This window comes from Nocardiopsis sp. CC223A (genome assembly GCF_030766825.1).
In the GTDB taxonomy this organism is placed as follows: domain Bacteria; phylum Actinomycetota; class Actinomycetes; order Streptosporangiales; family Streptosporangiaceae; genus Nocardiopsis.
Genome location: NZ_JASFDV010000057.1, coordinates 1 through 47,104 on the forward strand (window position 1 = coordinate 1; position 47,104 = coordinate 47,104).

45 protein-coding genes and 3 tRNA genes are annotated in these 47,104 nt (G+C 71.5%); 24 read left to right on the forward strand and 24 right to left on the reverse strand.

What is annotated here, in order from left to right; translation table 11 throughout:
• Positions 1-2,712: 2,712 nt before the first annotated feature.
• Positions 2,713-3,021 carry a hypothetical protein gene (locus tag QJS33_RS20905; RefSeq protein WP_220564069.1) on the reverse strand — a complete coding sequence of 103 codons (309 nt, stop codon included), beginning with the start codon at positions 3,019-3,021 and terminating at the stop codon, positions 2,713-2,715.
• Positions 3,022-3,297: 276 nt separating this feature from the next.
• Between QJS33_RS20905 and QJS33_RS20910 the strand changes: the two genes are divergently transcribed.
• From QJS33_RS20910 to QJS33_RS20925, 4 genes are all read left to right on the forward strand, one after another.
• Positions 3,298-4,116, forward strand: a complete 819-nt coding sequence (locus QJS33_RS20910) for a helix-turn-helix transcriptional regulator (protein ID WP_306369731.1) — start codon at positions 3,298-3,300, stop codon at positions 4,114-4,116.
• A gap of 98 nt (positions 4,117-4,214) precedes the next feature.
• Positions 4,215-4,337: a DLW-39 family protein gene (locus QJS33_RS20915; RefSeq protein ID WP_218619584.1), complete on the forward strand. Its 123-nt coding sequence runs from the start codon at positions 4,215-4,217 to the stop codon at positions 4,335-4,337.
• Between the two features lie 194 nt (positions 4,338-4,531).
• Positions 4,532-4,604, forward strand: a tRNA-Ala gene (locus QJS33_RS20920).
• A 597-nt stretch (positions 4,605-5,201) separates the two neighbouring features.
• Positions 5,202-5,576: a YciI family protein gene (locus QJS33_RS20925; RefSeq protein WP_306369732.1), complete on the forward strand. Its 375-nt coding sequence runs from the start codon at positions 5,202-5,204 to the stop codon at positions 5,574-5,576.
• Positions 5,577-5,725: 149 nt separating this feature from the next.
• On the opposite strand, the gene QJS33_RS20930 is transcribed toward QJS33_RS20925, so the two are convergent.
• Positions 5,726-6,262, reverse strand: coding sequence for a dihydrofolate reductase family protein (locus QJS33_RS20930; protein WP_306369733.1), 537 nt, complete (start codon positions 6,260-6,262; stop codon positions 5,726-5,728).
• A 1,333-nt stretch (positions 6,263-7,595) separates the two neighbouring features.
• On the opposite strand from QJS33_RS20930, the gene QJS33_RS20935 reads away from it, so the two are divergent.
• Together QJS33_RS20935 and QJS33_RS20940 are read left to right on the forward strand one after the other, a co-directional pair.
• On the forward strand, positions 7,596-7,928 hold the full coding sequence (locus QJS33_RS20935) for a WhiB family transcriptional regulator (RefSeq protein ID WP_306369734.1): 333 nt from the start codon (positions 7,596-7,598) through the stop codon (positions 7,926-7,928).
• Between the two features lie 318 nt (positions 7,929-8,246).
• Positions 8,247-8,843 carry a DUF1707 and DUF4870 domain-containing protein gene (locus QJS33_RS20940; RefSeq protein ID WP_306369735.1) on the forward strand — a complete coding sequence of 199 codons (597 nt, stop codon included), beginning with the start codon at positions 8,247-8,249 and terminating at the stop codon, positions 8,841-8,843.
• 94 nt (positions 8,844-8,937) lie between these two features.
• Here the strand turns inward: QJS33_RS20940 and QJS33_RS20945 are convergent, their stop codons facing one another.
• A complete protein-coding gene (locus tag QJS33_RS20945) occupies positions 8,938-9,534 on the reverse strand; it encodes a hypothetical protein (protein WP_306369736.1) in 597 nt (198 codons plus the stop codon).
• 310 nt (positions 9,535-9,844) lie between these two features.
• Between QJS33_RS20945 and QJS33_RS20950 the strand changes: the two genes are divergently transcribed.
• Together QJS33_RS20950 and QJS33_RS20955 are read left to right on the forward strand one after the other, a co-directional pair.
• Positions 9,845-10,369 (forward strand): peptidylprolyl isomerase, encoded by a 525-nt coding sequence (locus tag QJS33_RS20950; RefSeq protein ID WP_306369737.1) that lies wholly within the window; start codon positions 9,845-9,847, stop codon positions 10,367-10,369.
• Between the two features lie 91 nt (positions 10,370-10,460).
• Positions 10,461-11,369 (forward strand): rhomboid family intramembrane serine protease, encoded by a 909-nt coding sequence (locus QJS33_RS20955; RefSeq protein ID WP_306369738.1) that lies wholly within the window; start codon positions 10,461-10,463, stop codon positions 11,367-11,369.
• 135 nt (positions 11,370-11,504) lie between these two features.
• Here the strand turns inward: QJS33_RS20955 and QJS33_RS20960 are convergent, their stop codons facing one another.
• The 8 genes from QJS33_RS20960 to QJS33_RS20995 form a co-directional block, all read right to left on the reverse strand.
• Positions 11,505-11,759, reverse strand: coding sequence for a cell division protein CrgA (locus QJS33_RS20960; RefSeq protein WP_220564078.1), 255 nt, complete (start codon positions 11,757-11,759; stop codon positions 11,505-11,507).
• 159 nt (positions 11,760-11,918) lie between these two features.
• A complete protein-coding gene (gene pknB, locus QJS33_RS20965) occupies positions 11,919-13,742 on the reverse strand; it encodes a Stk1 family PASTA domain-containing Ser/Thr kinase (RefSeq protein WP_306369739.1) in 1,824 nt (607 codons plus the stop codon).
• A gap of 73 nt (positions 13,743-13,815) precedes the next feature.
• Entirely contained in the window at positions 13,816-15,288 is a 1,473-nt protein-coding gene (locus QJS33_RS20970) for a serine/threonine-protein kinase (protein WP_306369740.1), read from the reverse strand.
• Positions 15,288-16,742 carry a penicillin-binding protein 2 gene (locus QJS33_RS20975; RefSeq protein ID WP_306369741.1) on the reverse strand — a complete coding sequence of 485 codons (1,455 nt, stop codon included), beginning with the start codon at positions 16,740-16,742 and terminating at the stop codon, positions 15,288-15,290. Before QJS33_RS20975 ends, QJS33_RS20970 begins: the two co-directional genes overlap by 1 nt.
• Complete coding sequence (locus QJS33_RS20980; protein WP_306369742.1) at positions 16,739-18,148, reverse strand: FtsW/RodA/SpoVE family cell cycle protein; 1,410 nt, start codon at positions 18,146-18,148, stop codon at positions 16,739-16,741. The genes QJS33_RS20975 and QJS33_RS20980 overlap by 4 nt, the downstream gene beginning before the upstream one ends.
• A gap of 6 nt (positions 18,149-18,154) precedes the next feature.
• Positions 18,155-19,549 carry a Stp1/IreP family PP2C-type Ser/Thr phosphatase gene (locus QJS33_RS20985; RefSeq protein ID WP_306369743.1) on the reverse strand — a complete coding sequence of 465 codons (1,395 nt, stop codon included), beginning with the start codon at positions 19,547-19,549 and terminating at the stop codon, positions 18,155-18,157.
• Complete coding sequence (locus QJS33_RS20990) at positions 19,546-20,103, reverse strand: FHA domain-containing protein (protein ID WP_306369744.1); 558 nt, start codon at positions 20,101-20,103, stop codon at positions 19,546-19,548. The genes QJS33_RS20985 and QJS33_RS20990 overlap by 4 nt, the downstream gene beginning before the upstream one ends.
• 252 nt (positions 20,104-20,355) lie before the next feature.
• Entirely contained in the window at positions 20,356-21,114 is a 759-nt protein-coding gene (locus tag QJS33_RS20995; protein ID WP_220565429.1) for a DUF3662 and FHA domain-containing protein, read from the reverse strand.
• A 237-nt stretch (positions 21,115-21,351) separates the two neighbouring features.
• Here QJS33_RS20995 and QJS33_RS21000 point away from each other — a divergent pair.
• Positions 21,352-21,434, forward strand: a tRNA-Leu gene (locus QJS33_RS21000).
• Between the two features lie 165 nt (positions 21,435-21,599).
• Here the strand turns inward: QJS33_RS21000 and QJS33_RS21005 are convergent.
• Positions 21,600-23,981 carry a glycoside hydrolase family 3 N-terminal domain-containing protein gene (locus QJS33_RS21005; RefSeq protein WP_306369745.1) on the reverse strand — a complete coding sequence of 794 codons (2,382 nt, stop codon included), beginning with the start codon at positions 23,979-23,981 and terminating at the stop codon, positions 21,600-21,602.
• 270 nt (positions 23,982-24,251) lie between these two features.
• On the opposite strand from QJS33_RS21005, the gene QJS33_RS21010 reads away from it, so the two are divergent.
• Positions 24,252-24,866: a TenA family protein gene (locus QJS33_RS21010; protein WP_306369746.1), complete on the forward strand. Its 615-nt coding sequence runs from the start codon at positions 24,252-24,254 to the stop codon at positions 24,864-24,866.
• Positions 24,867-24,930: 64 nt separating this feature from the next.
• On the opposite strand, the gene QJS33_RS21015 is transcribed toward QJS33_RS21010, so the two are convergent.
• A complete protein-coding gene (locus tag QJS33_RS21015; RefSeq protein WP_306369747.1) occupies positions 24,931-25,476 on the reverse strand; it encodes an SSI family serine proteinase inhibitor in 546 nt (181 codons plus the stop codon).
• Between the two features lie 94 nt (positions 25,477-25,570).
• On the opposite strand from QJS33_RS21015, the gene QJS33_RS21020 reads away from it, so the two are divergent.
• The 7 genes from QJS33_RS21020 to pheA all read left to right on the forward strand — a co-directional run bounded on the left by QJS33_RS21020 (position 25,571) and on the right by pheA (position 31,762).
• On the forward strand, positions 25,571-25,900 hold the full coding sequence (locus QJS33_RS21020) for a rhodanese-like domain-containing protein (protein ID WP_306369748.1): 330 nt from the start codon (positions 25,571-25,573) through the stop codon (positions 25,898-25,900).
• Between the two features lie 76 nt (positions 25,901-25,976).
• Positions 25,977-28,025 carry an ATP-binding protein gene (locus tag QJS33_RS21025; protein ID WP_306369749.1) on the forward strand — a complete coding sequence of 683 codons (2,049 nt, stop codon included), beginning with the start codon at positions 25,977-25,979 and terminating at the stop codon, positions 28,023-28,025.
• A gap of 123 nt (positions 28,026-28,148) precedes the next feature.
• A complete protein-coding gene (locus tag QJS33_RS21030; RefSeq protein WP_306369750.1) occupies positions 28,149-28,781 on the forward strand; it encodes an ATP-binding protein in 633 nt (210 codons plus the stop codon).
• 112 nt (positions 28,782-28,893) lie between these two features.
• Positions 28,894-29,250: an STAS domain-containing protein gene (locus QJS33_RS21035; protein WP_306369751.1), complete on the forward strand. Its 357-nt coding sequence runs from the start codon at positions 28,894-28,896 to the stop codon at positions 29,248-29,250.
• 11 nt (positions 29,251-29,261) lie between these two features.
• On the forward strand, positions 29,262-30,050 hold the full coding sequence (locus QJS33_RS21040; RefSeq protein WP_306369752.1) for a glycosyltransferase: 789 nt from the start codon (positions 29,262-29,264) through the stop codon (positions 30,048-30,050).
• Positions 30,051-30,120: 70 nt separating this feature from the next.
• On the forward strand, positions 30,121-30,777 hold the full coding sequence (locus QJS33_RS21045) for a DUF4446 family protein (protein WP_306369753.1): 657 nt from the start codon (positions 30,121-30,123) through the stop codon (positions 30,775-30,777).
• Between the two features lie 37 nt (positions 30,778-30,814).
• Complete coding sequence (pheA, locus tag QJS33_RS21050; protein WP_306369754.1) at positions 30,815-31,762, forward strand: prephenate dehydratase; 948 nt, start codon at positions 30,815-30,817, stop codon at positions 31,760-31,762.
• A gap of 26 nt (positions 31,763-31,788) precedes the next feature.
• Here the strand turns inward: pheA and QJS33_RS21055 are convergent, their stop codons facing one another.
• A complete protein-coding gene (locus tag QJS33_RS21055; RefSeq protein WP_306369772.1) occupies positions 31,789-31,944 on the reverse strand; it encodes a hypothetical protein in 156 nt (51 codons plus the stop codon).
• A 138-nt stretch (positions 31,945-32,082) separates the two neighbouring features.
• Between QJS33_RS21055 and serS the strand changes: the two genes are divergently transcribed.
• Positions 32,083-33,348, forward strand: a complete 1,266-nt coding sequence (gene serS / locus QJS33_RS21060) for a serine--tRNA ligase (RefSeq protein WP_306369755.1) — start codon at positions 32,083-32,085, stop codon at positions 33,346-33,348.
• Positions 33,349-33,592: 244 nt separating this feature from the next.
• On the opposite strand, the gene QJS33_RS21065 is transcribed toward serS, so the two are convergent.
• Positions 33,593-34,126: a bacterial proteasome activator family protein gene (locus tag QJS33_RS21065; RefSeq protein ID WP_306369756.1), complete on the reverse strand. Its 534-nt coding sequence runs from the start codon at positions 34,124-34,126 to the stop codon at positions 33,593-33,595.
• Positions 34,127-34,160: 34 nt separating this feature from the next.
• Entirely contained in the window at positions 34,161-35,135 is a 975-nt protein-coding gene (locus QJS33_RS21070; protein ID WP_306369757.1) for an NAD(P)H-quinone oxidoreductase, read from the reverse strand.
• A 190-nt stretch (positions 35,136-35,325) separates the two neighbouring features.
• On the opposite strand from QJS33_RS21070, the gene QJS33_RS21075 reads away from it, so the two are divergent.
• The 3 genes from QJS33_RS21075 (at position 35,326) to QJS33_RS21085 (ending at position 38,901) form a co-directional block, all read left to right on the forward strand.
• Positions 35,326-36,939 (forward strand): MinD/ParA family protein, encoded by a 1,614-nt coding sequence (locus tag QJS33_RS21075; protein WP_306369758.1) that lies wholly within the window; start codon positions 35,326-35,328, stop codon positions 36,937-36,939.
• A 62-nt stretch (positions 36,940-37,001) separates the two neighbouring features.
• Positions 37,002-37,886 (forward strand): universal stress protein, encoded by an 885-nt coding sequence (locus tag QJS33_RS21080; RefSeq protein WP_306369759.1) that lies wholly within the window; start codon positions 37,002-37,004, stop codon positions 37,884-37,886.
• 91 nt (positions 37,887-37,977) lie between these two features.
• Positions 37,978-38,901, forward strand: coding sequence for a universal stress protein (locus QJS33_RS21085; RefSeq protein WP_306369760.1), 924 nt, complete (start codon positions 37,978-37,980; stop codon positions 38,899-38,901).
• Between the two features lie 39 nt (positions 38,902-38,940).
• On the opposite strand, the gene QJS33_RS21090 is transcribed toward QJS33_RS21085, so the two are convergent.
• From QJS33_RS21090 to QJS33_RS21105, 4 genes are all read right to left on the reverse strand, one after another.
• A complete protein-coding gene (locus QJS33_RS21090; RefSeq protein WP_306369762.1) occupies positions 38,941-39,084 on the reverse strand; it encodes a hypothetical protein in 144 nt (47 codons plus the stop codon).
• A gap of 38 nt (positions 39,085-39,122) precedes the next feature.
• Positions 39,123-39,497, reverse strand: coding sequence for a VOC family protein (locus QJS33_RS21095; protein ID WP_306369763.1), 375 nt, complete (start codon positions 39,495-39,497; stop codon positions 39,123-39,125).
• Positions 39,498-39,653: 156 nt separating this feature from the next.
• Positions 39,654-40,082, reverse strand: coding sequence for a hypothetical protein (locus QJS33_RS21100; protein WP_306369764.1), 429 nt, complete (start codon positions 40,080-40,082; stop codon positions 39,654-39,656).
• Between the two features lie 380 nt (positions 40,083-40,462).
• Positions 40,463-40,551, reverse strand: a tRNA-Ser gene (locus QJS33_RS21105).
• A gap of 132 nt (positions 40,552-40,683) precedes the next feature.
• On the opposite strand from QJS33_RS21105, the gene QJS33_RS21110 reads away from it, so the two are divergent.
• Complete coding sequence (locus QJS33_RS21110; protein ID WP_306369769.1) at positions 40,684-41,142, forward strand: DUF4442 domain-containing protein; 459 nt, start codon at positions 40,684-40,686, stop codon at positions 41,140-41,142.
• Between the two features lie 136 nt (positions 41,143-41,278).
• Positions 41,279-42,424, forward strand: a complete 1,146-nt coding sequence (gene dnaN, locus QJS33_RS21115) for a DNA polymerase III subunit beta (protein ID WP_306369765.1) — start codon at positions 41,279-41,281, stop codon at positions 42,422-42,424.
• 278 nt (positions 42,425-42,702) lie between these two features.
• Here dnaN and QJS33_RS21120 read toward each other — a convergent pair whose 3' ends face one another.
• The 3 genes from QJS33_RS21120 to QJS33_RS21130 form a co-directional block, all read right to left on the reverse strand.
• Positions 42,703-43,512: a DUF2786 domain-containing protein gene (locus QJS33_RS21120; RefSeq protein WP_306369770.1), complete on the reverse strand. Its 810-nt coding sequence runs from the start codon at positions 43,510-43,512 to the stop codon at positions 42,703-42,705.
• Between the two features lie 88 nt (positions 43,513-43,600).
• On the reverse strand, positions 43,601-43,999 hold the full coding sequence (locus tag QJS33_RS21125) for a hypothetical protein (RefSeq protein WP_306369771.1): 399 nt from the start codon (positions 43,997-43,999) through the stop codon (positions 43,601-43,603).
• A gap of 269 nt (positions 44,000-44,268) precedes the next feature.
• Positions 44,269-44,754 carry an NUDIX hydrolase gene (locus QJS33_RS21130; RefSeq protein ID WP_306369766.1) on the reverse strand — a complete coding sequence of 162 codons (486 nt, stop codon included), beginning with the start codon at positions 44,752-44,754 and terminating at the stop codon, positions 44,269-44,271.
• Between the two features lie 181 nt (positions 44,755-44,935).
• Between QJS33_RS21130 and QJS33_RS21135 the strand changes: the two genes are divergently transcribed.
• Positions 44,936-46,195, forward strand: coding sequence for a hypothetical protein (locus tag QJS33_RS21135; RefSeq protein ID WP_306369767.1), 1,260 nt, complete (start codon positions 44,936-44,938; stop codon positions 46,193-46,195).
• Between the two features lie 9 nt (positions 46,196-46,204).
• On the opposite strand, the gene QJS33_RS21140 is transcribed toward QJS33_RS21135, so the two are convergent.
• The gene (locus tag QJS33_RS21140; protein WP_306369768.1) at positions 46,205-46,990 is read right to left on the reverse strand and encodes a hypothetical protein; all 786 of its coding nucleotides are present in this window, start codon (positions 46,988-46,990) and stop codon (positions 46,205-46,207) included.
• Positions 46,991-47,104 lie beyond the last annotated feature (114 nt).

The following is a 47,104-nucleotide window of genomic DNA, read 5'->3' on the forward strand; positions in this document are numbered from 1 at the left end:
CGGGTCGAGAGCCCCCTCTGTTGCAGAGGGGGCTTTCCCTGTTTTGTGGGTGTTGTGTGTTGGGGGGTTGTCCTGGGGGCGGCCCCCCTTTTTTTTTGTGTGTTGTGGGGTTTCTTGTTTGTCCGGGGTGCCCGGCCCCGGCCCGGGAGGTGAATCGGGGCCCTGGCCCCTGGGGGGTTGTCCGCCCGCCCGGGAAGCCCGGCCACAGCCGGGAGGAGAACCGGAGTCCTTCGCGCCAGGGGGTTGTCCGCCCGACCGGGAACCCTGGCCGTAGCCGTGTCAGGTCAGTGGGGTGCCCGGCCCCAGGGGGTCTTCGCGACAGAGGTGAAGGTTTCCAAAAGCTCAGCCGCTTGGAAACGGACGGGGCGCTACGCGTGGGCCCGGCCCCGGCCGCGGTCGGCGCCCGGCAGCTTTGCAGACCGGTGCGTTGGGCGTACGTCCCGGGTGGTGGGGGTGTGATCGCCGGAGCCGGGTGCACGTGGAGCGTGCACACCCGCGCCGCTCGGGGCGGGAGGCAATGGTCCGCCTGCAAACGGCGGGATGCTCCACGCTCGTTTGAAAGCCCGACCACAGATGCTGTAACCCAGCGGTGCCCGCCCTCCGCCACCACAGGGGGGGTGAAGGGAGGTGTTCCCGCGACCGGGCTCCCGAGGGGGGTGGACCGGAGTGTTCCCGCGACCCCGGCCCCGGACCGGAAGAAGAACCGCGACCCCCACGCAGGGGGGGTGTGGACCCGGGCGTGCTCGCGACCGGGCTCCACAAGGGTGAACCGGCGCGGTCCCGCTCACTGAGGTGCCGGTGGCGAAGGCCGTGATCCCCCTTTGTTCCGGACGCCCCCGGGCGGCCAGGGTCCGGGAACCGGGTGCGGGTCGCATCCCTTTCGGGGTGGTGGAGGCCGACGGTTCTTCCTCTCTTCCCCCGACCCCCTTCTGCGGCGGGGGGCGAGCACGCCCGGATCCACCCCTTCTGGGGTCGGGACCGCAGATGTGTCCTGCCTTCACCCCGGCCGGCCGGGGTGTGCGGTCCTTCCTCCGGCCCGGGGCGCAGGCCGCGGGAACACTCCGGTCCACCCCCCTGGGGTACAGGTCGCGGGAACGCCTCCCTCAACCCCCCTGTGGTGGCGGAGGGCGGGCACCATCGGGGTCACCCCACCTGTGGTCGGGCTTTCAAGCGAGCGTGGAGCATCCCGCCGTTTGCAGGCGGACCATTGCCTCCCGCCCCGAGCGGTGCGGGTGTGCACGCTCCACGTGCACCCGGCTCCGGCAGTCACACCCCCACCACCCGGGACGGGCGCCCAACGATGCTCTCCACACTCTGCCGGGCGCCGACTGCGGCCGGGGCCGGGCCCACCCGGAGCGCCCCGTCCGTTTCCAAGCGGCCGGGCTTTTGGAAACCTTCACCTCTGTCGCGAACCCCCCCTGGGGCCGGGCACCCCACTGGCGTGACACGGCTATGGCTGAGCATTCCGGTCGGGTGAACAACCCCCTGGGGTGCAGGCTCCGGTTCGCCTTCCGGCTGGGGCCGGGGTTCCCGGTCGGGTGGGAAACCCCCGGGGCGGGGGTGGCGCGACGCCCTCCGGCAGGGGCTGAGGTTTCCGGTCGGGTACAACCCCCTGGGGCCGGGGCCACGGTTCTCTTCCCGGCTGGGGCCGGGGTTCCCGGGCGGGTGGACAACCCCCCGGGGGAGGGGGCGGCGCGACGCCCTCCGGCCCGGGGCTGAGCTTTCCGGTCGGGTGAACAACCCCCGGGGGCGAAGGAGACGCGACGCATTCCGGCTGGGGCCGGGGACTCCGGTGGGGGTAACCCCCTGGCGCCGGGCCGGGAGGATCACCGCGGCCTGCACCCCTCTGTGTCCGGGACGGAGGCGATGCCCACCCCGGCCCCTCGGAGTCGAAGGAGATGATCCTCCCGCCGACCGTGGCCGGGCCCCCGAACAGACACACCCGCCACCCCCCACAGCGTTGAAAGGACACGGGCGGACACACAAGCAGCCCGACCCGGCTCGGCCCGGACCGCGCAACACGACCACCACGCCCCCACCCCCCGCGCCCAAGGCCACGGAACACCCTCCGGCCATGACCGCGGTCGAGAGGTATCCAGGGCCGGGTGGGAAGGGTGCGCGGGCCTTCACTCTCCCCGGATCGGAGCCGAGAGCACGCCCGGTTCAACCTCCCGGGGCCGGATGAAGCGGTTCGCCCGCCAGGAGGACCGGGACCCGAGACAGGCTCACCCGCACCACGCACCACGCACCACGCACCGCACACCGTGTTAAAGGGATCCGGGAAGAATCCGGGCCCTTACCGCACGAGAACATGCCCCTCCCCCTCGACGGCTCCTCCAGGGCCTGGCCGTGCTCGGCCACGCCCGGGTACGCCCGGGCACCAGGGAGGTTCCCGTTCCACCTCCGGGCAGCCCGTGGGACGGGTCGTCCCTCTGGAACCGTGGGCACTCCGACGAGGCGGGTGGCGGTCGAGGGACCCGCGTGGGGCGTGAAGGGTGTGCGGCTGTTGTGCGGGGGTCAGTCCTCGTCGGCTTCGGGGGTCTCGATGAGCTGCCGGAGCAGCACAGCGAAGTCCTCGTCGCTCATGGCGGACCAGTCCACGTGCTCGTTCATGCTTGCGGTGTCCCCAAACTGGCCACCGATAAGCCTGCGGTACGTGAATTGGTGTGAGAAGTCTGGGTTAACTCCGCATCGTTCCAGGTCGACCCGGACTCAGATACGCCGCTGGAGGGCGCTCCTGCATTCCGGGCAGCGGCAGCGCTTGTTGTACCCCGTGACGGTGCCGTGGGGAAGGGACGGGTCGCGCTGGGCGGTGAGGGTGGAGTCGAGCTGCTCCCCGAACGGCTGGAGGATCCGCGCGGTGGAGAACACCTGCTTGGGGCTGATGTCCAGCTCGGCGGCCGCCTCGTCGATGTGCTTCCCCATCCGGAGTTTCGCGATGAGGCGGGAGCGGGTGCTCGGCGGCATGTCCGCTTCGGCGTTCGCGATCAACTGCTCGACGTCGTCGATGGGGTGGCTCATGGGTTTCCTCTACGTGTGCGGGCGAGCCCGCCGTGGCGGGCATCTTCTGCATCGTACGCGCTTTCCGCAGTTGTGGCCCGTGGTGTCGATGGGACTGTTGTTCCCCTTGTTCTGCTTGTTCCCCCGTTCGAGGCTCTCGTCACTGTTGGTGGTGAGCGACTTTCCCTCTTAATGCATCGAATCAGCCGCTCTTTTCTAGAAACTCATTGCTAGATGCTAGATGCCGTGTTTCGCTGATCACATACCTTCGACACTCTCCGTCATTGGAACGGTGCCATGACCAGTCCCACGGTCCGTCGTCGGCGGTTGTCCGCCGAGCTCCGCCGCCGTCGTGTTCAAGCGGGCCTGACCCTCAGTGATGTCGCCGACGAACTGGAATGGTCGCCGGCGAAGTTGGGCCATATCGAAACGGGAATCCGCAAGTGGCCGTCGGTCATGGAGATCTCGGCGCTGCTGCGGTTGTACGGGGTCACCGGCGGGCAGCGGGAGGCGATCCTCACGCTGGTGCGCGAGTCGCGGATGCGGCCCTGGTGGACCGAGTACGAGGACGTCCTCTCCTCCGCCTACGTCGGCAACGAGGCCGGGGCGGTCACGTTGCGGGTGTACGGCGGGATCCTCGTGCCGGACCTGTTGCAGACCCCGGACTACACGGCTCTGGTGGGCCGTGCCCTCGGGTACGAGGACACGGCGGTGGAGCGGATGGTCGCCGCCTACCTCAAGCGCCAGGAGGTCCTGGAGCAGGTCCGCTACCACGCGATCGTGGAGGAGGACGCCCTCCAGCGGATCTCGGGCGACCGCGGGCTGCTGCGGGCGCAGACCACCCGGATCATCGAGGCGGCCTCCGAGCGGGTCACCGTGCAGCTGCTGCCGACCTCGGCGGGGCCGCACCCGGGGATCGCCGGCCCTTTCTCCGTGCTGGAGTTCGACGAGGACGAGGCGGACCTCGCGTACGTCGACGCCACCCAGGGAGGAACGATCGTGGAAGCGGACGAAGCGGTCGCCACCTGCAAGAAGGTCTGGGCGGAACTGACCCGGATCGCCCTGTCCCCCAAGGCAACGGCCGGGATCCTGCGGCGGATGGCGCTCCTCACCTGACGGCTTGCTAGTCTGCTAGGTGACAACCTCATAAAGTTCTCTACGGAGTCCCCTGCGGGGGCTTCCTGACGAACCGGATCAACGAAAGGGTCCAGACAGTGAAGAAGATCATCGTTCTGGCGCTGGTGGCCCTCGGGGCTTTCGCCATCTACCGCAAGATCCAGGCGGACCGCGCCGAGCTCGACCTGTGGACCGAGGCCACGGCGGCCGGCGAGAACTGAGCCCGTTCGGCGCGGCGCGCGCCGTCCGACGCCAGTGCGCGACACGAAGACGTGGGTGGGCCGACGTTCCCGTGGTGCGGCCCACGGCTTTGTGGCGTTCGATCCCTGACTCCACGGCCCCGCGGTCGTGAACGGGGCTACGCCCTGGTGAGGGTATGCTCTGCGTAGCGACCGGGCCTGGTGCCGGGGTGCGAGGGGCCATAGCTCAGCTGGCAGAGCGCCGGTTTTGCATACCGGAGGTCAGGGGTTCGACTCCCCTTGGCTCCACTCTTGAACGTGACGGGGACTCCCTGCGGGGGGTCCCCGTTTCGTGTTCCCCGGGGCCGGGACCGTTTTCCGGGACAGGGCCCGCTCTTCCCCGGGGGCGGATCGGGCTTTTGGCCCGATGCCCCCCGGCGGGGGCTCGAACGTGCGCGGGCCCGGATGGTGTCCCACCGAGTGGTGTGACTTTTCCGGCCCCGTTCCCACGGATGCGCGTCAGCGGTACCGGGCGGATCGGTGCACCGCCGCCTCCGGCGGCTTCTTCATCCCGGCCGGCGGGCCGCCGGTACGCGGTGGCCCGCCCGGCTTCGGCCGACCATCGCGATGACCCGCAAGGACGCACCCGCACGAAAATCACACCACACCCGGGGACGTGACCCGGGCCCGAAGCCGGGGGCGGCCGCGCCCGCGGAGCGGCCCGCCGGCCGCGGGGGCTCCCACGGGTCGTTCCGCGAGCCTCCGAGCACGGAATTTTCGATCCTCATCGGAAGTCTGGCCGGCGCCGTGCCTCTCGGTGGAGGGTGATACCGACAGGAGGCCGGACCGGCGGGTCCGCCGCCGGATCCCGATCCGGTCGGCGGGCCGACGGAAAGAGAGCCGATCATGCCGCAGTACTTCCTCACCATGCCGCACGACACCGCCGACGAGCCGACGATGGAGTCGATGAAGGAGATGGACCCCGCCGAGCTGGAGGCCGTGCTGGCCGCCGCCGACGCCGTCAACACCGAGCTCCGGGAGGCGGGCGTCCTCGTGTGCGCCGGAGGCCTGCACCCGCCCTCGACCGCGATCACCGTCGACGCGACCGGTCCGGAGATCAGGCGCACGCCCGGCCCGTTCGTCGACGCCGCCGAGTACGTGGGCGGGTTCTGGATCATCGACGCTCCGGACGAGGAGGCCGCGCTGGGCTGGGCCGAGCGGTGCGCCTCCGCCCTGCGGGCGCGCGTCGAGGTCCGCGCCTTCCAGGAGGTCCCCGAGTAGACCCGGGGCAACGCGCGGACGGCCCTGCGCGGCCTGCGCGGCCCGGGCGAGCCGCTGTGGCGTCGGGGGCGGTGCGCCCGCCGGCGGTCGGAGACCGTCCCGGGCCGTTGCCGTGGGCGGGTCTTCGAGCCGCCTGTTCGGCGGATCCGCTAGGCGCGCCGATAGGTCAGGAACAGTGTTCCCGCGGCCGATCTGGAGACGTCGGCCAGTGCCAGGCGTTCGGAGGGCGAGCCGTCCTCGAACAGCCGCCGGCCGCGGCCGGCGACGGTCGGTGCGACGACCAGTTCGAGGACGTCGACCAGCCCTGCCCGCCAGAGTGACCGGGCGAGTCGAATGCTCCCGTGGATGCCGATGTCGCCGCCCTCCTCCTGCTTGAGCCGGGCGACATGGTCGGCGGCCGGAGCGGACACGAAGGTCGATCGCTCCCACCGCCGCTCGGGGACGCCCGAACCGAACACGACCTTGTCCGTCCGGTTCACGAACGTCGCGAACGGTTCGACGTCCGATGTCGGCCAGTAGTCGACCCAGTAGTCGTGTGTGCCGCGGCCCAGCAGCACCGTGTCCTGCCGGGCGATGACCCGGCCGAGATTGTCGAAGACCTCCCGCCCGGGGTCGGAGAACCAGTCGCCCGGCTCCTCGGCCACCCCGTCGAGCGACAGCAGTTGGTAGAGCACCACGTCTCGCATCGGCCGGAACCCCTTCTGTTCATGTGCGCGCCGGGGCGCGGGGCGCGGTGTGAACGCCCGCCCGTCAGGGCGAGTGTCCCGGCTCGGAGCACCCGTGACAAGGGCTCTGCGTGGCGCGCCCTCCTGCGTCGGCCGATGCCCGGGGCAGCGCCTTCCCGGACCGCGGCTGGGCCACGTCCACGGGAGTGGTGTGATTTTGGCTCGGGTGCGTCCTTGCGGGTCATCGCGATGGTCGGCCGAAGCCGGGCGGCCAGCGCGTACCGGCGGCCCGCCGGCCGGGATGAAGAAGCCGCCGGAGGCGGCGGTGCACCGATCCGCCCGGTAACGCTGACGCGCATCCGTGGGAACAGGGCCGGAAAAGTCACACCACTCGGTGGGACACCATCCACGGCTGCGCGGGTTCCATGGCCGAACGGGGCGGCCCCGGTGGGCCCGGCGCCGGGGTACGGCCCACCGGTTCGGTGCGGACGCACACGGCCCGCCCGGTCGGCCGGTGACCGGGCGGGCCCACCGGCGCGGACGCGCGCGGCGACGACCGCACGACGCCGTTCGGGGCGCCGAACGGCACCCTGAGGGCCCTGGACGCCCTGGTCGGAGAGCCGCGGGCGGCCGGCCGGGCGGAGGTGGGGTCGGGGTGGCGCGTGTTCACTCAAGCCCGCCTTATCCGAATTAATCGGCATTGGAGTGTTTGGCGGATAGGCGAGAAAAGTGCGTGTTGAGAGTCCGCGTCAGGGGCGAATGGGGGTTTTGCGTGCGCGCCGCAAGGAATCTTTTCTGTTACTGGTCGGTAGGGATGTGGTGTCCGTCGACCCCGCTCGAAATGGGTGACCTGCGGGGTTGCGGAGTGTGTGTGCCATGGCGTTCGTATAGTCCGTTCGGGGGATACCAGGGGTGAGTGGTCCGCTTCGGCGAGGTCTGTCCGGCCCGGGGCGAACGCTCGTCGGTCGGAGTGAAACCGCAGGTCATCCGGCTTGTCGTGGAATGTTGTGGGTGGAGTGTTTCGCTAGGGTCACAGTAGTCCCCTTCTCTGATGTGGTGTAACTCTCCGTGTGTGTATGATGACACTCCATCTAGGTGCAATGGTCCTACTGGGCCATATGAGAAATAGGCCAGTTGGGGTCTGTTGGTGAACTGAGACGATCCGTAGTTTCGACACCAGCGACAACGAGGAAGACAGCGCGCCGAAACGATCGACCCCCGAAGTCGGCCCGGGCGGCCCCCCGCCCGGATACGTTCCCGTCCTCGGATTCGGCCCGTGTCCTCCTCCCCCGCCGGTGCTGTCGGCCGGCGGGTTTCCGATCACCACACATGCTGATCTTGGGAGTGGGGCAACATGTGGAATGAGAAGATGGCGGCCCGCGCCAAATGCCGGGAGATCGACCCGGACGCCCTGTTCGTGCAGGGAGCGGCCCAGAACCGCGCCAAGCTGATCTGCCGGGGTTGCCCGGTCCGTACCCAGTGCCTCGCCGAGGCGCTGGACAGCCGTATCGAGTTCGGTGTCTGGGGAGGCATGACCGAACGCGAACGGCGGGCCCTGCTGCGTCGGCGCAAGGACGTCACCAGCTGGTACGACCTGCTGACCAGCGCTGAGCGCCGCTACGAGGAGAACCGGGGCCGCCAGGAGGCCCCCCGCGAGGAGACGGCCCCCGTCACCGCGCACCACTAGGATCACGGGGCCGCGGGGAGGACGCGGCCCGCACCGAACGCGCCGGGTGCGGCGCGGGGCCGGGGAGGGGAGAGCCCCGGCGGGGACCGGGCACGACCTGTGGTCGTGCGGAGGGACGGTGCCCACCCCCTACGAAGGTCGAGGCCCGCACCCACGAAGGTCCGCCATCGGGAGGACCGGCGGATCAGGGGAGCATCAGGGACGATCCCGATACCGAAACGCCTTTCCGTCGCGCATCATGGAGGGAGTGCGGCCGTTGCGGTCGCACTCCCAGCGCGGGGGAGAGGGAAAGTGGTCGTGCAGGAACCTCAGCACCCTGTGAGGCGCCCCTGGGAGCGCCCACAGCCTCAGATCCGGCTGACCCACGCCGACAGAGACGCCGTGACCGAAATCCTTCGGGAGGCCTACGGCAAGGGCCAGCTCGACGAAGACGAATTCGAGGAGCGCCTCGACCAGGCGATGCGCGCCAAATTCGGTGCCGACCTGGAACCCCTCACCCTGGACCTGGGGCTCACCCCTCAGGGGCGCCCGGCCACGTCGGCCAAGCCGGCCGCCACCGGCACCGGGGGCGGGGCCCCCGAGAGCACGGCGGTGGAGCGAGTGGTCGCCGGGGTCGCCCACGCGGGCAACTACTTCTTCCCGGTCATCGCCCCGCTGGTCCTGTTCCTGGGCGCCGCGAACATCTCGCCCTACGTTCGCCGCCAGGCGCTGGAGTCGCTCAACTTCCAGCTGGCCTGCATCATCGGCTCCATTCTGAGCCTGGTGGCCATCTGGCTGGTGATCCCGGCGTTCTTCCTGATCGCCATCGTGGTGGGCTGGGCCGTCCTCCCGGCCATCGGCACCGTCGCCGCCCTCGTGGGCAAGGACTGGCGCTACCCGATGCCCGGCCGGTTCCGCCTCGTCAAGGACGACTAGGAGCCGCACCGGGCAGGGTCGGGGAAGGCACGTGCGACGAAGGACGGGAGTGCGGGCGGGACCACCTCGTCCCGGCCCGGCACCCACCGGTCGGCTACCTTCCGGGGCGACCGTTGTCCTTAGAGCGGTCGCTCGCGGCGGCCTTGACCGCCTCCTTGGCGTCCTTCGCCTTCTCGGCGGCGGCACCGGCCTTCTCGCCGGCCTTCTCCGCGACCTTTCCGGCCTTGTCCTCCAGGTCCTCCCGGGTCTCCCTGACCTGCTCGCGGGCCTGGTCCAGGTGCTCCTGCCACTCGGCGTCCTGCGACGCCTGGCGCATACGGACCAGCGAGTACACGATCACACCGCCCACCAGGGCGGCGCCTCCGATCAGGACGGCACGGGGGATGCGGCGACCTCCGTTGCGCAGTCCGCGCAGTCCGCGCCGGGCGGGCTTGGGGTCGACCCGCTGGGCCGCCGCCGTGAGCAGCCCGGCCACGCGCGGGGCCACGGTGTCCTCGACCCGGTTGGCCGCGGTCTCCAGTCGGGGCGCGGTCCAGCCACGGGCCTGGAGGAGCGTCCGGGCCGCCTGTTCGCGGGCCTGGTCCGCGTACGGGCCGAGCCGGTCGGCCTGTTCCTTGGCCAGGTCCTGCAGCCGGGTGATGGCCACCTCGGCCTCCTTGCGTGCCTTGCGACGCTTGGCAGTGATAGGCACGTCGTCAGCTCCTTCGGTCGTTCACCGATTTCATGCGGTCGCACCCGGTGCGGCCGACGGCGGTGCCGACGGCTCGCGCCCGGGCCTTCCCGTCGTCCTTCCCCGTTATCCGGGTGTTATCTCAACATACGTCCTCTCCGTCGGCGATCGGCGTTTCGACACCGCCGACGGGGTAGGTCCGCGACGGGGGGCGAACCGGGCGTACCGTGACGTGGAGGACGTTCTCCCCGGTCTCGCCGGGTTCCGCCGAACCCCGTGTGTCGGACGGGTAACGTGATCTCGTCAACGAAGTCGACCGAAAGGCACTCAGGTGTCGGACTCCAAGGCCCAGCCGACCGCCCGGCTGAACACCTCCAAGGGAACCATCGTCATCCGGCTCTTCGAGGAGGAGGCGCCCGAGACGGTCGCCAACTTCATCGGCCTGGCCGACGGCTCCAAGCAGTGGATGGACCCCGCCACCGGCAAGCCCGGCAACGGCAGCCTCTACGAGGGCACGATCTTCCACCGCGTCATCGAGGGCTTCATGATCCAGGGCGGCGACCCGCTGGGCAGCGGCCGCGGCGGCCCCGGATACACGTTCAAGGACGAGATCCACCCGAGCCTGCGCTTCGACCGCCCCTTCCTGCTGGCCATGGCCAACGCGGGTCCGGGCACCAACGGCTCCCAGTTCTTCATCACCGTGGAGAAGCCCTACTGGCTCGACGGCCGCCACACCATCTTCGGTGAGGTCACCGAGGGCCAGGACATCGTCCAGTCCATCGCCCAGGTGGCCACCGACGCCCAGGACCGTCCCCGCGAGGACGTTGTGATCAACAGCGTGGAGATCACCCGATAGCGGCCGGGAGAGCGCCCCTCGCCGGGGCGTGACCACGGGATACGGGAGCACCCATGGGAACACGGCAGCGCACAGGAGGTAGACCCAGACCATGACCGCCTCTCCCCCGCCGTCCGGAGCCGATCCGGAACCGCGGCGGCCCGTCCGGCGCACCTGCTACCGGCACCCCGACCGGGTGACGGGGCTGTCGTGCACCCGGTGCGAGCGGCCCATCTGCCCGGACTGCATGACGGCGGCGTCGGTGGGGCAGCACTGTCCCGAGTGCGTTGCGGAGGGCAACCGCAGGGTGCCCAAGGCCCGCACCGTCTTCGGTGGCGGGGTCGTCTCGGCCCCGTACGTCACCTGGACGATCCTGGGGCTGATGGGGGTCGGCTACGTCGCCCAGATGCTCACCGCGGGCTCACCGCTCAACACCGCCGGTTCACCGCTGGTGGACCGGCTGGGCATGTGGGGAGGCGGGGTGGCCTTCCGCGGGGAGTGGTACCGGCTCGTCACCGCGGCGTTCCTGCACGCGGGGCTGTGGCACATCCTGTTCAACGGGTGGGCCATGTACGCCCTGGGGCCGCAGCTGGAGCAGTGGCTGGGTCACGGACGCTTCCTGGCGCTGTGGGTCCTGGGGGCGCTGGGCGGCTCGGTGCTGACCCTCCTGGCGGCCCCGGACACGCTGTCCATCGGCGCCTCGGGGGCGATCTTCGCGCTGTTCGGCGCGGTGCTCGTGATCGGCCGCAGGCTCGGACTGGACGTCCGGATGGTGGCGTTGCTGATCGGCATCAACCTGGTCATCACGTTCGTGTTCCCGAGCATCTCCTGGACCGCCCACATGGGCGGTCTGGCCGTCGGCCTGCTGCTGGGGGCGGTCTTCGCCCACCTGCCCGGCAGGTCGGCCGCCCCGCGCACCAGGAACCTCGTCCACACCGGGGCGCTGGTCCTGCTGGCGGTGGTGCTGACGGGGCTGGTCTTCGTGTCCCCGGCGTTCCTGACGGCGCTGTACGTCGGCTGAGCCCGCCGTACGCCGAAGGCCCCCGGAGCACCGCTCCGGGGGCCTTCTCACATCCGCGGTCGGCCCGACCCGGCCGCGGGCAGCACACGGAGAGCCGCCCACCGAGTGGGGCGACCCGCGATCACCGGGGGAGGATCAGTGCCAGCGGGTGGCCAGGATGATGGCCACGATGATGCCGGAGAAGCCGACGGCCAGGTTCCAGTTGCCGAGGTCCTGCATGTAGGGCACGTACTGCCCCGCGATGTAGAAGACCGCGATCCACAGGATGCCCAGGATGAAGAAGCCCAGCATGGTCGGGACCAGCCAGCGCGGGCTGACCTTGGGCTTCTCCTTCGAAGGAGGCGGCGTGTAGACGACCTTCTTCTTGCGATCGTTGCGGGACTTGGGCACGGTCGCTGCTCCAGTACGGGTGGGGCCGGTCATAACGGAAACACAGTCTATGCCCAGCCCGTACCCCGCCGTCACCCCAGGGGCGGCTACGGGAGGGCCGCGAACGGCGACGGGGCCGCCCCCTGGGGCGGCCCCGCCTATGTCCGGTTCCGGTCCGGTCTAGTCCCGCAGCGTGGGCTCGAATATGAACCCGTCGCCCTCCGGCGGGCCCTCGCCGTCCGGGGGCGTCTCATCCCCGTCGCCCGGCGGCTCCGGGGAGTCCGGGTCCGTGGGCTGGTTCGGCTGGGTCGGGGCGATCGCCACCGTCACGGTGACCGTGGTGCCCGGCGCCACCTCCTGATCGGCCGCGATCGACTGGCTGACGACCGTGCCGGGCGGGTTGTTGGGGTCCTCCACCTCGTGGAAGGACGCCGTCAGGCCGCGTTCCTGAAGGGCGGCCTCGGCCTGCTCGCGGGTCATCCCCACCAGGTCGGGGACCTGTGCGTCGCCCGGGCCGCTGGAGACGAAGAGCCGGATCTCGGCGTCCGCGGCGACCTCGCTGCCCGCGGGCGGGTCGGTGTTGATCGCCGTCCCGTCCGCGATGGTGTCGTGGTTCTGCTCCTCGACGGTGACGTTGGTGAACCCGGCCTCGGCGAGCGTGTTCTGCGCGTCGGTCTGGCTCTGCCCGTCCACCGGCGGGATCGCCTGGGCGTCGGGGCCGCTGGAGACGTACAGGACGATCGCGTCGTCCAACGCGATCTCCTCGCCCGCGGGCGGGTCGGTCTCCACGACCGACCCCTCCTCGGCCTCGGGGTCGGCGCGCTGCTCGACCCTGACCTCGGTGAACCCGGCCTCCTCCAGTTCGGCCTGGGCGTCCTCGGCCGACGACCCGACCACGTCCGGGACCGCCGTCGTCTCGGGCTCATCCGCCCCTGGCCCTTCCCGGGTCATCAGGAAGAACACCAGGAAGATCGAGGCGACGACACCGAGGCCGAGCAGCGACCACAACACGATCCTGCCCGTGTTGTTCGGCTTCTCGTCCCGGTAGTCGTCGTAGTCGTCGTCGTAACCGTCGTCGTAGTGGTCCCCGTACCGGTCGTTCGCCGGCGGCAGCATCGTGGTCGCCCCGGCGGCGGCCATCGCCATGTTGCCCGCCTGGGTGGGCATTCCGGCCAGCCCGCGCTGGATGTCGGCCCGCATCTCCGCGGCGCTCTGGTACCGCTGGTCGCGGTCCTTGGCCATCGCCCGCAGGGTGATGTCCTCCAGCCACTCCGGCACCTGCGGGTCCACCTGGGACGGCGGCACCGGCTCCTCGCGGACGTGCTGGTAGGCGATGGACACCGGTGAGTCGCCGGTGAACGGCGGACGGCCGGTCAGCAGCTCGTAGAGCACGCACCCGGTCGAGTAGAGGTCGCTGCGCGGGTCCACCCGCTCGCCGCGCGCCTGCTCCGGGGAGAGGTACTGGGCGGTGCCGATGACCTGCGAGGTCTGGGTCATGGTCGCCTGGTTGTCGTCCATGGACCGGGCGATGCCGAAGTCCATGACCTTGACCTCGGCGCTGCGGGTCAGCATCACGTTCGCGGGTTTGATGTCCCGGTGGACGATCCCGTTGTCGTGGCTGTACTCCAGCGCCCGCAGGATGCCGTCGACGAGTTCCGCGGAGCGCTCCGGCAGGAGCCTGCGGTCGTCGTCGAGGAGTTCCTTGAGCGTCCGGCCGTCCACGTACTCCATGACGATGTACGGGATCGAGAGCCCGTCGATCATGTCCTCGCCGGTGTCGTAGACGGCGATGATCGCGGGGTGGTTGAGGGAGGCCGCCGACTGGGCCTCCCGACGGAAGCGGGCCTGGAACACGTGGTCGCGGGCCAGGTCGTGCCTGAGCGTCTTGACGGCGACCAGCCGGTCGAGTCTCAGGTCTCGCGCGCGGTAGACCTCGGCCATGCCGCCGCGCCCGACGATGCCGTCGAGTTCGTAGCGCCCGCCGAAGAGCCGGGGTTGGGACATGTCGTGTACTGATCCTTGTTCTGGGCCCGCGTGCGGACCTTCTTACTCGGAGCGTCTGCCGCTCATGGCCTCGTCACGTGATCGGTTCGCCACCCTGAGGCGGCTCGCCGCCGCCTTCCCCGCCTTCGCCGCCTTCATCGCCGGGATCGGGGTCCGGATCGGTGGTACCGGGGTCGGTCTCACCGTCGGTCGGCTCCTCGCCTCCTTCGCCCGGGTCGGTCGTGCCGGGGTCGGTCTCCCCTTCGGAGGGCTCCGGGGGATGGCTGGGAGTCTCCTCTGGGGTCGTCGGTGTGTAGTCGGGTGTGTAGTCGGGGACGGCGGGTACGTCGGTGTACTCGTCCTCCTCGGGTTCGGGGGAGGGGCTGGAGGACGGCTCGTCGATGACGACGGGCGTGTCCTCGTTGCGCACGTTGTCCGCGCCGTCGGTGCCGTCACCGCTCAGGAAGAAACCCCCCAGGACGGCGGCGGCGATGAGCACCGCCGCGCCGACCACGGCGAGGATCACCGGCAGGCCGATCCGTCGTCGGGACGCCAGCCTAGCGGAGTCGTTCTCCTGACCAGGAGCTACGGTCTGCTGTCCGGTGGTGCGCCGGGGCGTGATCCCGGTGGTGCGCCCGGCGTCGGGGACCGCGGCCGCCACCCGGGTGGCGGCCACCCCGCCGAACCCGGCGGAGGGCGTGGGCGGTCCGGTGCCCGCGTCGGAGCGGATCATCGCTGCCATGTGCGCGACCTCGCCGGCGGACGCGGGCCGGTCCTCGGGATCCTTGCACAGCAGCAGGAACACCAGGTCGTCGAGCTCGGCGGGGACGTGCTCGGGCAGCGGCGGCGGCTCGTCGCGGGTGTGCGCCAGGGCCAGCGCGACCGGGCTGTCGCCGGTGAACGGCGGCTCCCCGGCCAGGCACTCGTAGGCGACCACACCGAGCGCGTACAGGTCCGAGGACCCGGTGGCCGGCCGCCCCGACGCCTGCTCGGGGGAGATGTACTGGGCGGTCCCCATGACCATGCCGGTCTGGGTCAGGGTGACCGACATGTCGCCGCGGGCGATGCCGAAGTCGGTGAGCTTGAGCCTGCCGTCCCCGGTGACCAGCAGGTTGCCCGGCTTGATGTCGCGGTGCACCACCCCGCGGGCGTGCGCCGCGGCCAGCGCCTGGGCGGCCTGGCCGATGAAGTCCAGGGTCTCGTCGGGGGTGAGGCCGCCGCGCTCCTTGAGGACCTGGGAGAGGGGCTCGCCCACCACCAGCTCCATGATGAGGTAGGCCCGGCCGTCCTCCTCCCCGTAGTCGAAGACCTGGGCGATGCCCGGGTGGGAGAGTCCCGCGGTGATCCTCCCCTCGGTGCGGAACCGCTGTCTGGCGGTGGGCTCGGCCATCTGCGACGGGTGCAGGAGTTTGACCGCGACGGGCCGGTTGAGCAGGGTGTCGGTGGCCTTCCAGACCGTGCCCATGCCACCGGAGCCGATCTGCTCCTCTAGTCGGTAACGGTCGCTCAGAACGGTCCCGGTGAGTCCACCGGGACCGTTCTGGGAAGAAGGTTCGTAGGTGCCCACTACAGAACCACTGCCTCCATCAGTGCCCGCGCGACCGGAGCCGCGAGTTCGTTACCGCTCCCGCCGCCGAACTCCACCACCACTGCGACCGCGACCTGCGGGTCGTCCGCCGGGGCGAACCCGATGAACCAGTTGTGGGTCCGGTCTGTGCCGTTCTCCGCGGTACCGGTCTTGCCGGCCACCTCGATGCCCGGGATGGCGGCGTTGAGGCCGCTGCCCTCGGGCGGCGTGGTGACCAGGACCATCATGTCGGTGAGCATGTCCGCTGTGCGGGCGCTGACCGCCTCGGAGTAGGTGTCCGGGGAGGTCTGGGTGATCACCGACAGGTCGGAGTCGCGTACCGACTCCACCACGTAGGGTCGCATGACGTCGCCGTCGTTGGCGATACCGGCGGCGACCATCGCCATCTGGAGCGGGGTGGCCTCGACGTTGGACTGGCCGATGCCGGCGCGGCCGAGGATGCTCTGGTCGGACTCCACGGGGGCGTAGCTGTCCACCACCGACAGCGGCACGGCCATCGGTTCCTCGGGGTTGAACCCGAACGCCGTCGCCTGCTCGCTGAGCGCTTCTCCGCCGAGTTCCATGGCCCAGTTCGCGAACGAGGTGTTGCACGAGATCTGGATGGAGTGGGCCAGGGTGTCGGGCTGGCCCCCGTTGCAGCTGCCCATGGCGTTGGGCAGCGGCGGACCGGACGGGAACTGGAGCTGGTCCGGTGCCTCCTGGGTGCTGTCCGGGCCCGCGTCCAGGTTCTCGATCGCCGCCGCGGCGGTGACCACCTTGAAGGTCGAACCCGGGGGGTAGCGCTCGTTGAGGGCCCGGTTGAGCAGCGGCTTGCGCTCGTCGTTCTCCAGCTCGACGTACGCGTTGGTCGAGTCCTGCGGGTTGTTGATGTCCACGACCGTGTTGGGGTCGTAGGACGGGTAGGAGATCGCGCCCAGGATCGCCCCGGTATCGGGGTCGAGCGCGACCGCCGCGCCGTTGCGGCCGCCCAGGTTCTCGAAGGCGGTGTACCCGGCCTCCTGCACCTCGGGCACCAGCGTCAGCTGCACCTGGGCGCCCTCGGGTTCGCGGCCGGTGATCATGTCGCGGAAGTTGCGCACGGCCAACCGGTCGTCGCTGCCGTTGAGCAGGTCGTTCTCGACGGCCTCGATGCCGGAGGCGCCGTAGTTGCGGAAGGAGCCCACGATCGGCGTGTACATGTCGCCGCCCTCGTAGACCCGCTGGTAGCGGGCCGGGTCGCCCTCGTCGGCGATGTTCTCCGAGTAGGCGACGTTCTCCCCGCCCACCAGGATGGGGCCGCGGGGGGCGCTGGCCTGTTCGGCGTACTGGCGCCGGTTGAGCGGGTCCTCCTTGATCGTCGGCGCCTGGATGCCCTGGATCCAGGTGATGTTGGCCATGAGGACCAGGAACATGAGCAGGCAGAAGATGCTCAGTCTGCGGATCGTCGTGTTCATCGTCGGATCACCTGGGTCGCACCCTCGTCCTGGATCGCCTGCGGTGCCGGCCGTCGCGCGTTGTCGCTGATGCGCAGCAGGATGCCCATCATGATCCAGCTGGTCAGCAGCGCGGTGCCGCCGGCGGACATGAACGGTGTGGTCGAACCGGTCAACGGGATGACCCGGGAGACCCCGCCGAGCACGATGAAGGTCTGGTACACCAGCACGAACGCCATACCGCTGGCCAGCAGCTTGTTGAACGTTCCGGTGGACGCCAGGGCCACTCGCATACCGCGCTCCACCAGCAGGAACAGGACCATGAGCACGGCCAGCAGGCCGGTCACGCCCAGCTCCTCACCGATGGAGGCGAGGATGAAGTCGCTGTCGGCGGCGAAGATGTCGGTGGGCCTGCCGCCGCCCAGGCCGGTGCCGAACAGGCCGCCGTAGGCCATGCCCACGATGCCCTGCACGAGCTGCTGGCTGCCGCCGACCGCCTCGTAGACCTCCTGGTCGAAGGCGTTGATCCAGATGTTCACACGGGCGCGGACGTGCCAGAACAGGAAGTAGGCGACGGTCGCGCCGGCCCCGAACAGCACCAGGCCCAGGGTCACCCACGAGGAGCGCTGGGTGGCGACGTACAGCATCGCCAGGAACGTGCCGAAGAGCAGCAGCGAGGTGCCCAGGTCGCGCAGGACGACCAGCATGCCGATGGCGACCAGCCAGCCGACCAGGATCGGCGCCAGGTCGCGGGCGCGCGGCAGTTCGATGAGGGTGAACCGGCCGACCTTGAGCGGCTTGCCCACGATCTGGAGCACCTGGCGCTTGCTCATCAGGTACGAGGCCAGGAAGATGACCAGCGCGATCTTGGCGAACTCCGACGGCTGGAACGTGATCGGGCCGATCTTGATCCACAGCCGGGCGCCGTACACCTCGTGGCCGATGACCGGCAGGGCCGGCAGGGCCAGCAGGACCAGCGCGATCAGGGCGCTGATGTAGGTGTAGCGCTGAAGGATCCGGGGGTCCTTCAGGAAGATGATGATGAGGAAGCAGAAGATCAGGCCCAGGGCCGTCCAGACCAGCTGCATGCCCACGCCGGCGCTCTCGATGTTCTCGCTCTCGACCGCGTTGAGCCGCCAGATCATGGCGACGCCGATGCCGTTGAGGAACAGTGCGCAGGGCAGGATGAGCGGGTCGGCGTAGGGGGCCACGAACCGCATCGCCGCGTGGGCGGCGACGGCGAGGGCGCCGAACGTCAGGCCGACGGTCCAGGTCGCGGCCGGGACCCGGCCGCTGAGGTTGAGGCCGGCGATCGCGATGCCCAGCATCGTGATGACGACGGCCACCACGATGAGGACCAGCTCTGCGTTGCGCCGTTTGACGGGGGGGAGTGCGGTGGGGGCCTCGGGCGTCGACGTGTCACTCACCTGGCCTCACCCGCTTCCTTCCTCGGTCTCCGTGCCCTGCTCGCCCTCGGGGGCGGTGCTCTCGCGGAGTGCCTCCACCCGCTGCTGCGCGTCCTGGAGGTCGGAGGCCGGGATGTTGTTCTCGATGGACCGCTGCTCGGCCTCGGACAGCGACTCCAGGGCGAGCCCGGAGTCCTCGACCTGCTCGGACAGGTTGAACCCGGCGATGTCGGTGTCGATGCCGCGGTAGATCGCGACGTTCTGCCCCGACTCGGACGGGGCGATGAAGTACTGGGAGTCGACGTACTGGCGCCCGAAGTAGTAGCCCGCACCGCCGATGATGCCGACGACGACCAGGAAGCCGACGATCATCGGCCACCAGCGGCGGGTCTGCTGCTCGGGCTCGTTGCGGCCGCCGCGCGGGCGGCGCGGGGCCGGGGGCTCCTCGTACTCGCCGTAGGGCTGCTCCTCGTAGGGCGCGCCGTAGGCGCCCCCCGCCGGGGGGCCGTTCGGCGCCGGGGCGCCGGCGTAGGCCGGATCGTCGACGACCGGGTCCATCTCGGCGGTGTCGCCGCCGTTGGAGCGCAGTTCCTGGGCGCGTCTGGCCGGGCTGTCCTGCCCCTGCTCCATCATGTCCCGGCGCTGGTCGGCGGCACCGACCACCTGGGCGGCGCGGGTGGGGCCCTCGCGGTCGGCGTCGGTCTCGATCACGTCGGCGATGACCGCGGTGATGTTGTCCGGGCCACCGCCGCGGATGGCCAGGTCGATGAGCTTCTTGGCGGCCGAACGCAGGTCGGGTTCGGTGGCCAGGGTCTCGTGGATGGTCTTCTTGCTGACCACACCGGACAGGCCGTCGGAGCACAGCAGGTAGCGGTCGCCGACCTTGGCCTCGCTGATGGAGATGTCGGGGTCGACCGGGCTCTTGCCGTCGAGGGCGCGCAGGATCAGGGACCGCTGCGGGTGGGTCGCGACCTCCTCCTCGGTGATCTTGCCCTCGTCGACGAGGGTCTGCACCAGGGTGTGGTCGTGGGTGATCTGCTCGAAGCGCGAGCCGCGCAGCAGGTAGGCGCGGGAGTCGCCGATGTGGATGAGGGCGACCCGGGGACCCGACCACAGCATGGCGGTCAGGGTGGTGCCCATGTTCTCCAGCCGGGGCTCCTCCATGATCCTCCGGGACAGGGAGGCGTTGGCCTGTTCGACGGCCTGCTGGAGGGCCTCGGCCATCTGGTCGGCGGGGTGGTCCTCGGCGTCGAGGCGACTGATCGAGGAGATCGCGATGGAACTGGCGACCTCGCCGCCGGCGTAGCCGCCCATACCGTCCGCCACTGCGAGCAGGTGCTGGCCGGCGTAGCCGGAGTCTTCGTTGCCTTCGCGGAGGCATCCTACGTCGGAGTACGCCGCGTATCGGAGAGCGATTGTCATTTGCGCAGTTCCAGGACGGTCTTGCCGATACGGATGGGCTGACCCACCGTGATGGGCTGGGGGCGGTTCAGCTTCTGTTGGCCGAGGTAGGTGCCGTTGGTCGAATTGAGATCCTCGACGAACCAGCGGCCGTTGTCGGAGTAGACGCGCGCGTGGCGGCCCGACGCGTAGTCATCGGTGATGACGAGCGTCGAGTCGGGTGCGCGGCCGATGAGGATGGGCTGGGACGCGAGCGGGACGGTGGTGCCCGTCAGCGGTCCCTGGGTGACGGCGAGGACGGACGGCTCGTTCCGGCGCGGGCGCTGGGCACGGGCGGGTGCGGCTCCGGAGTGCGAAGGGGCGCCGCCGCGCGTCTCCTGCCGGGCGGCGGGGCGCGGCTTCTTCTTCGGCTTGCGCTTGGAAGGGCCGAAGAGGTCGGTGCGGACCACACCGATCGCCATGAGGATGAACAGCCAAAGCACCGCGAGGTACGCGATCTTGATCAGTATGAGGGTCAAGTTGGACATCGAACTGCTCTTCAGCCCCTGTCGTGCTCCGGCCGGGGTGGCGGTCATCGGCGCCGCCACCGTGTCTTCCCCACCTTCGTTCCGGTGAGTTGAGGTCGCTGGTCCACAGCCCCTCGGGCCGCGGCCATTGTGCCCGATCGGTCGGGTCTTCGCGGAGACTACCTTCCCGGCCGGATATCCGACAGCAGGTCCGAATGGACCCGACCTCGGACTTGACCTTTGTGACGCCGACGCGACGGTGTTGGTTGCGTCCGGATCGCGCCGGCCGGTCGGAACCCTCGGCTGTTGCCGGACTCCGGGTCAGTCGCGGCGGAAGGTCATGGTGGTGCGGCCGAGGCTGATCCGCGTACCGTCCACCAGGCGGGCCTGGCGTACCTGCTGGCCGTTGACGAAGGTCCCGTTGGTGGAACCCTTGTCGACCAGGATGGCCTCGTCGCCGTCCAGGCGGATCTCCACGTGGTGGCGCGAGACGCCGTTGTCGACCAGGCGCAGGTCGCAGTCGGTGCCGCGGCCCAGGAGCGTGACCGGCGTGGTCAGCTCGAAGGACTGCTGCATCCCGTGGCTGGCGATGCTGCCCTCGGCGGTGGCACCGCCGGGGGAGATCAGCAGGCGGGGGCGGCCGGCCTGGCGCTGCGCGCCGGGCGCCGGGTCGCCCACCGGGGTGCGGACCTCGCCCTCCTTGCTCACCATCGTCCCGCGGACCACACCGGAGCGGATGCGGAAGCGGCCGGTCTTGAGGCCCTCGTCGGACCTGAAGTGGACCCGGACCGGGCCGACGAAGGAGTAACCCTGTTCGGTCGCGTAGTCGCGGGCGAGCTTGGACAGCTCCTGTCCCAGGCTGTCCGCGTAGACCTCCAGGCGCTCCTTGTCACTGGCCGCCAGCTCGACGATGAAGTCGTTGGGGACCAGGGTCCGGCCCTGGGCGACGATCGCCGCGCGCTCGTCCATCTCCCGCTGGACCGCACTCGCCACCTCGACCGGTTGCAACTCGGACTTGAAGGCCATCGCGAAGGTACCTTCGATCATGCCCTCAAGCCTGCGCTCGAAGCGTTGGAGCACTCCCACGAGCTACCTCCCTTTGTACTCCACATCCGTATGTGTAGACGATCGTAACCGGGCGATGGTGCCCCTGGTTTCATACGTACCCCCGCAAGAGGGGCGGTCGGGGCTCCGGAGGAGGCCCCGGGAAACGATGTGCGACCCGCGCTCGGAGCGTGCTAGCCTTATCCATGTCGCCAGGGGGAAACGGACGAAAAGCCCGGATCACCTGGCAACATAACTGAATGCATGTCACTCGGGCGGGTGGCGGAACGGTAGACGCGCACGGTTCAGGTCCGTGTGTCCGAAAGGATGTGAGGGTTCAAATCCCTCCTCGCCCACAAGATACCCGGTGGAGATCGTAAGTCGATCGTCACCGGGTTTTTTCGTTGCCCCGCCCCGGCGTTGCGCGGAGCGCCGGGGCGGTCCGCTCCGGGGCCCGTGGCCGGGAGCGGCCACGGGCGCGCCGGACGCCCCCTCCCCCTCTTCGCCTGTCGCGGACCCCCTCAGCGGTCCGGGCCGCCGTGCGCCGCGACCTCCTCGTCCACCGGGTCCAGCCGTACCGTGGCGGTGAGGTGACGGGTGTGGTCGACGGTGCGGGCGGGGCCGGTCAGGTCCACCGCGAAGACGTGGCGGAGGTCCTCGGCGGAGGCCGCCAGTGACAGCTCCAGCCGACCCGGGTCGACGACACGCGCCCCGTCCGGGCCGGTGTAGGACGACTGGTCGGCGTGCACGGTGAAGTCGACGGCGCGCGCCTCCCCCGGTTGCAGGTCGATCCGCGCGTACCCCACCAGCCGCCGCACCGGCAGCGCCACCCGGGCCACCGGGTCGTGCAGGTACACCTGGACCACCTCGGTCCCGGGCAGGTGTCCGGTGTTGCGGACGGTGCAGCCCACGGTCACCTCGCCGTCGGTGGGGACGGACACCGGTGCGCCGTCGCGGGGGCGGCCGCCGATCCACGGGTCCTCCCAGGAGAAGGACGTGTAGGACAGGCCGTGCCCGAAGGGGTGGCGCGGGGTGGGGTCGACCGAGCTGACCTCGCTGCGCCGGGCCAGGGGCGCGCCCAGGTAGGTGGCGGGCTGGCCGCCGGGGGTGCGCGGGACGGAGAGGGGCAGCCGTCCCCCCGGGCCGATCCGGCCGGACAGCACCCCGGCGATGGCGGAGGCGCCCTCCTCTCCGGGCATGAACGCCTGCACGACCGCCGCCGAGGCGTCGGCGACCGCGCCCAGGGCGTAGGGGCGGCCGGTGACCAGGACGGCGACGACGGGGGTGCCGGTGTCGACCAGTGCCTCCCACAGCTCCTGTTGGACCCCGGGCAGCCGCAGGTCCTCGGCGTCGCAGCCCTCGCCGGAGGTGCCGCGGCCGAACAGGTCGGAGCGGTCGCCGAGCACCACAACGCACACGTCGGCCTCCCGGGCCGCCGCCAGGGCGGAGCCGAACCCGTCGGTCTCCGGTCCGTCCACGGAGCACCCGCGCGCGTGGGCGATCCGGGTGTCGGGCAGCTCGCCGCGCAGCGCCTCGTACACGGTGGGGACGCGCACCCCCAGCGGGGTCCCGGGGTGGTTGCGGCCCACATGCGCCGGGAAGGTGTAGCAGCCGAACATGGCGTCGGGCGTGTCGGCGAGCGGTCCGACCAGGGCCAGCGTGCGCGGGGAGGCCAGCGGCAGGGTCCCGCGCGGGTTGTCGAGCAGGACGATGGAGCGCTCGGCCAGGGTGCGGGCCAGGGCGCGGTGCTCCGCGGGGTCGAGGTCGACGGGGGAGCCGTCGGGGTCGGGCGACCAGCCGGGGTCCAGCATGCCCAGGGAGCACTTGTGCAGTAGGACGCGGCGGGCGGAGCGGTCGACCAGCGCCTCGTCGAGTTCCCCGGAGCGGACCAGGGCGGTGAGGCGGTCGCCGTAGCAGTGCGGGTCGGGCAGTTCGACGTCGATGCCGGACTCCAGGGCCAGGGCGCCCGCGCGTGCGGGGTCCTCGGCGACCCGGTGCACGGTGTTCAGGAAGGTGACGGCGAAGTAGTCGGAGACGAGGGTGCCGTCGAAACCCCAGCGGTCGCGCAGCAGCCCGGTGAGCAGCCGGCCGTCGGCGGCGGCCGGAAGCCCGTCGTTGTCGTTGTAGGCGTTCATGACGGACCGGGCGCCCGCGCGCACGGCCGCTTCGAACGGGGGCAGGACGACGTCGGCGAGCTCGCGGGGGCCGACGGACACCGGGGCGTGGTTGCGGCCGGCCCGGGAGGCGGAGTACCCGGCGAAGTGCTTCAGGGTGGCGATGACCCCGGCCGACTGGAGCCCGCGCACGTAGGCGGAGCCGATGGTGGCCACCAGGTAGGGGTCCTCGCCGATGGTCTCCTCGACGCGGCCCCAGCGCAGGTCGCGGGCGACGTCCAGGACGGGGGCGAGTCCCTGGTGGACGCCGAGCAGACGCATGCTCTCGCCGATGCCCGCGGCCATGCTTTCGACGAGGTCGGGGTCGAAGGCGGCGCCCCAGGCCGGCGGGACCGGATGGATGGTGGCCTGCCAGGCGGCCAGGCCGGTCAGGCACTCCTCGTGGGCGATGGCCGGGATGCCGAACCGGTTGGCGGCCATGACCTCGCGCTGGCTGCGGGCCAGGGAGGCGCGGCCCGCGACCGGGTCCACCGGGAGGGTTCCGAAGGGGCGGGTGAGCTGGCCCAGGCCGTTCTCGATGACCTTCTCCCAGGCGAGGGGCTCGCGGGAGGCGTCGTGCTGGTGGGGTGCGACCGGGGCGCCGGAGGCGTCGGCGCTCACCCAGACACCGTTGAGCTGGGCGGTCTTCTCCTCCAGGGTCATGGCGGCGAGCAGGTGGTCCACCCGCTCGCCGTCGGGCAGGGAGGTGTCCCGCCAGGCACCGTCCAGGGGTTCGGGGGGTGGGGTCATCGGGAGGTGCCCTTTCCGTGGTTCAGAAACTTTCGGAAGTTTTATCGAAACCAATGGAACGAGAATGTACGTTCGGCGGGCAGTCGGGTCAAGGAGAGCAGTGAGGTGAATCACGGGAGGGTCGTCGGCCTGGCGAAAAATACCTGTTCATCACGGTATGTAGGCGATGCTCCCCTGAATGATGGCCGGAAGGGGGTCCGAAAATTTCGAGGACGCGTGGTGGCGGGGGCGCTCACCCGCCTCGAACCGGACGGATGACACACTGCGTGCGTGGGAATCACCGAACGCCTTCACGAGATCGGGCGGCCGATGGTCGCCGAACAGCTCGCGCACCCGACCGTCGCCGGCATCGCCCGCGGCGACCTCGACGACCGCGCCTTCCGCTACTGGCTGGAGCAGGACCACCTCTACCTGCTCGACTACGCACGCGCCTTCTCCCGGCTGGCCTGGCAGGCGCCCGACGACCACCTCGCCGACCTGGTGGGCATCGCGCACAGCACCCTCAACGAGGAGCTGGAGCTGCACCGCTCCCTGTCCGGGGAGTTCGGCGCCGACCTCACCACCCGCGACAAGGGTCCGGCCTGCGCCGCCTACACCGCGTGGATCATCGACGCCGCGGCCGATTACCGCGACGGCCTGGCCGCCGTCTACCCCTGCATGTGGGGCTACAACCGGCTGGGCATCGCACTGGCCCGGAACCGGCCGACCGAACCCCGCTACCGCCGCTGGGTGGACACCTACGCCGACCCCGGGTTCACCGAGCTGACCGAGCGGTACGGGCGGATGCTGGAGGAGGCCGACCCCGACCCCGAGCGCGCCGAGCGCTTCTTCCGCGAGGGCATGCGCCACGAGCTCGCCTTCTGGGACACCCCGTACACGGGCTGAGTCCGCCCCCTTGCCGACGAAGGGGGTGCGGGCCGACGGCCCGCACCCCCGCGAGGTCGCCCGGTCAGGGGTCGATGACGGACTCGACGGCGGCGAAGCGGTCGATCTCGCAGCCGTTGCGCTTGTTGAACTCGGTGTCGATCTCGGTGTCGCCGATGTGGCCGGTCACCCGGACCACCTCGGGGCCGCCGATCTGCATCGTGCACATCATGTCGGTGGTGTCGAGCAGGAACGGGTCGGTCCCCACCTCCTCGATCTCCGTGCAAGCGGCCTCCGGGGCGGGGTGGTCACCGCCCTCGGGGGCGCAGCTGAGCGTCCACACCCCTTCCTCGAAACCGGATTCGGGGGAGAGGCCGCCCTCGTCGCTGAGAGAGCGTTCAATGGTCAGTTCCGTGGTGGAGTCGCCGTCGGGCGCCTCCTGGGGGGATTCGGTACCCTCCTCCTCCGCGGAGGGGGCATCCTGGTCGGGGGCGGAGGGACTGGATTCGGATCCGGGCGCCGGGGCACCCACCTCGGTGGGCTCGTTGCCACAGGCCGTAAGGAGCAGGCCGAGGGCCGCGAGCGCGGCGAGGCGGGTCGGCAGGGCCGTCGCGATGGTGTGCTGAGCCATGACGCTTGGACGCCGCCGCGTCACACACGGTTCCCTCCTCCCGGGGAAAATCTCCGGAGGATTCCGGAGGAAACAGATCTGATGGGGGTCATGGATGTTCGGCAACGTGCCCGAGGTCAACGTCACCGAGGTTCCCGAGGACGGGTACCTGCTCGACGTGCGCGAGAACGACGAGTGGGCGGCCGGCCACGCGCCCGCGGCCGTGCACATCCCGCTCGGTGAGCTCAACACCCGGGCCGGGGAGATCCCGCAGGACCGCAAGGTGTACGTGGTCTGCCGTGCGGGCGGGCGTTCGGCCCAGGCCGTCGCCGCCCTCAACAACGCGGGCTGGAACACGGTCAACGTCGCCGGCGGCATGCAGTCCTGGGAGCGTTCCGGACTGGACATGGCGGCCGGTTCGGACACCGAACCGAGGGTGATCTGAGTCGCATCGGGCCCGGAAAGCGATCGGATTGCCCAAAGCCCTGCCCCGCAGGGCTCTCGGGTGGCACTATGACGTCGTGAGTTCCGAGCGCGCGCCCCTCAGCGCCGAAGCCGTGCTGGCCTCGTCGGCGGACGCGGTGGTCGGTCTCGACAGCGAACTCCGGGTGTTCCTGTGGAACCCGGCGGCCGAGCGACTGTTCGGCTGGCGGGCCCGCGAGGTGCTCGGGGGTGAGCTGCCGATCGTCCCCGCGGAGCTGAAGGCCGAACACGGCGCGGTGCTCGAACAGGTGCGCGCCGGGCCCTCCCTCACCATTCACAGCCGTCGCATGCGCAACGACGGCACCCCGATCGACGTGCGGATCAGCACCGCCGCGCTGGCCGCCGACGGCGGCGGGCACGGCGGCTGGGTGCTCACCCTCTACCCGACGGACAACGAGGCGCAGGCGCACACCGCCGCCATGGAACGCGCCCGCCTGGTGCGCCGCCTCACCGACGTGGTCGTCGACATCAACGCCGACCTGAGCCTGCAACCGGTGCTGGACCGCATCTCCGGCGCCATCACCGAACTCACCGGCGCCGACGCCGGGGGCTTCGTGCTGCTCAACGAGGACCGGGTGGAGCTGGTGAGCATCACCCGGCTGTCCACCGGACTCCAGGGCTACAGCGCCCCGCTGGAGACCAGCCTGTTCGGCGAGCTGCTGCGCAGCGGCAAGTCGGTGCTGCTCGCCAACGAGGACACCCGCGGCCTCCAGGACCTGGTCTGGGCCGACCTGCCCGGACTGCACACCATCGCCCTGTGCGCGTCCAACGTGCACGGCCGCCCCTACGGCGCCCTGTACGCGCTGTACAGCCAGCGCCGGGTCGGTCACGTCGAACTCGAACTGCTGGAACTGCTGGCCGCCCACGCCGGGGTGGCCATCGGCAACGCGATGGCCTACGAGGAGCTCAACCACCAGCGGGTGCACGAGCAGGCGGTCGCCGACTCCAGCGCCGACGGCATCGCCGTGCTGGACTTCGGCGGCCGGGTCCGCAAGTGGAACCGCTCCGCGGTCGAGCTGACCGGTTACCCGGCCGAGGTGGTGGAGGGCCGCCACCCGCCGTTCCCGATCCCCGCCTGCCACGGCCGCCCCATCAAACACCGGCTCAAGGACGGGCGCTGGCTGGAGATCCTGATGGCGCGGATCCCCCGCACCCACGAGTGGGTGGTGGACTTCCGTGACATCACCGCGCAGAAGGCGATGGAGGACGAGCGCGAGGCGTTCCTGGCCACCACCGGCCACGAACTGCGCACCCCCATCACCGCGATCCACGGGTTCGCCACCACGCTGATCCGCAAGTGGTCGCGGATGAGCTCGGAGGCCCAGCGGGAGGCGGTGGGCAACATCGTGGACCGGTCCACGGCGCTGACCCTGCTGGTGGAGCGGCTCAGCCTGGGCTCGGACGCCTCCCGGGGCGAGCTGGACGTCAACCCGGTCCCGTTCGAGCTGCCCCGGGTGCTGCGCCAGGCCGTGATGACGTTCCGGTCCCTGTCGGACCGGCACGACGTGGTGCTGAGCACGCCCGGCGGCCTGCCCACCGTGTTCGCCGATCCGCTGGCCACCGGCATCATCATGGACCAGCTGCTGGACAACTCCATCAAGTTCTCCCCCGAGGGCGGCACCGTGCACGTCGCGGTGACGGTGGAGGGCGACGCCGTCGCGGTCTCGGTGGACGACGACGGCCCCGGGCTGCGCCCGGGCGACGAGGAGCGGGTGTTCGACCGTTTCTTCCAGGGCGGGGTGCGCGGCGACCGGCGGCGTTTCGGCGGCCTGGGGCTGGGGTTGTACATCGTGCGGAAACTCGCCCAGGACCAGGGCGGGGACGTCACGGCGCGCAGGCTGGAGCGCGGTACCCGCATGTGCTTCACCCTGCCGCTGCACCGGGGCGAGGACCCCGCCCCCGACGGGGACGGGGACGACGGCGCGGTCGTCGAACCTCCGGGGGTGGCGGCGGTCCGGGTCGGGGTGACCGGGCGGGACAAGTCCCAGGGGCCACCCTCCCCCCAGGAGTCGCCGAAAATCTCACCCGGCCCCGAATCCCTGCCCCGCCAGCGATCCACGCGTCCCAAGGCCGGCCGACCCGCGTGATTCACCGGGGCGTTGGTTTCCGTTCGAGGTGATCGGGGCATTTCCACCCCTGGCGGAATTCGCCGTCACACAACGGGCGGGTTCCGGACCGCACGAGAGCACGAACGCGCAGGGACGAAAGCCGTGTCAGGAGATCACACCCCGTTCGACCCGGGGGAGCACCCCACCAAGGTCGAACGGCACGTCATCCTCCCCTACGTTCCCACCACCGTGATGGACGCCCGCCGCCGTCTGGGCGAAGATCTGCGCGCCCTGGGCGTGGCCGAGGAACGCATCGACGAGGCCGCCCTCATCATCAGCGAACTGGTCAGCAACGCGCTGCGCCACGCCAGCCCCCTGCCCACCCCCGCCAACCCGGCCAACAGCGTCGGTGTCGCCTGGCGGGCCGAGGTGGACGCCTCCCCCGGGCCCGGCGGCTGGCTGGAGATCTCCGTCCGCGACGGCGGCTCCACCACCATGCCCCGGGTGGCCGACCCGAGCACCACCGGCCTGGGCGGGCGCGGTCTGGGGATCGTCCAGCACCTGGCCGGGCGCTGGGGCACCGAGATGGACGCGACCACCACCACGGTCTGGGCCGTCCTGGACCTGCCCGACGAGGACGTCGGCACCGGGCGGGAGGCCGACGCGGCGGCGGAAACCACCGCTCTGGCCGTCGGGCCGGGCGGCCGGGCGCGGGACCCGGCCGACGGCGCCCCCGTGGTGCCGCTGCCCTTCACCGCCCACGACGGCGGGCGCGCCCGCGGCGCCCTGCTCTGAGCCCGCCGTTCACCCTCCCCCGCCCCCGGGGCGGGGGAGGGAACGTGACCGATGTCGCGAAACACCGTCAACGAGGTGGCCCGGCCAGGACCTGGCCGCTACAGTCACGACTGTGGAGTTGAAGATATCGAGCCGATCTCAAGATGACCTCGCGGTGGTAACCGTCGGTGGCGAGATCGACCTGTACACGGCACCCCGATTGCGCGACGAGCTCATCACGGCCCTCGACGAGGGGGCCCGGAGGCTGGTCATCGACATGTCGTCGACCGAGTTCTGCGACTCGACCGGCATCAGCGTCCTGCTCTCGGCGATGAAGCGCTCCCGTGACAAGGGCGGCGACCTGGAACTGGTGGCCCCCAAACCGGCCGTCATGAAGGTCCTGGAGGTCACCGGCCTGCACGAGGTCTTCGTCATCCACCCCGACACCGACGCACCGCCGGTGGCCGCGGGGACCGGAACAGCCCCGTAGACCGGGCCGCGGTGACACGGGGGAGGAACGGCGGACCCGAAGGGGCGGGGGTCGCCGTGGTGATCGCGGCCAAGGACGAAGAGGCACGGGTCGGGCGTACCGTGACCGCCGTCCGGGCACTGCCCGGGGTGGACCTGGTCGTCGTGGTCGACGACGGGTCCGCGGACCGCACCTCGGAGGTGGCCCTGGAGGCCGGGGCCCGGGTGCTCCGGCACCACCGCAACCGGGGCAAGGGCGCGGCGATGGAGACCGGGGCCGAGGGGGTCCGGCTCATCGAGGAGCACGAAGAGGGCGCCGACGGGCTCCGCCCGCCCCGGCACCTGCTCTTCCTCGACGCCGACCTGGAGGCGACCGCCGCCGGGGCGGCACCCCTGGTGGAGCCGGTCGTCGAGGGCAAGGCCGACATGGCCATCGCGCTGTTCCCCGCCACCCGGCTGCGCCTGGGCGGCCACGGGTTCGTGGTGCGCCTGGCCCGCGGCGGTGTGCGCCGGGCGACCGGGTGGGAGCCCGAGCAGCCGCTCAACGGGCAGCGCTGCATCACCCGCGCCGCGTTCGAGGCGGCCCGGCCGCTCGCCCCGGGGTTCGGGGTGGAGACCGGGCTGACCATCGACGTGCTGCGCGCCGGGCTGCGGGTGATCGAGGTGGAGGTGCCCCTGGAGCACCGGGCCACCGGCACCGACCTGAGTGCCCAGCTGCACCGGGCGCACCAGTTCGTCGACGTGCTGCGGGCGCTGGCCGTCCGCAAGCTGCCCCTGGCCGTGCGGCGTGCCCTGGCCGGCGGGCGCCGTCGGCGGGGGTAGGGACCCCTTTCCCGGTGAAAATCGCCGATAGTGACACCGCTGGTGCTCTCGGTGGCGATACGCTCACAGAATGTTCACCATGATCCTGGCCGTCGCGGGCGTGCTCACGGGTCTGGGCGGACTCGCCCTGGGCGGGTACGCGCTGGCCAGGGCCCGCGCCATCGATGCCGACACCCGAGTGCTCGCCCAGCGTGCCGCCGCCTCCGCGCAGGTCGGCGGCACCGACCCGCTCGCCGTGCGCGACATGGCGGTGCTCCACTACGACGCCCTGGAGGAGATGTCCGGGGCGCGCTCCTTCTCCCTCGCCCTGCTCAACGGCGACGGCGACGGCGTGGTCGTCACCTCCATCAACGGCCGGACCGAATCGCGCACCTACGCCAAGGCCGTGGTGCGCGGCGAGTCCGAGACCCTGCTCAGCCCCGAGGAGTACCGCGTCGTACGGGCCGCCCGGCTCGGCGAGGGCATCGGCACCACCGTGCCCGCCCCGCGGGTCACCGGGCCGGTGGTCGCCGAGGACGCCGAGGACGCGGTCACCGTCGTCCCCGACCCCGAGGCCCCGCAGGCCGGGGAGGGCGCCCGGGAGAAGACCGGGGAGAAGGCGGAAGCGGAGCCGGCCGCGGGGAAGAGGGACATCGTCGCGGTGCCCGACATCGACGCCGACGACACCGCCCCGGAACGCCGGACGGGTCTGCGCAGGGCACCCGCGCCGCGTCGCGGACCCGAGTGACCGCCCCACCGCCCCGGGTGCGGATAACCTGAACACCATGCCCAACCGTTACGCCTACCTCGGCCCCGAGGGCACCTTCACCGAGGCCGCGCTGCGGGCCCTGCGCCCCGACGCGCCCGCCACCGCGCGCATCCCCTGCGACGGGGTCGCCGCGGTCTTCGACGCCGTCCGCACCGGTGCGGTCGAGGGCGGTGTCGTGCCCCTGGAGAACTCGGTCGAGGGCGGCGTCACCTCCACCATCGCCGAGCTCATCAACGGCGAGTCGCTGGTCATCAGCGGCGAGACCGCCGTCCCGGTGGAGTTCGCGCTGTTCGCGCGGCCCGGCGTCACGCTGAACGACGTCAAGACGGTGGCCACCCACCCGCACGCCCTGGCCCAGTGCCGGGGCTGGCTGGCCCGGCACCTGCCCGATGCCGAGACGCACACCGTCTCCTCCACGGCCGCCGCCGCCCGCACCGTCTCCGAACCCGGTGCCCCCTACGACGCCGCCATCTGCGCCGTCATCGCCGGCGAACGCTACGGGCTGCACGCCCTGGCCACCGGGGTGGGCGACCGCGCCGACGCCGCCACACGGTTCATCTACCTGTCCCGGCCCGGCCGGCCGACCGCGCCGACCGGCGCCGACCTGACGTCGGTGGTCGCGTTCATCGCCGACGACCACCCGGGTGCGCTCATCGAGGTCCTCACCCAGTTCGCGGTGCGCGGGGTCAACCTCACCCGGCTGGAGTCGCGCCCCACCGGTGACGGACTGGGCAGCTACTGCTTCTGCATCGACGCCGAGGGGCATGTGGCCGACGCGCGCGTCGGCGAGGCCCTCATGGGGTTGCGCCGGGTCTGCCGCGACGTCCGCTTCCTGGGCAGCTACCCGCGCAGCGGGCAGGCCACCGAACTCGACCCGCCGCTGCGCCCCCGTCCCGCCACCGAGGCCGACTACGCCGAGTCGGAGCGGTGGCTGGCGCGGATCCGCTCCGGCGGCGTCGACTGACCTCCCTCCGGGGGCGCCGTCCGGACTCAGTCGTCCGGGAGGTCGTCGCCCTCGGCCTCGAACACCCACTCCTCCGCCGCGGCCCGGCGCAGCTCCAGGTAGAGCGCCAGCCGCAGTGCGGTGTCGCGGGGCCGCTCGGTGTCGAGGGCCTCCAAGGCGGCGCTCAGTTCTTCGGTGGTCATCTCGCTCAACGGTTTCACTGCCGTCCCTTCCCCGGAACCCGGTGATCTCTCATCGTGAGTACGTGGTGACACCGCGTTTATGACGCGGGCCCGGAAAAGATGTCGGAGCGGGCGGGGCCGGGCGGTAATCTGCAAGACGTGATCGACCTTCGCGCTCTCCGAGAAGACCCAGAACGACTCCGCGCCTCGCAACGTGCCCGCGGGGAGGACCCCTCCGTCGCCGACCGGCTGCTCGAACTGGACTCCGAGCGGCGCTCCTCGCTCACCCGGTTCGAGACCCTGCGGGCCGAGCAGAAGAGCGTGGGCAAGTCGGTCTCCAAGGCGTCCCCCGCCGAGCGCGAGACGCTCCTGGCCCGGGCCAAGGGCCTGGCCGCCGAGGTCAAGGCCGCGGAGGCCGAGGCCGACCGCCTCGCCGCCGAACTCGACCGGGTCGTGGCCACCGTGCCCAACCTCGTCGAGGAGGGCGCCCCCGAGGGCGGCGTCGACGACTTCAAGGTCCTGGAGACCGTCGGCACCCCGCGCACGTTCGACTTCACCCCGCGCGACCACCTGGAACTGGGCGAGAAGCTCGGCGCCATCGACATGGAGCGCGGCGCCAAGGTGTCCGGGGCGCGCTTCTACTTCCTCACCGGGGTCGGCGCCCAGTTGGAGCTGGCGCTGCTGAACATGGCCATGAACCAGGCCGTCGCGGCCGGGTTCACCCCGATGATCCCGCCCGTCCTGGTCAAGCCCGAGACCATGGAGGGCACCGGTTTCCTGGGCGCCCACGCCGACGAGGTGTACCGGCTGCCCGCCGACGACCTCTACCTGGTGGGCACCTCCGAGGTGCCGCTGGCCGGGTACCACGCCGGGGAGATCCTGCCCGCCGACGCCCTGCCCAACCGGTACATCGGCTGGTCGCCGTGCTTCCGCCGGGAGGCGGGCTCCTACGGCAAGGACACCCGCGGCATCATCCGCGTGCACCAGTTCAACAAGGTGGAGATGTTCGTCTACACCCACCCCGACCACGCCCACGAGGAGCACAAGCGGCTGCTCGCCTGGGAGCGGGAGATGCTCGACAAGCTGGAGCTGCCCTACCGGGTCGTCGACATCGCCGCCGGCGACCTGGGCACCAGCGCCGCCCGCAAGTACGACTGCGAGGCGTGGGTCCCCACCCAGGAGACCTACCGCGAGCTGACCTCCACCTCGAACTGCACCGAGTTCCAGGCCCGCCGCCTCAACGTGCGGTTCCGGGACGGGGACGGCAAGTCGCGCTTCGCCGCCACCCTCAACGGCACGCTCGCCACCACCCGGTGGATCGTCGCCATTCTGGAGAACCACCAGCAGGAGGACGGCTCGGTCGTGGTCCCCGAGGCGCTGCGCCCCTTCCTGGGCCGCGACGTCCTGGAGCCGGTCCGGAAGTAGACCGTCCGGAAGCGCACGAGGAGCCCGTCCCCGAGGATGAGGGGGCGGGCTCCTGTGTGTGAGTGGGGTGGTCTCTACAGGTAGAGCCCGGAGCCGCCGTCCTCGCGTCCCGGCGACCGGCCCTGCTCGGCCTGTAGGCCTGCGACGTCCTGGAGCCGGTCGGGAAGTAGACCGTCCGGAAGCGCACGTGGAGCCCGTCCCCGAGGATGAGGGGGCGGGCTCCTGTGTGTGAGTGGGGTGGTCTCTACAGGTAGAGCCCGGAGCTGCCGTCCTCGCGTCCCGGCGACCGGCCCTGCTCGGCCTGTAGGCCCGCGACGCCCGGGGGCAGGGCCTTGCGCATGTTCTCCAGCTGGGCGCGGGCCGCCATCTGCTGGGCGAACAGCGTGGTCTGGATCCCGTGGAACAGACCCTCCAGCCAGCCGACCAGCTGGGCCTGCGCGATGCGCAGCTCGGCCTCACTGGGGGCGCTGCCGTCCGCGAACGGCAGGGTGAGGCGGTCCAGTTCCTCGATCAGCTCCGGCGCCAGGCCGTCCTCCAGCTCCTTGATGGAGGAGGTGTGGATCTCCTTGAGGCGGGTGCGGCTGGCCTCGTCGAGGGGCGCCGCCTTGACCTCCTCCAGGAGCTGGCGGATCATGCTGCCGATCCGCATCACCTTGGCGGGCTGCTCCACCATGTCCGCGAGCGTGCGGGGTTCTTCGTGCCCCTCGTCGTCCCCGTGCTGGTCCACACCCATGACCAGGACCTTGGACTGCTCGTTCGGATCGTCCGTATTGCTCATATGTCCCCTTACCGAATGTCGTCGACCGCGCCCGTCAGCGGGTGAGCAGGATCTTGCCGGTGTGCGCGCTCGATTCCATGACGTCGTGCGCCTCCGCCGCGTTCCGCATCGGTAGGACGCGGTCCACGACGGGGCGGATGGCTCCTTGTTCTACCAACGGCCATACCCGCTCCAGTACTCCCGCGACGATCGCCGACTTCTCGTCCCGGGGACGCGAGCGCAGGGTCGTGGCGTGCAGGGAGAGGCGCTTGGCGAGCATACGGCCCAGGTCGGCCTCGCCGGAGCGGCCGCCCATCAGGCCGATGACCACGAGGCGGCCGCCGGTGGTCAGGGAGCGCAGGTTGGCGTCGAGGTAGGAGCCGCCGATGATGTCGAGGATCAGGTCGGCGCCCCCGGCCTCGCGCATCCGGGCGGCGAAGTCCTCGGTGCGGTGGTCGATGGTGATCTCCGCGCCCAGGTCCCGGCAGGCCGCCAGCTTCTCCGCACTGCCGGCGGTGACCGCCACCCGGGCTCCCAGGGCGCGGGCGAACTGGATCGCGAACGTGCCGATGCCGCTGCCGCCGCCGTGCAGCAGCACGGTCTCGCCGCGGCGCAGGCCGCCCACCATGACCAGGTTCGACCACACCGTGCAGGCGACCTCCGGCAGGGCCGCGGCCTCGACCAGGCCCACGCCCTCGGGGATCGGGAGCAGCTGGCCGACCGGCACCGCCACCTTCTCGGCGTAGCCCCCGCCGGACAGCAGCGCGCACACCCGGTCGCCCACCGCCCATCCGGAGTCCTCGGTGCCCGGACCCAGCTCCAGGACCGTTCCGGAGCACTCCAACCCCGGGTATTCGGACGCTCCCGGCGGCGGCGGATAGGAACCCTGCCGCTGGGCGACGTCGGCGCGGTTGACCGCGGTGGCGGCCACATCGACGAGGACCTCCCCTGCGCCGGGAACGGGGTCGGGGACCTGCGACCAGGCCAGGACCTCGGGTCCGCCCGGTTCGGTGATACGGATCGCGTGCATGGGAACGACCGTATCCCCCGGCGGAGGGCGGTTCCCGGCGGTGGCGGGAAGTGGATCGTGTTCGAGAAGGGATAAGGGATGCTTCGGCGGGCCGCGGCGGGTAAGAGTGAACCCAGGGAGCGACCCCCGCTCCCCGGCGGGGTACCCCCTCTCTCTCCGCAGTACACCCCCTTCACGCAGGAGAACTCCGGTGTCACACCAGGATCAGAACGGGACGGACGCAGGCTTCGGGGCCGAGGAGTCGGAAGTGTCCCCGTGGCGGCGTGCGGAGGACGAGCCCGACGAGGCCGGGGCCCCCGTCACCGAGATCGCCTCGCGCAGGCCCGCAGCGCCCTCACCTCGGGAGCAATGGTTCGGCGGCGACGCGCCGCCTCCGCCGCCCTACGCGGCCCCGATCCCGCCGGAGACCCCGATGGCTCCGCTGGCGCCGCCCGCCGCGGCGGAGGCGGACGCGGCCTCCGGGGCGGACGCGGGGGACGACGATGACGAGAGCGGCGAGGACGAGGTACGCTCCGACACCGTCCGGCTGATGCCGCGGGTGCGCGAACGCCCGGCCCGCCCGCTGCGGCGGCCCGCACGGCCCGAACCGGACGATGACGAGGCCGACCCGCTGGCCCCGCGCGACCTGCGCCGCGATGCCGACGTCCCCGAACCCGAACAGCTGCCGCCGCTGGAGCCCGGGGCCGCGGCGGACCCGGAGCCGCCCGCGCCGCCCGTGGCGGACCGGGCCCCGTTCGCCGATCCCCCCGCCGCACCCCCTGTTCCCGGTCCCGCCGTTCCGGGGCCCCCTGCCGTTCCGGGCCTCCCGGCGCAGGGGGCGCCGTTGCCCGGGGTGCCGCCGACCCCGACGGCCCCCGGGGTGACCGGGGAACGGCAGACCTCCGACTCCCTCAACGCCGCCACCCTGGTCCGCAGCCGGCACCAGGGCCCCAGCGGCGGCTGGCGGCGCGCCGTGCACACCGCCACCCTGGGCCTCATCAACCCCGGTGAATCCCCCAAGGTGCTGCGCCGCCGCGAACTCATCGCCCGTGCCTGCACCCCCGTCGCCACCGGCCACCACCGGGTCGCCGTCCTCAGCCTCAAGGGCGGGGTCGGCAAGACCACCACCACGGTCGCCCTCGGCGCCACCCTGGCCTCCCTGCGCGGCGACCGGGTGCTGGCCGTGGACGCCAACCCCGACCGGGGCACCCTCTCCGACAAGGTGCGCCTGGAGACCGCGGCGACCATCCGCGACCTCCTCAACGAGCGCCACCTCGTGTCCCGCTACGCCGACATCCGCGGGTTCACCTCCCAGGCGCCCAGCCGGCTGGAGATCCTCGCCTCCGACCGCGACCCGGCCGTGTCGGAGGCGTTCGGCGACGAGGACTACCGGGAGGTCGCCCGGATCGTCGAGCACTTCTACTCCATCTGCATCACCGACTGCGGGACCGGGCTGCTGCACGCCGCCATGCGCGGCGTGCTGGGCCTGGCCGACCAGGTCGTCCTGGTGAGCTCCGCGTCCGTGGACGGGGCGCGCAGCGCCAGCGCCACCCTCGACTGGCTCCAGGCGCACGGCCACGAGGACCTGGTGCGCGACGCGGCGGTCGTGCTGTCCATGGTGCGCTCCGACAGCAAGAGCAGCGTGGACCTCGACCGCCTCGAAGGCCACTTCGCCGCCCGCTGCCGCGCCGTCGTCCGCGTTCCCTGGGACGGCCACCTCGAAGAGGGCGCCGAGGTGGACCTCGACCGGCTCGCCCCCGCCACCCGCGACGCCTACCTGCGGCTCGCCGCCACCGTCGGGGAGGGATTCGCGCGCCACGGGTGACGGTCCCGGGATTGACGGCCCTCCTTGCGGACAATGAACGAAGGAGAAGGGGGGGCCGAAGGATGAACGAACGGGAGCGTCCGCCGGCGGTGATCGCGGGGGTGGACGGCACGTCCGGCGCCCGCGCCGCGCTGGGGTGGGCGATCGAGGCGGCCGCCCGCCGCCGGGTCCAGCTGCGCATCGTGCACGGGCTGGGCCCGGAGACGGTCGTCGGCGCGGCCACCGCCGACCGCAGGGCCGTGGCCGAGGTGCGCGCCTCCGCCCACGAGCTGCTCACCGAGAGCGCCGAGTACGCCCGCCGCGCCCGCCCCGACATCGAGGTGATCACCGTCCTGGCCGTCGCGGACGCCCCGGCCGTCCTGTTGGAGGAGGCCCGCCACGGCGACGTCATCGCGGTCGGGTCGCGGGGGCTGGGCTCGGTGCGCGCCATCATGCTCGGCTCCGTCGGCATGCGCACCTCCGCGAACGCGCCCTGCCCGGTGGTGGTCGTCCCCGACACCGAGCCCCGCGGGTACCGCGGGCGCGTCGTGGTCGGGGTTGACGGCTCGTCGTCCTCCCGGCGGGCCCTGCGCTTCGCCCTGGAGGAGGCGTTGACCACCGACGCCTCCGTGGTCCTGGTCCACGCGCTGGGGGACGACGCGCCCGCCGAGGACGAGGCGATCGACGACGAGGTGCTCGACCGGCAGTCGGAGGAGGTCGTCGGCGGGGTGCTCGCCGAGGTCATCGACGAGCGCACCGAGCACCTCGACATCAGTGCCGTGCGCCTGCGGGCCGACCCGGTCCGGGCACTGCTCGAAACGGGCGCGGACGCCGACATGATCGTCGTCGGCTCCCGCGGCCGCGGCGGCGTGCGCGGCCTGGTCCTGGGTTCGGTCAGCCAGGGGGTGCTCCACCACGCGAGGACCCCGGTGGCCGTCCTGCCCCCGCATTCCGACGAAACCGACTGACGGCCCTGGACCGGGGGACCTTCCGCCCTGTGCCGTTCCCGGCTCCGCGGGGTGTACTCGGTGATGATGGGTGACCAGAGGGGGTTGTCACATGGTGAACGAGGACCGCACACCGCGCGTGGTGGTGGGCATCGACGGATCGGACAACGGGCGGGCCGCCCTGGAGTGGGCGGCGGCCGAGGCGGACCGCCGGGGGGTGCCGCTGAGGGTCGTGCACGCCCTGGGCATGCCGCTGATCGTGTCCGCGTACGGCGGCCCGGCCCGGTTCGAACCGACCGAGGAGATCCGGGGGCAGGCCACCGAGGTCCTCCAGGACGCGGTGGCGCACGTGGCCGAGGCCCGGCCGGGCGTGCCGGCCGAGACCATCACCGCCCTGGAGGAGGCGCCGCTGGCGCTGCTGCGCCAGAGCCGGCCGCACGACCTCCTGGTCGTGGGCACCCGGGGGATGGGCACCGTCAAGTCGATGTTCGTCGGGTCGGTGAGCGTCCGGGTGGCCGCCCAGGCGCCCTGCCCGGTCGTGGTGGTGCCCTCGCACGAGGGACGGCCCGCGACCACGGGGCTGAAGCGGATCGTCGTCGGCGTCGACGGCTCCCGCAACGGCCGCCGCGCCCTGGGCCTGGCGGTCGACCTGACCGCCGAGTCCGACGGCGAACTGGTGGTGGTGCACAGCTGGGAGGTGCCTTACCCGTACGACCCGGTCGCGATGACCGCCGCGGGCTACCAGCCCCAGGAGGACCTGTTCGAGAAGCAGTCCGAGGCGCTGGTCGCCGAACTGCTGGCCGAGGCCATCGACGAGCAGCGCGACGACGTGGACGTCGACGTCACCGTGGTGCGCACCCAGGACGCGCCGGTGAACGCCATCCTGGCGGCGGCCGAGGGCGCCGACGCGATCGTCGTCGGCTCGCGCGGCCGCGGCACCGTTCGGGGCCTCCTGCTGGGCTCGGTCAGCCAGGGGGTGCTCCACCGCTCGAAGATCCCGGTGGTCGTGCTCCCCAAGCACGCCGACGAGGACTGAACAGCCGTCCCCGGCGGGGCCGCGGCCCCACCGGGGACGCTACTTCCGCGCGTGGTGGACGACGCTCCACGCCGCCCCGACCAGGAACATCACGGGCACGGCCACCAGCACCGACGCCCACAGCGGCCAGTCCAGCAGCCACCGCGTGAGCACGGCCGCCAACAGGGACACCGCGGACGCCACCACCGGAAGCGCACCGCTCCGTTCAGGGGACCCGGCGCTCACCGGGCGTCGTACTCCAGGCAGAAGGGGTGCCCGGCGGGGTCGGCGTACACCCGGAACCACACGGTGGCGCCCTTCGCCTCGGTGCGCAGCAGCGTCGCGCCCAGCTCCAGCACCCGCTGCTCCGCCGTGTCGATGTCCTCCACCCACACGTCCAGGTGCGCCTGCTGCGGCCGCTCCGGATCCGGCCACGCGGGCGCCCGGTGCCCCTCCGCCCGCTGGAACGCGAGCACCGGCCACGCCTTTTGGTCGCCGATGGCCACCCAGTCCTCTTCCCGCAGGGTGACGGGCCGGCCCAGCAGCTCCGCGTAGAACTCCGCCAGCGCCCCCGGGTCGGGGCAGTCGTAGACGAATGTGTGCAACCGTCCGATCATGTCGGCAGCCTCGCACGGCGCCCCGTGAATGTCCAAGCCGCTCCCACGGCGGCCCGGGGCATCGGGCCGCCGTCCCGTCGGCGGACGGGACGCAGGTGTGTTCCCTCGTGGCCCTGCCGTGTCACCCCGACCCCCGCGGACCGCGCGGCGCGGCACTCAGTCGGTTTCGATCCCGCGGGCCCGCAGGACCTCCTGCAAGTCGTCGTCGAGGGCCTCGGCGAACTCCACGAGCCGGAGGTTCGGCAGCAGGTCGAGGTCCTCCAGCGAGGTGATGTCGAACAGGTCGTCCTCGCCGTCCCAGATCGGGGCGCACTCCTGGTAGACCTGGTTCCCGCCGTCCAGGCACAGCTCCTCCACCCGGGCCAGGAGCGCGCCGTCGATCTCCAGCTTCTCGAAGTACTCCCGCGACTGCGGCACGACCTGGTACGCGAGGTCGTTGTCGTGCGCCCAGCGCCAGGGGTCGTCGCCCAGGCCCTGCTCCTTGAGGACGTCGGCGAGGCTGTAGGCGGGCGTCAGGACCTCGTCGACGTACATGAGCTGCTCGATGACGACGAGCTTGAAGTTGAAATCCTTGAACACGGTCACGGTGCGACTCCAGGGCGTGTTCCGCGGATGCCCACCCTGCTGTGCGGTGCCTCGGCACATCCCTCGCCGCGTTCTCATCGGTCGGCGGGAGAACCCGCACCGACTCCTTCTCCGGCCTTGCGATGCAGGCACCAGGGCCCCGCTCGCGACGAGCGGCATCCACGGAACACGCCCTGGCCCCGCCTCTCTGACGGTTCCGGTATCCGTCCCGCTTCCGGTGCACATGTCCCCGCCCGCGCGGAACGGGGCGGCCGCCACCGCGGGTACGGCGAAGGCCGGTGCTCCCCGGCCCGTGCGCACCATGGGCGCACCGGACCCGGACCACCGGCCTTCTTCGCTTCCATCCCGACGCGCCTACCTGCTCCGACGCGCCGATTCTGCGGAGGGTGTGGGATTTGAACCCACGAAGCCCCGTCAAGGACTTGGTGCTTTTCAAGAGCACTGCACTCGGCCGCTATGCGAACCCTCCCCGGTGACCCGTCGGGTCTCCGCGAGTCATCGTAGCCGACGCGCCCCGTCGGCACGCGCGGGGCGGGAAAGTCGCCGGGCGCCGGGTGGCGCACTTCGGTTACTCGCAAGTAACATTCGGGGTATGGCAAACATGAACGCCGAGACGGCGGAGATGGTCAAGTCCGGTTTCCTGGCCGCGGTGCCCTTCGCCCGCACGCTCGGCCTGTCGTTCGAGGAGCTCGACTTCGGTCGGGCCGTGATGAACCTGCCGGACGCCCCCGAGCACCACAACCACATCGGCGGCGCGCACGCCGGGGCGATGTTCACCCTGGCCGAGTCCGCCTCCGGCGCCATCATCATCGGCACCTTCGGCGACACCATGGACCGCGCGCTGCCGCTGCCGACCAGGGCCGAGATCCACTTCCTCAAGATGGCCACCGGCGACATGACGGCCGAGGCCGTGCTGGGCCGTCCCCGGGACGAGATCATCGCCGAACTCGACGGCGGCCAGCGCCCCGAGTTCCCCATCGACGTCGAGATCCGCATGGCGGACGGCACCGTCACCGGCAAGATGACGATCGTCTGGACCCTCAAGCCGAACCGTAAGTGACACCAGCCCCCACAGCCACACCCTGAACACGATCGGCCCTGGTCGCACCCCATTTCACGGGTCCGCCCGGGGCCGTCGATTTGTCGGCACCGCTGGGTAGGTTGACCCTGACCACGCCGACGAGGAGGCAGAGATCGTGAAACTCCGTGTGGACCGCGACGCGTTCGCCGAGGCCGTCGCCTGGACGGCGCGCGCCCTGCCGAACCGCCCGGCGGTGCCGGTGCTGGCCGGGATGCGCCTGGAGGTCCCCGACGGCGGTTCCACCCTGCACCTGTCCGGGTTCGACTACGAGGTCTCGGCCCGTTCCTCGGTCGAGGTGCTGGCGGAGGAGACCGGTGCGGTGCTGGTCCCCGGCCGGCTGCTCGCCGAGATCGTGCGCAACCTGCCCGGCGGCTCGGTGCACATCGACACCGACGGTGCCAAGGTGCGGATCAGCGGCGGCGCCGCCCGGTTCACCCTCATCACCATGCCGCTGGAGGACTACCCCACGCTGCCCGGCATGCCCGAACGCATCGGCTCGGTGCCCGCGGACGCCTTCGCCGAGGCGGTCCGCCAGGTCACCCCCGCGGCGAGCCGCGACGACACGCTGCCGATGCTGACCGGCGCCTACCTGGACTTCACCGCCGACACGCTGAGCGTGGTGGCGACCGACCGCTACCGCATCGCGGTGCGCGACCTGTGGTGGAAGCCGCAGGACCCGGGGATCGACACCTCCGCACTGGTGCCCGCCCGCACCCTGCACGACATGGTGCGGGGCGTCATCGGCGGCTCGAACGTGGAGATCGCGCTGACGTCGGGCGGGGCCGGCGGCCCGGTGCCGGGGGAGGGCTCGATCGGTTTCGAGAACGGGGACCGGCGCAGCACCACCCGGCTGATCGACAGCGACTTCGTCAAGTACGCCGCCTGGTTCCCCGCGGAGTTCGCCTCCCGGGCCGAGGTGGCGGTGGCCCCCCTGATGGAGGCGGTGAAGCGGGTGGCGCTGGTGGCCGACCGGCACACCCCGCTGCGGCTGGTGTTCACCGAGGGCGAGGTGTCGCTGGAGGCGGGCTCGGGCGAGGACGCCCAGGCGGTGGAGGCGATCGCCGTGGACTACCAGGGCGACCCGCTGCGGGTGGCTTTCCGCCCCGACTACCTGATGGACGGCCTGTCGGCGATCGCGACCGACTCCGCCCACCTGAACTTCACGGAGCCGACGAAACCCGCCGTGTTCACCGATGTCCCGTCGAAGGAGGGCGAGACCCCGTCCTTCCGGTATCTGGTACAGCCGTTGCGGGTGTCCTGATCAGGGGATTCGGGTCTTATCCACAGCTTGTCGCCGAGTTATCCACAAGGTTTTCCACAGGGCGGCGCCCAGCCTGTGGATAACCCGGGGTGATCAGTCCCAGGAGTACCCGAATCGCCCCTGAATCGTTCTCGCATTTCCGCTTTGACGTGCGAGAACGTCTCCAGTGGCGATTCTGTGCACAGCCTGTGGAAAACTTCGTGGAACCGGCCTCTTCTTGGCGCCGAAAATCACCACAAATCAGGACAATTCACTTGTCCTGGTCGAACCGGACTCCGTCACTCACTCGTGGGCAGAGTGGACGAACCCCCACCGGTTACGGACGTTTCCAGGCCGAGCTGCGCCTGCCGCCCCCGCTGGTACCCGGCCCGGGCCCCGGCCGGGCTGTGCGTCCGTTCGGGACGGTGCTTGCGCAACTGCGGGAACTGCTTCTGGAACTCCTCCTGGACCCGGTGCACATCGGCGCGCAGCACCAGCTCCGCACCCCGGGAGGACGCCACCTCGCCGTCGGCGGAACCCCCGTCCGCACCGGTCGGCCGCGACATCTCCTGCAAGCGGCGCCGGAACTCGCGGATGCGCTCGGCCACCGCCTGCCCGTAGGCCCGCACGAACGACCGGTAGTACCGCTTGCGCTCGGTCTCCAGCTCGGACCGCGTGTAGTTGCGCAGCTCCCGGATGTCGGACACGTGCCCCGAACTCATGAACTTCGCCGACGCCTCCATCTGCATGGAGATCGACGGCATCAGCATGCGCAGCGCGTCCAGCGCGCTCACCGTCCCCACCAGGATGAGGATCCGGTCGGTGTTCTCCGAGGAATTGCCCCGGACCGCCGACTGGCACCCGTAGGCGGCGGCGATGTCGGCCAGCGCCCGGACCCGGGCCTTGCCGTGGCCGCCCACCCCGGACACCGTGTAGTCCATACGCCCGATCGCGTCGGGTTCCTCGCCCCGCTCCGCACGGGCCTCGGCCTCCGCGATCGCATGGCGGGTCATCAGCTCGGCGGCCTTGGCTGTGAACGCCTGGCTCTCGGCATCGGTGACCGAGGGGTCCTCCGCCATGCGGAGGAGCCCTCGGACCCGCTCGACCATCTTCTGACGAGCAGCTTCAGTCATCGGCGCCCGGTTGCTCCCGTAGGTGTGTTCTCCTTCTTCCGCACCTGAGCGGAAAACACCGAGCCTACTTCTTGTCGCCGAGTACCATCGCGATCACGCCGACCGTCGCCCAGATCGCGAGCGCGGCGAACAGGCCGCCGAACAGGCTCAGGGAGAGGATCCCGTAGCCCACACCGCCCACGACGGCCGGCACGAGCGCGTAGCGGAAGGGATAGTTGGCCGCGTAGCGGCGGCCGCGCCGGTCGGACTTCTTGCTGATCACGCCGCCGACACCGCCGACGAGGGAGAAGAAGATCACGGCCGCGCCCAGGCCCGACATGACGGCGGGGAGCAGCCCGCCGCCCAGGCTCAGCAGGAAGAAGAGGGCGCCGCCCGCGGCACCGCCCAGCAGAGACGTCGTCCAGGGCCAGATCATCGTCGCCGAGGCGACGGGAGTGAATGCGTTACCGCGCTCCAGCGTCATGTCCACCGCTCCAGTCCGTTCGCGTGACGACCGCTCTGGGACGGGCCGTCTCCATCAGCATGCACTGCCCCGGTCCGCACGCACATCAGGGCACATCCCTGACTTACCCCGGAGTGTCCGGGCCGCACCCCGCGGGCGCGGCCGGCGGACGGACGGGGAAGCGCGGACCACGACCGGTCAACGAACGGTCCGCCCCGGAAGTGCCCGTACCCGGCGGCGTCCCCGGTACCCCGCCGTCCCCGAGCCGGGCGGCCCGGCACCCGGCGGCGTCAGCCCGCCGTCTCCACGGACCGTTGCAGGTCCGTCACCAGGGCCGGCCACGCCGTCCGGAACGCGGGCAGCAGCGGCAGCGACTCCGCCGCCGTCACCGGCACCCACCGGACCTCGGTGCTCTCCGAGTTGGCGGGCGAGAAGGCGGCCAGTTCCGGCACGCTCAGCAGGAACGTGTCGTACCGCCACACCGCCAGGTCGTGCTCGTGCGCCCCCACCACCGTGTACCCGCCCAGATCGCCGGCGATCTCCTCGTGGAACTCCCGGACCGCGGCCTCCAACGGTGTCTCGTCCCGGTTGCGCGCACCGCCGGGGATGCCCCACATGCCGCCCATGTGAGTCCACCCGGCCCGGTGCTGGAGCAGCACATGTCCGATTCCGGCCACGTCGGTTCCGTACAACAACAGACCCGCGGCACCGTAGACTCCCCAGCGCCTGGACCCGTCCGGCAGGTACACCCAGCCGTTGCCGTCGCCGTCCTCCATCAAGCCCTCCTGATTCCCACGCGTCCGGCCCCCGCGCGCCGACCACCGTCCGGGGCCCGGGGCCCGTACCCGTAAAAGCCGCACCTCGCAGCGGTCCCCCGGTCCCTACCCTCTACCCTTCTGAGAACCGATGGCCCGCTCCACGACTTCCGCAGCCCTCCTGCCCGCGTACGCGCTCGGCTTGGCCGCACGCTACTGGGTCCCCCTCCTGTGCGTCCACACCGCCGGCATGCTCGTGCACGCGGTGCTGCTGCGCGGCATGGTGCGCCTGGCCGACATCGAGCAGACGCTCTCCCTGACGGGCCTGGGCCTGACCCTGTTGGTCACCCTGGTGACGTTCGTGATCATGTTCCAGCTGCTGCGCCCGGGGCTGCCCACGATCGACGCCGAACTGCGCTCGGAGGTGGTCCGGGAGGACCGGCGGCGCGGGTTCGCCGAACGCGAACGCCGCGTGGTGGACGGGGTCGCCCTGGCGATCCTGCCGTTCCTGCTGTTCTACGCCGCCTGGGGGCTGATCCGCGAACAGTACGACATGTACAGCATCGCCCTGATCAACACCGGCGGCCTGGAGGCGTTCCAGGCGCCCCTCAACGTGCCCTGGTACGGCCTGCCGCTGTTCGTGGCCGTCTCCGCGTGGCTGCTGCGCAAGCTCTGCTCGCACTTCTACCGCAAGGGGTACAGCGCCGTCCTGGGCGTGCTCACCGCCCTGTTCGAGGGCGTGTGGGTGTTCATGTTCCTGTTCTCCCTGGGCCTGGCGATCAACCAGGCGGAGGCCTGGATGACCGGCCGGGTCTTCTGGGTGGAGATACAGGACGCGCTCAAGGGCCTGACGAACGGGACCGGTGCGCTGATCGGCCGGTCCGACCTGTACGCCCAGGTTCCGGTGTGGTGGGCAACGGTGTGGGGCGCGGTCTCGGCGGGCTTCGTGGGCCCGCTGCTGTGGCTGACGATCGCCGCGGTCGTCTACCGCGCCCAGATCGACGACCACGACGGCGTCTTCGAGGAGCACCGGGCCCGTGACGGCTTCGACCGGGCGGTCAACCGGGTGGCCCGCGCCGGACGCTTCTTCGACCGGTTCGTGCGCAGCGACCTCAAGGATCAGGTCTACCCCTGCCTGCACGCGCTGCGTTTCGTCCTGCGCCTGGGACCGGTGTTCTACCTGTCGTACTCCCTGTGCTTCGTGCTGCTGGAGGTCGCGTTCACGCAGCTGCACCGGCTGGTGTTCGTCCTGGCGGGCCCCGGCCCGCTGCACGCCGAGTGGTGGCCGCTGCTGCAACCGGTCGACTTCGTGGTCGACTCCCTGCACATGCTGCTGCGGGTGTGCCTGCTGGCGGCGGCCTTCGAGGTCGCGCTGCGCAAGGCCGAGGAGGACAGCGTCGGCCGCCGGGCGCGCCGGGTGGCGACACACGCCCCCTCCCCCGGTTCCCGCCACGCCGGCTGACCCGCCCGGTCATTCCTCCAGGTTCTCGGCCTCGAAGACCAGGGCGTCGGGCCGGGGCCGCTCGGGGTCGTCGGAGGTGTCGACGGTGACCTCGTAGCGGAGGTCCTCGACCACGTCGGCCGGCACCAGGAACGACAGGATGATGGACTGCTCCTGCCCGGGGGCGATGGTCTCGCCCTCTGCGGTGGTGCAGCCGTAGGCCCCGTCGCTCGCATCCTCGCCCAGGTCGCGCATGGAGAACAGGTTCGTGCGCTCCCAGGAGCGCCCCTGCCCGTCCACGGCGCGGAACCCGCAGCTGTGCCGCAGCAGCTCGGCGGACTCCGCGTCGCCGGGGATGACGCGGAAGCCGACGTCGAGGATCTCCAGCCCTTCGGGCGGCGGCTCGGCGGAGCCCAGGAAACCGGTGATGTACCCGGTGACCCGCCATTCGCTGCCCGCGAGGGACGCGGTGTCGCCCACGCCGACGGGCCGCGGCTCGGGCGGGATCAGCCCGGCCTCGGTCCCGTCGCGTACCTCGGTCGTGTAGGGCCAGACCAGCATGACCGGGAACAGCAGCACCAGTACCGCCGCGTAGGGCAGGTGCAGGCGCTTCCACAGCGGTCGGGCGTGCCGGACGGCCTTGCCCCTGGCCCCGGTGAGCGGGGGGTCGGGCTCCCCGAAGGCTCCGAGGGGACCGCCGTGCGGTCCCGCGTACGCCTCGGGGCCCCGGAACGGTCCGGGGTGCGGCCCGTCGAACGGCCTGCCGCCCGGGCCCCGGGGCGGCGGGGCGCCGACCGCGGGCCCCGCGCTGTCCACAGGGTTCTGGGGCGCTCGGCGCCGCCCGCCGCGGGCCTGCGGCGGGGAAGATCGGCAGAGCGGCCGGCAGGGAAAGAGCGGACATCCTGGGTGGTGTCGTCAATCATAAAACGA

Bases quoted from the DNA above. Each gene is read 5' to 3' on its own strand.
- QJS33_RS20905 (WP_220564069.1), bottom strand. From the start codon at position 3,021: ATGAGCCACCCCATCGACGACGTCGAGCAGTTGATCGCGAACGCCGAA.
- QJS33_RS20910 (WP_306369731.1), top strand. From the start codon at position 3,298: ATGACCAGTCCCACGGTCCGTCGTCGGCGGTTGTCCGCCGAGCTCCGC.
- QJS33_RS20925 (WP_306369732.1), top strand. From the start codon at position 5,202: ATGCCGCAGTACTTCCTCACCATGCCGCACGACACCGCCGACGAGCCG.
- QJS33_RS20930 (WP_306369733.1), bottom strand. From the start codon at position 6,262: ATGCGAGACGTGGTGCTCTACCAACTGCTGTCGCTCGACGGGGTGGCC.
- QJS33_RS20935 (WP_306369734.1), top strand. From the start codon at position 7,596: ATGTGGAATGAGAAGATGGCGGCCCGCGCCAAATGCCGGGAGATCGAC.
- QJS33_RS20955 (WP_306369738.1), top strand. From the start codon at position 10,461: ATGACCGCCTCTCCCCCGCCGTCCGGAGCCGATCCGGAACCGCGGCGG.
- pknB (WP_306369739.1), bottom strand. From the start codon at position 13,742: ATGTCCCAACCCCGGCTCTTCGGCGGGCGCTACGAACTCGACGGCATC.
- QJS33_RS20975 (WP_306369741.1), bottom strand. From the start codon at position 16,742: ATGAACACGACGATCCGCAGACTGAGCATCTTCTGCCTGCTCATGTTC.
- QJS33_RS20985 (WP_306369743.1), bottom strand. From the start codon at position 19,549: ATGACAATCGCTCTCCGATACGCGGCGTACTCCGACGTAGGATGCCTC.
- QJS33_RS20990 (WP_306369744.1), bottom strand. From the start codon at position 20,103: ATGACCGCCACCCCGGCCGGAGCACGACAGGGGCTGAAGAGCAGTTCG.
- QJS33_RS21005 (WP_306369745.1), bottom strand. From the start codon at position 23,981: ATGACCCCACCCCCCGAACCCCTGGACGGTGCCTGGCGGGACACCTCC.
- QJS33_RS21015 (WP_306369747.1), bottom strand. From the start codon at position 25,476: ATGGCTCAGCACACCATCGCGACGGCCCTGCCGACCCGCCTCGCCGCG.
- QJS33_RS21020 (WP_306369748.1), top strand. From the start codon at position 25,571: ATGTTCGGCAACGTGCCCGAGGTCAACGTCACCGAGGTTCCCGAGGAC.
- QJS33_RS21045 (WP_306369753.1), top strand. From the start codon at position 30,121: ATGTTCACCATGATCCTGGCCGTCGCGGGCGTGCTCACGGGTCTGGGC.
- pheA (WP_306369754.1), top strand. From the start codon at position 30,815: ATGCCCAACCGTTACGCCTACCTCGGCCCCGAGGGCACCTTCACCGAG.
- QJS33_RS21055 (WP_306369772.1), bottom strand. From the start codon at position 31,944: ATGACCACCGAAGAACTGAGCGCCGCCTTGGAGGCCCTCGACACCGAG.
- QJS33_RS21065 (WP_306369756.1), bottom strand. From the start codon at position 34,126: ATGAGCAATACGGACGATCCGAACGAGCAGTCCAAGGTCCTGGTCATG.
- QJS33_RS21070 (WP_306369757.1), bottom strand. From the start codon at position 35,135: ATGCACGCGATCCGTATCACCGAACCGGGCGGACCCGAGGTCCTGGCC.
- QJS33_RS21080 (WP_306369759.1), top strand. From the start codon at position 37,002: ATGAACGAACGGGAGCGTCCGCCGGCGGTGATCGCGGGGGTGGACGGC.
- QJS33_RS21085 (WP_306369760.1), top strand. From the start codon at position 37,978: ATGGTGAACGAGGACCGCACACCGCGCGTGGTGGTGGGCATCGACGGA.
- QJS33_RS21095 (WP_306369763.1), bottom strand. From the start codon at position 39,497: ATGATCGGACGGTTGCACACATTCGTCTACGACTGCCCCGACCCGGGG.
- QJS33_RS21110 (WP_306369769.1), top strand. From the start codon at position 40,684: ATGAACGCCGAGACGGCGGAGATGGTCAAGTCCGGTTTCCTGGCCGCG.
- QJS33_RS21120 (WP_306369770.1), bottom strand. From the start codon at position 43,512: ATGGTCGAGCGGGTCCGAGGGCTCCTCCGCATGGCGGAGGACCCCTCG.
- QJS33_RS21125 (WP_306369771.1), bottom strand. From the start codon at position 43,999: ATGACGCTGGAGCGCGGTAACGCATTCACTCCCGTCGCCTCGGCGACG.
- QJS33_RS21130 (WP_306369766.1), bottom strand. From the start codon at position 44,754: ATGGAGGACGGCGACGGCAACGGCTGGGTGTACCTGCCGGACGGGTCC.